This window comes from Aneurinibacillus aneurinilyticus ATCC 12856 (genome assembly GCF_000466385.1).
Lineage (GTDB): Bacteria > Bacillota > Bacilli > Aneurinibacillales > Aneurinibacillaceae > Aneurinibacillus > Aneurinibacillus aneurinilyticus.
In genome coordinates this window covers 1,031-58,701 of record NZ_KE952747.1, presented here as the reverse complement: position 1 = coordinate 58,701, position 57,671 = coordinate 1,031, and the positions used below count along the sequence as shown (strand labels likewise).

At 47.6% G+C, this 57,671-nt stretch carries 53 protein-coding genes, 1 pseudogene and 2 riboswitches (1 of these 56 cut by a window edge); of the genes and pseudogenes, 51 read left to right on the top strand and 3 right to left on the bottom strand.

Annotated elements, in window-relative coordinates; all coding sequences use genetic code 11:
* From HMPREF0083_RS26270 to HMPREF0083_RS07925, 13 genes are all read left to right on the top strand, one after another.
* Nucleotides 1-105, top strand: the 3' end of a protein-coding gene (locus tag HMPREF0083_RS26270) for an outer membrane protein assembly factor BamB family protein (protein WP_051354579.1). The gene continues 5,007 nt to the left of window position 1, outside the view; 105 of the gene's 5,112 nt are visible here — the last part of the coding sequence; the start codon falls outside the window, past its left edge; its stop codon occupies nt 103-105.
* Nucleotides 106-126: 21 nt separating this feature from the next.
* Nucleotides 127-2,916 carry an S-layer homology domain-containing protein gene (locus HMPREF0083_RS07985; RefSeq protein WP_040301984.1) on the top strand — a complete coding sequence of 930 codons (2,790 nt, stop codon included), beginning with the start codon at nt 127-129 and terminating at the stop codon, nt 2,914-2,916.
* 66 nt (nt 2,917-2,982) lie between these two features.
* Nucleotides 2,983-3,699, top strand: coding sequence for an ECF transporter S component (locus HMPREF0083_RS07980; RefSeq protein ID WP_040301982.1), 717 nt, complete (start codon nt 2,983-2,985; stop codon nt 3,697-3,699).
* The gene (locus HMPREF0083_RS07975) at nt 3,696-4,574 is read left to right on the top strand and encodes an energy-coupling factor transporter transmembrane component T (RefSeq protein WP_051354578.1); all 879 of its coding nucleotides are present in this window, start codon (nt 3,696-3,698) and stop codon (nt 4,572-4,574) included. Before HMPREF0083_RS07980 ends, HMPREF0083_RS07975 begins: the two co-directional genes overlap by 4 nt.
* On the top strand, nt 4,556-6,214 hold the full coding sequence (locus HMPREF0083_RS07970) for an ABC transporter ATP-binding protein (protein ID WP_051354577.1): 1,659 nt from the start codon (nt 4,556-4,558) through the stop codon (nt 6,212-6,214). Before HMPREF0083_RS07975 ends, HMPREF0083_RS07970 begins: the two co-directional genes overlap by 19 nt.
* A 145-nt stretch (nt 6,215-6,359) precedes the next feature.
* A riboswitch (cobalamin riboswitch) is annotated at nt 6,360-6,558 on the top strand.
* A gap of 182 nt (nt 6,559-6,740) precedes the next feature.
* Nucleotides 6,741-9,032 carry a 5-methyltetrahydropteroyltriglutamate--homocysteine S-methyltransferase gene (metE, locus tag HMPREF0083_RS07965; RefSeq protein ID WP_021620694.1) on the top strand — a complete coding sequence of 764 codons (2,292 nt, stop codon included), beginning with the start codon at nt 6,741-6,743 and terminating at the stop codon, nt 9,030-9,032.
* 23 nt (nt 9,033-9,055) lie between these two features.
* The gene (locus HMPREF0083_RS07960; RefSeq protein ID WP_021620693.1) at nt 9,056-9,526 is read left to right on the top strand and encodes an acyl-CoA thioesterase; all 471 of its coding nucleotides are present in this window, start codon (nt 9,056-9,058) and stop codon (nt 9,524-9,526) included.
* A gap of 72 nt (nt 9,527-9,598) precedes the next feature.
* A riboswitch (cobalamin riboswitch) is annotated at nt 9,599-9,727 on the top strand.
* A gap of 153 nt (nt 9,728-9,880) precedes the next feature.
* Entirely contained in the window at nt 9,881-10,210 is a 330-nt protein-coding gene (locus HMPREF0083_RS07955; RefSeq protein ID WP_021620692.1) for a hypothetical protein, read from the top strand.
* Between the two features lie 70 nt (nt 10,211-10,280).
* A complete protein-coding gene (locus HMPREF0083_RS07950; RefSeq protein WP_021620691.1) occupies nt 10,281-12,473 on the top strand; it encodes a methylmalonyl-CoA mutase family protein in 2,193 nt (730 codons plus the stop codon).
* Nucleotides 12,470-14,653 (top strand): methylmalonyl-CoA mutase, encoded by a 2,184-nt coding sequence (gene scpA / locus HMPREF0083_RS07945; RefSeq protein ID WP_021620690.1) that lies wholly within the window; start codon nt 12,470-12,472, stop codon nt 14,651-14,653. The genes HMPREF0083_RS07950 and scpA overlap by 4 nt, the downstream gene beginning before the upstream one ends.
* A 2-nt stretch (nt 14,654-14,655) precedes the next feature.
* On the top strand, nt 14,656-15,783 hold the full coding sequence (gene meaB / locus HMPREF0083_RS07940) for a methylmalonyl Co-A mutase-associated GTPase MeaB (RefSeq protein WP_021620689.1): 1,128 nt from the start codon (nt 14,656-14,658) through the stop codon (nt 15,781-15,783).
* 482 nt (nt 15,784-16,265) lie between these two features.
* Complete coding sequence (locus HMPREF0083_RS07930; RefSeq protein WP_040301976.1) at nt 16,266-17,075, top strand: TrmB family transcriptional regulator; 810 nt, start codon at nt 16,266-16,268, stop codon at nt 17,073-17,075.
* 230 nt (nt 17,076-17,305) lie between these two features.
* Nucleotides 17,306-17,824: a PadR family transcriptional regulator gene (locus tag HMPREF0083_RS07925; protein ID WP_021620686.1), complete on the top strand. Its 519-nt coding sequence runs from the start codon at nt 17,306-17,308 to the stop codon at nt 17,822-17,824.
* Nucleotides 17,825-17,872: 48 nt separating this feature from the next.
* On the opposite strand, the gene HMPREF0083_RS07920 is transcribed toward HMPREF0083_RS07925, so the two are convergent.
* A complete protein-coding gene (locus tag HMPREF0083_RS07920) occupies nt 17,873-19,075 on the bottom strand; it encodes an iron-containing alcohol dehydrogenase (RefSeq protein ID WP_148315921.1) in 1,203 nt (400 codons plus the stop codon).
* Nucleotides 19,076-19,226: 151 nt separating this feature from the next.
* Here HMPREF0083_RS07920 and HMPREF0083_RS28685 point away from each other — a divergent pair, with 151 nt between their 5' ends.
* Both HMPREF0083_RS28685 and HMPREF0083_RS07915 read left to right on the top strand, forming a co-directional pair.
* Entirely contained in the window at nt 19,227-19,391 is a 165-nt protein-coding gene (locus tag HMPREF0083_RS28685) for a hypothetical protein (RefSeq protein ID WP_021620684.1), read from the top strand.
* A gap of 78 nt (nt 19,392-19,469) precedes the next feature.
* Nucleotides 19,470-20,387 carry an HRDC domain-containing protein gene (locus tag HMPREF0083_RS07915; protein WP_040301975.1) on the top strand — a complete coding sequence of 306 codons (918 nt, stop codon included), beginning with the start codon at nt 19,470-19,472 and terminating at the stop codon, nt 20,385-20,387.
* Nucleotides 20,388-20,439: 52 nt separating this feature from the next.
* Here HMPREF0083_RS07915 and ilvA read toward each other — a convergent pair whose 3' ends face one another.
* The gene (gene ilvA / locus HMPREF0083_RS07910) at nt 20,440-21,648 is read right to left on the bottom strand and encodes a threonine ammonia-lyase (RefSeq protein WP_021620682.1); all 1,209 of its coding nucleotides are present in this window, start codon (nt 21,646-21,648) and stop codon (nt 20,440-20,442) included.
* Between the two features lie 208 nt (nt 21,649-21,856).
* On the opposite strand from ilvA, the gene tkt reads away from it, so the two are divergent.
* The 35 genes and pseudogenes from tkt (at nt 21,857) to HMPREF0083_RS07740 (ending at nt 55,220) form a co-directional block, all read left to right on the top strand.
* On the top strand, nt 21,857-23,860 hold the full coding sequence (gene tkt / locus HMPREF0083_RS07905; protein ID WP_040301973.1) for a transketolase: 2,004 nt from the start codon (nt 21,857-21,859) through the stop codon (nt 23,858-23,860).
* Between the two features lie 179 nt (nt 23,861-24,039).
* Nucleotides 24,040-24,552 carry a DUF2179 domain-containing protein gene (locus HMPREF0083_RS07900; RefSeq protein ID WP_040301971.1) on the top strand — a complete coding sequence of 171 codons (513 nt, stop codon included), beginning with the start codon at nt 24,040-24,042 and terminating at the stop codon, nt 24,550-24,552.
* Nucleotides 24,553-24,739: 187 nt separating this feature from the next.
* On the top strand, nt 24,740-26,914 hold the full coding sequence (locus tag HMPREF0083_RS07895) for a DNA topoisomerase III (protein WP_021620679.1): 2,175 nt from the start codon (nt 24,740-24,742) through the stop codon (nt 26,912-26,914).
* An 11-nt stretch (nt 26,915-26,925) separates the two neighbouring features.
* The gene (locus tag HMPREF0083_RS07890; RefSeq protein WP_040301969.1) at nt 26,926-27,513 is read left to right on the top strand and encodes an S-layer homology domain-containing protein; all 588 of its coding nucleotides are present in this window, start codon (nt 26,926-26,928) and stop codon (nt 27,511-27,513) included.
* Nucleotides 27,514-27,621: 108 nt separating this feature from the next.
* Entirely contained in the window at nt 27,622-28,680 is a 1,059-nt protein-coding gene (locus HMPREF0083_RS07885; protein WP_021620677.1) for an NAD(P)/FAD-dependent oxidoreductase, read from the top strand.
* Nucleotides 28,681-28,869: 189 nt separating this feature from the next.
* Complete coding sequence (locus HMPREF0083_RS07880) at nt 28,870-30,561, top strand: sensor domain-containing protein (RefSeq protein WP_051354576.1); 1,692 nt, start codon at nt 28,870-28,872, stop codon at nt 30,559-30,561.
* Nucleotides 30,562-30,657: 96 nt separating this feature from the next.
* On the top strand, nt 30,658-32,214 hold the full coding sequence (locus HMPREF0083_RS07875; RefSeq protein ID WP_021620675.1) for an ABC-F family ATP-binding cassette domain-containing protein: 1,557 nt from the start codon (nt 30,658-30,660) through the stop codon (nt 32,212-32,214).
* A gap of 67 nt (nt 32,215-32,281) precedes the next feature.
* Complete coding sequence (locus HMPREF0083_RS07870) at nt 32,282-32,491, top strand: hypothetical protein (protein WP_148315919.1); 210 nt, start codon at nt 32,282-32,284, stop codon at nt 32,489-32,491.
* 4 nt (nt 32,492-32,495) lie between these two features.
* Nucleotides 32,496-33,710, top strand: coding sequence for a DUF2157 domain-containing protein (locus HMPREF0083_RS07865; RefSeq protein WP_021620673.1), 1,215 nt, complete (start codon nt 32,496-32,498; stop codon nt 33,708-33,710).
* Nucleotides 33,707-34,222 (top strand): GDYXXLXY domain-containing protein, encoded by a 516-nt coding sequence (locus HMPREF0083_RS07860; protein ID WP_021620672.1) that lies wholly within the window; start codon nt 33,707-33,709, stop codon nt 34,220-34,222. Before HMPREF0083_RS07865 ends, HMPREF0083_RS07860 begins: the two co-directional genes overlap by 4 nt.
* Before the next feature lie 123 nt (nt 34,223-34,345).
* Entirely contained in the window at nt 34,346-34,687 is a 342-nt protein-coding gene (gene eutS / locus HMPREF0083_RS07855) for an ethanolamine utilization microcompartment protein EutS (protein WP_040301965.1), read from the top strand.
* 18 nt (nt 34,688-34,705) lie between these two features.
* Nucleotides 34,706-35,206, top strand: a complete 501-nt coding sequence (locus tag HMPREF0083_RS07850; RefSeq protein ID WP_021620670.1) for a EutP/PduV family microcompartment system protein — start codon at nt 34,706-34,708, stop codon at nt 35,204-35,206.
* Between the two features lie 131 nt (nt 35,207-35,337).
* Entirely contained in the window at nt 35,338-36,780 is a 1,443-nt protein-coding gene (locus HMPREF0083_RS07845; protein ID WP_051354575.1) for a sensor histidine kinase, read from the top strand.
* A 4-nt stretch (nt 36,781-36,784) separates the two neighbouring features.
* Nucleotides 36,785-37,378, top strand: coding sequence for an ANTAR domain-containing response regulator (locus HMPREF0083_RS07840; RefSeq protein ID WP_021620668.1), 594 nt, complete (start codon nt 36,785-36,787; stop codon nt 37,376-37,378).
* Nucleotides 37,379-37,495: 117 nt separating this feature from the next.
* Nucleotides 37,496-38,950: an ethanolamine ammonia-lyase reactivating factor EutA gene (locus HMPREF0083_RS07835; protein ID WP_040301963.1), complete on the top strand. Its 1,455-nt coding sequence runs from the start codon at nt 37,496-37,498 to the stop codon at nt 38,948-38,950.
* 21 nt (nt 38,951-38,971) lie between these two features.
* On the top strand, nt 38,972-40,336 hold the full coding sequence (locus tag HMPREF0083_RS07830) for an ethanolamine ammonia-lyase subunit EutB (protein ID WP_021620666.1): 1,365 nt from the start codon (nt 38,972-38,974) through the stop codon (nt 40,334-40,336).
* A gap of 11 nt (nt 40,337-40,347) precedes the next feature.
* Complete coding sequence (gene eutC / locus HMPREF0083_RS07825) at nt 40,348-41,349, top strand: ethanolamine ammonia-lyase subunit EutC (RefSeq protein ID WP_040301961.1); 1,002 nt, start codon at nt 40,348-40,350, stop codon at nt 41,347-41,349.
* A gap of 17 nt (nt 41,350-41,366) precedes the next feature.
* A complete protein-coding gene (eutL, locus tag HMPREF0083_RS07820; RefSeq protein WP_021620664.1) occupies nt 41,367-42,020 on the top strand; it encodes an ethanolamine utilization microcompartment protein EutL in 654 nt (217 codons plus the stop codon).
* A 29-nt stretch (nt 42,021-42,049) separates the two neighbouring features.
* Entirely contained in the window at nt 42,050-43,582 is a 1,533-nt protein-coding gene (locus HMPREF0083_RS07815; RefSeq protein WP_021620663.1) for an acetaldehyde dehydrogenase (acetylating), read from the top strand.
* A gap of 62 nt (nt 43,583-43,644) precedes the next feature.
* Nucleotides 43,645-43,938, top strand: coding sequence for an ethanolamine utilization microcompartment protein EutM (gene eutM / locus HMPREF0083_RS07810; protein WP_021620662.1), 294 nt, complete (start codon nt 43,645-43,647; stop codon nt 43,936-43,938).
* Complete coding sequence (locus HMPREF0083_RS07805) at nt 43,938-44,669, top strand: hypothetical protein (protein ID WP_021620661.1); 732 nt, start codon at nt 43,938-43,940, stop codon at nt 44,667-44,669. Before eutM ends, HMPREF0083_RS07805 begins: the two co-directional genes overlap by 1 nt.
* Before the next feature lie 7 nt (nt 44,670-44,676).
* The gene (locus HMPREF0083_RS07800) at nt 44,677-44,949 is read left to right on the top strand and encodes a EutN/CcmL family microcompartment protein (protein ID WP_021620660.1); all 273 of its coding nucleotides are present in this window, start codon (nt 44,677-44,679) and stop codon (nt 44,947-44,949) included.
* 5 nt (nt 44,950-44,954) lie between these two features.
* Nucleotides 44,955-45,216 (top strand): annotated as a pseudogene (locus HMPREF0083_RS29345) (BMC domain-containing protein); the annotation flags it as partial.
* A gap of 245 nt (nt 45,217-45,461) precedes the next feature.
* On the top strand, nt 45,462-46,832 hold the full coding sequence (locus HMPREF0083_RS07790; protein WP_021620658.1) for an ethanolamine ammonia-lyase subunit EutB: 1,371 nt from the start codon (nt 45,462-45,464) through the stop codon (nt 46,830-46,832).
* 4 nt (nt 46,833-46,836) lie between these two features.
* The gene (gene eutC / locus HMPREF0083_RS07785; protein WP_021620657.1) at nt 46,837-47,730 is read left to right on the top strand and encodes an ethanolamine ammonia-lyase subunit EutC; all 894 of its coding nucleotides are present in this window, start codon (nt 46,837-46,839) and stop codon (nt 47,728-47,730) included.
* Nucleotides 47,731-47,769: 39 nt separating this feature from the next.
* Nucleotides 47,770-49,071, top strand: coding sequence for an ethanolamine utilization protein EutH (eutH, locus tag HMPREF0083_RS07780; protein ID WP_051354574.1), 1,302 nt, complete (start codon nt 47,770-47,772; stop codon nt 49,069-49,071).
* 241 nt (nt 49,072-49,312) lie between these two features.
* A complete protein-coding gene (locus tag HMPREF0083_RS07775) occupies nt 49,313-49,954 on the top strand; it encodes a hypothetical protein (protein ID WP_040301959.1) in 642 nt (213 codons plus the stop codon).
* A 73-nt stretch (nt 49,955-50,027) separates the two neighbouring features.
* Nucleotides 50,028-50,684 (top strand): ribonuclease H family protein, encoded by a 657-nt coding sequence (locus HMPREF0083_RS07770; RefSeq protein WP_021620654.1) that lies wholly within the window; start codon nt 50,028-50,030, stop codon nt 50,682-50,684.
* A gap of 116 nt (nt 50,685-50,800) precedes the next feature.
* Nucleotides 50,801-52,204 carry an aspartate kinase gene (locus HMPREF0083_RS07765; protein WP_021620653.1) on the top strand — a complete coding sequence of 468 codons (1,404 nt, stop codon included), beginning with the start codon at nt 50,801-50,803 and terminating at the stop codon, nt 52,202-52,204.
* Nucleotides 52,205-52,365: 161 nt separating this feature from the next.
* Nucleotides 52,366-52,500: a hypothetical protein gene (locus HMPREF0083_RS29715; protein ID WP_262360666.1), complete on the top strand. Its 135-nt coding sequence runs from the start codon at nt 52,366-52,368 to the stop codon at nt 52,498-52,500.
* 41 nt (nt 52,501-52,541) lie between these two features.
* Entirely contained in the window at nt 52,542-52,925 is a 384-nt protein-coding gene (locus HMPREF0083_RS07760; RefSeq protein ID WP_148315917.1) for a hypothetical protein, read from the top strand.
* Nucleotides 52,926-52,992: 67 nt separating this feature from the next.
* Complete coding sequence (locus HMPREF0083_RS07755) at nt 52,993-53,217, top strand: hypothetical protein (RefSeq protein ID WP_040301955.1); 225 nt, start codon at nt 52,993-52,995, stop codon at nt 53,215-53,217.
* A 210-nt stretch (nt 53,218-53,427) separates the two neighbouring features.
* Nucleotides 53,428-53,754, top strand: coding sequence for a hypothetical protein (locus HMPREF0083_RS07750; protein ID WP_040301954.1), 327 nt, complete (start codon nt 53,428-53,430; stop codon nt 53,752-53,754).
* A 115-nt stretch (nt 53,755-53,869) separates the two neighbouring features.
* The gene (locus HMPREF0083_RS07745; protein WP_040301952.1) at nt 53,870-54,289 is read left to right on the top strand and encodes an acyl-CoA thioesterase; all 420 of its coding nucleotides are present in this window, start codon (nt 53,870-53,872) and stop codon (nt 54,287-54,289) included.
* Nucleotides 54,290-54,452: 163 nt separating this feature from the next.
* Nucleotides 54,453-55,220, top strand: a complete 768-nt coding sequence (locus tag HMPREF0083_RS07740; RefSeq protein ID WP_021620647.1) for a DUF3050 domain-containing protein — start codon at nt 54,453-54,455, stop codon at nt 55,218-55,220.
* 251 nt (nt 55,221-55,471) lie between these two features.
* Here HMPREF0083_RS07740 and HMPREF0083_RS07735 read toward each other — a convergent pair whose 3' ends face one another.
* On the bottom strand, nt 55,472-56,254 hold the full coding sequence (locus HMPREF0083_RS07735; protein WP_040301950.1) for a DUF4931 domain-containing protein: 783 nt from the start codon (nt 56,252-56,254) through the stop codon (nt 55,472-55,474).
* A gap of 266 nt (nt 56,255-56,520) precedes the next feature.
* Between HMPREF0083_RS07735 and HMPREF0083_RS07730 the strand changes: the two genes are divergently transcribed.
* Nucleotides 56,521-57,627, top strand: a complete 1,107-nt coding sequence (locus HMPREF0083_RS07730) for a DUF3900 domain-containing protein (RefSeq protein ID WP_021620645.1) — start codon at nt 56,521-56,523, stop codon at nt 57,625-57,627.
* Nucleotides 57,628-57,671: the final 44 nt, after the last annotated feature.

Sequence of the window (57,671 nt, the reverse complement as noted above, 5' to 3'; positions counted from 1 at the left end):
GTTCCGTCAGCAGATCATTTACAGGTAAAAGCATTTGTGTGGGACAATCCGGAGAATATGAACATTTTGCTTGAGCAACCGCAGACATTGTCGGTGGCACCGTAGAGAAGGATAGGTGAAAAACAAATGAGGGTAAGAAGTAGTGTACGGCGCATCGTACAGATGATGGCAATTGTATTATGCTTGTTCGTATCAATGTCTTCCGTTTTTGCTGCGGTGAATGTAACGCCGCAGGGCAAGCCGGATGGCAGTATATCGGTAACAGGTACATCTGATCATAAGAAAGCTCCTGTAGCATTGCTCGTTAAAGAAGGAAATGAGACCCGCTACATTAATCAGGGGATGACAAACGATCAGGGAGAATATGAGTTTTCCTTTCAGTTGGACCCGGAAAAAGCATACACGGGCAAGGTGAATGTTGAGGGGGAAACGAAAACTTTCGCCATTTCCACTAAGAAGCAGGGAGAAGGAGGCGGAACGGGCAACTCAGGTAACCCGGAAACACCCAAGCCGGGTACGGATAAAAGCAAAACCATTTATTTGCGTATTGAAGGATATAACCAAACCATCTTGCCACGCACCGCGATTACTGTGGATAATTTCGATTTGACGCCATATCTTGGTCGGGCCTCAGGAAGCTCCGCTACACCATCCGATGGCTGGGGACCGGATAAGCTGCCTAATGTCACCGCAATGCATGGTATTATCCGTGGGCTTGAACAGGCGGGAATCAACCCGAAAGATCATCAAAGCGGCGCCGATATACAGGATTATGGTTGGGGTCTGTATGTAGCAATGATTGGCGGCGAACGGGAATTTGACCACCGTAGCACCTCAGGCTGGATGTACCGTGTGAATGATGAATTACCTTCCATCGGAGGGCAGGGCTATGTATTGAAAGACGGGGATGACATGGTGTGGTATTTTGCGGCATACGGATATGACAATATGTATTCCAAAATCGCAGCCAACAAAACATCCGTTAAACCAAAAGAAGAGATAGAAGTGACCCTTACAAGTCCGGATAAGGGTCCGGTCAAAAATGCGGTTATTTATGTGAACGGACAGGAGGCAAAGAATAGCGGACGTAAAGTAAGTACAGATGAGCAGGGAAAAGCAAAGCTAACGTTTGACCGTCCGGGCTCCTACACCATTAGCGCTGAACGTTTCAAGCAGGATATCCGGGATCTTATACGTCCGAATCCGATTAAAATTGAGGTAAATGGCGAAGCGGCGGCCCCTATATCTATCGAAGAGCTGAAAAAACAATTCGAAGAATTACTGGCTGCGGCAAATAAAGAGGAGGATATGGTTGCACTCATTAGACAGGCTGTTGATCAAGCGGTAGAGGCCAAGCGGGAGAACGATACGCAAATAACAGAGGCCATAAAAAACATGCAGACAATTGCGGGATGGATTGACAAAGCGGCGGCAAAGGCTAGCATGCCGGCCTCTTTCACCGCATTAGCAGAGTGTAACCTGCGCTTGCTTGAATTGGCCGGAGAGCTTGTTGACAAACCGCTAAGCGAAGCAGCTAAAAAAGAGATAGAGGCAGTTGCTATCATCCTGCTTAACGGGTATGTGACAACAATATCAAAAGCGGATGAGGCAGGGGAGAACGCTGAAGCATTCGTACGCCTTATCAAGGCGGTGGACAAGCTGCACGGAAAAATAGATGAGAAAAAGATACGACCGGTCATTGAGCGCCTGCTGAGTAAAAGCATGGAGATTGCTGTTAAAAAAGAGCATATACAGGATGATGGGACAAAATTGCTTGTCATCATTGATGATACTATCATCAAAGAAATAGAGCGTGTACAGCAGAAGCAGAAGGCGATAAAGCAGGGCATAGCGACAAGCAAGCTGAACGCTACCTATTTATTGGACAAGCCGTTGACGCTTCTCATTCCGCCAGGAAAGTCGGATAAGGTACGCATTCAAATAGACAAGGAGATACTAGACAGGCTTGTAAATAGCATCAACATTCGTACGCAGGCGGCACAGTTTACGCTTCAGCCTGCCGCATTTGCCGGTGTAATCGAGCAAGGAAAGGTGCTGACGCTTCAACTGGACAAGGTAGATGCAGCAGATTATCCTGCCGGTTTCGTATCCGCATCAGAAAGCGTCCATTCTATGTTCTTGATTGATGCTACTGTTACAGGGGCAACGGTTGTGCCGCAACAGCCGATTATGTTTGCCATTCCGTATGAATTGCCGGAGGGTGCAGCGCTGCCGGCTGTATATACAAGCATAAAAAACGAGCGTGTAAGCGTACCTACTACGTACAACAAAGATGAGAAAATGCTTGTAACAACGCTATCTGCGCCAGGGCCAGTGCTAGTATTGACAGGGCAGACGGGCGCATATACGGATCTAGCCGGTTTTGAATGGGCAAAAGAGGCGATTTATGCTTTGAAGCAAAAAGGGATTATCAGCGGAACGAGTGAAATGACATTCTCCCCAGGAAAATCCATTACACGAGCAGAATTTGCTGCACTATTAGCCAGGGCATACGAACAGCCAGCAACAGAGAAAAAGCTGATCCCATTCCGCGATGTAACAGCTGACAAATGGTATGCCAAAGATATTTCGGTTGTATATCATGCAGGGATTATGACAGGGATTAGTGTGGATCGCTTCGGACCGGAGCAAGTGATAAGCCGTGAGGAAGCAGCGGCAGTCGTTTCGCGGCTGTTAAAGCAAAAGAAAGGAATAGGACCTCAACAGCCAATAGAATTATCGTTTAAAGATAAGCAGGCTATTTCTGAATGGGCCAGACAGGATATAGCTTTTGCGGTACAGCAAGGAATCATAACGGGCATGGGAGATCAGACATTTGCACCGAAGCGGCAAGTTAAGCGGGCAGAAGCGGCTGTTATGCTATATGGCCTTGAGCGATTGCTAATCGGTAAATAAGAGCTTGTGATATGCGGCGGGTCCATCGGCACCTGCCGCATGTTTTGTCCAGAAGGAGAGGGATATATGGATCGTTTTATACTTGCACGAATAGGCGGGATACTCGGAGGAGTGGGACTTTTATCCGTATTGGTAGTTCGACCGGAAACGAATGCCCTTGTGTTAAGTATTATATTTCTTCTGCTTGCCATGATACCATTCTTTATCCGGTTTGAAAGACAAGTGTTGAACAGTCATGCACTTGTGCTTATAGCGGTTCATGCGGCATTGGCAGTGGCGGGGCGGGTAGCCTTCGCATCATTGCCCAGCGTACAGGCTACGACATTTATTATTATCATGTCTGGTTTAGCATTTGGAGCGGAAGCAGGGTTTATGACAGGCGCGCTTGCCGCACTTGTTTCGAATATGTTTTTGGGACAGGGACCATATACACTATGGCAAATGTTCGCCTGGGGAATGGTTGGATTAACGGCAGGATGGTGGCGTCAATCTCGCTGGATGAAAAGCAAGCCGGGAAAAATGATATTTGGTTTTTGCTGGGGCTTGCTATATGGGTGGATATTGAATACGTGGTTTGTGCTTGGTTTTTTGGAAGTGAGCTGGAAAGGGTATGTGATGGCATGTGTAACAAGTTTTTCGATGGACATGCTGCATGCTTTGTCCAACTTGTTTTTTCTTGCTTTTTTCAGTACAAGTTGGTTGGCGATTGCGGAACGATACAAGCGTAAATACGGTTTGTTTTTTGATAATAGCTTGGAAGAAAGGGGAGTGGCTGGTGGATGAGCCGCGGTTTTTCCACCGTCCACCCAACGGTCTGTTTTTTATATTACTTGTTATTGTTTGCTCTGCTTATGCTAGCATTCCATCCTGTCATTCTTTTCATCGCATTTATAAGCGGTGTGTGGCTGGCGGCGTTACAGGGACAAGGCGGAAGCATCAGGGGAACATTACGTTTTTGCCTGTTGCCCAGTGGCATTGTCATTGTTGTCCATTCCGTATTTTTCAATGTGGGAAGTACGCCTCTGTTTGCTATTGGGGGCAAGCCGATTATGCTAGAGGCCATCACATATGGGATAACTATGAGTTTGGCATTGATTGTCCTTTTCGTATGGTTTCTTTCCTATAATCAAACCATGACAGCCGAGCGTTTTCTTTGTATGGCAGCTCCACTGTTACCACAGGTCGCACTTGTAACGATGATCTCGCTTCGCTTCGTTCCGTTGTTAAAAGAGAGGTTACATCAGCTTGTTCTTATCCAGAAGTTACGTGGACTGGATGTGTATGACGGTTCGATGGTCAAACGGGCAAAAGCCGGAGCGCAATTGCTGCATGCGCTGTTCTCATGGTCGTTGCAGGAAGCGCTGGAAACGGCGGATTCGATGAAAGCGAGAGGATATGGAGTTACCAAGCGAAGCACATATATATCCTGGAGCATGACCAGACAGGATTGGCTAGTGCTTGTCTATATGATAGTGACAGGAGGGGGCGGAGCATGGTGCTGGCTTATAGGCGGCCATGGACAAACAGCATATGAAAGGATGATTCGAGTGGGATGGACAATAGCGGAATGGGGCTCCATAGTGTTGCTTGTTCTTTTTTTGTGTATCCCGCTTGTAATTGAATTGAAGGAGAGATGGCAATGGCATTGCTGGAAATAAACGATGTTTCGTTTGTATACCCGGATGCTGAACGGCCAGCACTGCTTGGGGTATCTGCGGTTGTAGAGGAAGGGGAGTTTATTGTTTTGGGCGGGCCGTCCGGTTCTGGAAAAAGCACATTGTTACGTCATATGAAAAAGCAACTGCTACCCGCAGGGAGGCGACAAGGCACTATTACGTATGATGGTGTTGCATTGGATGAACAGCCCGATGCCAGGATGGCACAGGAGGTAGGAATAGTACTGCAGAATCCAGAAAGTCAAATTGTGATGGATACGGTTTGGCATGAGCTTGTGTTTGCTATGGAAAATATAGGGATTCACCCTGAAGACATGCATAGGCGTGTGGCGGACATTGTTCCTTTTTTCGGAATGGAAACATGGCTATACCAGCCTGTCCGACAATTATCGGGGGGACAGAAGCAGTGGCTTAATCTTGCGTCTGTTATGTTGCTGCATCCGCGGGTATTATTGCTTGATGAACCGTTTGCCCAGCTTGATCCGGTGACAGTACGAGCTTTCGTCCAGCTTTTGCAACACATTCATCAGGAATTAGGAATCACAATCATTGTGAGCGAGCATCGATTGGAGGAGTTGCTTCCGTGTGCGACACGCCTCATGATAATGGATTGTGGTAGCGTTATATATGATGGTCCAGTACGTGATAGTATTTGCAAGATGAAAGCAAAAGAGGATAAATCATTTCTTCCCTATTTGCCGTCTGCAACTCAATTGTATTTGGCATGTCCATATCAAGTGGATGATATAAGTACAGAGAGTATCCCGCTTACCGTACAAGAAGGGAAAAAATGGTTTGCTGCTCTTCCTGCACCTGCTCTTCCAGAAAAAAACAAAGTGCCGATCAGATCGGAAGAAGCAGGCGAGCCGCTCATATGGTGCGAAAACATTAGTTTTCGTTATGGAAAGGACGCGCCGGATGTTTTGCATCGCTTATCTATTACAGTATACCAAGGGGAGTGCCTTGTGATCATGGGCGGAAACGGTGCTGGAAAGTCTACATTTTTGCAATGCATAGCCGGGTTGGTTATACCGCAGCGAGGAACTATAAAATGGCAGGGACAGCAGCGGACATCTCTTTCCATGAAAGAAAGGCAGGGACTGATTGGATACGTCCCGCAAAATCTGTTCTCATATTTTATTTATGACACAGTAGAGCAGGAGTTGTGCCATGCTGCTGTCGATGGTTCGCTTGTCGAAGAAATGATGGTGCGATTTGGGCTGAGGGAAGTAAAGGGCATGCACCCGTATGATTGTAGCGGTGGACAACAGCAAAAAATTGCGCTTGCTTGTGCTTTACTTGCCCGCCCAAAGCTATTGCTGCTTGACGAGCCTACGAAGGGGATTGATCCAAAAGCAAAGCAAGACGTCATTCAAATTATACGAACCGCACGGGAGGAAGGAATGACGGTTATTTTGGTGACACACGATACGGAGTTTGCCGCTCAATCGGCTACGCGCTGTGCCATGCTATTTGATGGTGGTGTAGCCGCGATAGCACCTTCACGTGTATTTTTTACTGGCCAGCTTTTCTATACGACAGCTGTGAACCGGATTGTTCGTCAGCATGTACCGGATGCTGTGACAATAAAAGATATATATGCTTACTGGTCAATAAAGTAATTCCCGATTTGACTTTATAGATGTTTTATCCAGCATACCCTATCTGTAGCATAGGAAATAATCAGCGAGTATATCATGAAAGCATATGATAATGATTGACGCTGTTATAGTAAATCTGTTAGTATTTCAATAAGTTTTATTATAATTAAATATGATGGAAACAGGTGTCGGTAAGCGGATTGTTTATCGGCTTAAAAGGGAAGTCCGGTGAAAGCCCGGCGCGGTCCCGCCACTGTAAATGCAGAGCAACTCTTTTATATGTCACTGTCTCGGCAGGGAGATGGGAAGACGAAGAGAAGCGATGACGCATAAGCCAGGAGACCTGCCTGTTTCAACAGCACTGATTTGACCTACGGGAGATAGGGAGGTGTTACACTGCGTGATTCGGAAAATGATATCCGGTTTCTTTGTGTTGAGCGGATTTCTATCGTTTCGAAATGAGTGGAACAGGCGCCTTTCTTGATGGGAAAGGCGTTTTTTGTATTCGGAAAAATAGCTAGAAAAATAGTGAGAGGAGAAATAATTGATGAAAATAATGAACAGCAATCTTGGATATCCGCGCATCGGTGCCGAGCGGGAGTGGAAAAAGGCGCTGGAAGCGTACTGGGAAGGACGCATTAATCTAAATGTACTGCATGCTGAAATGAAGCGCATTCGTCTGTCCAATTTGAAGATGCAGCAGAATAGCGGCATTGACCTGATTCCGGTGTCCGACTTTACGTACTATGACCATATGCTTGATATGGCGCAGATGTTTGATATTGTTCCCTCTCGTTTTCGTACCGCTGGAAAGGAAGAAGAGATATACTTCGCCATGGCGCGTGGAACCGAGGAAGCAGTCGCGTGCGAGATGACCAAATGGTTCAATACGAATTATCACTATATCGTACCTGAGCTGTCTGACACCGTTCCAACCCTTGTCCGAAACCGTCCACTTGAAGCGTACCGGGAAGCGAAAACAGAGCTTGGCATCGAAGGCAAGCCGGTTATTGTCGGTCCTTATACATTCGTTAAGCTGTCAAAGCATTACGGAAATCGTTCGTTTGCGGACTGGGTGCGTCAGTTTGTTCCTTTATATGCGAGAATATTGCAGGAATTAGAAGCGGAAGGTGTGCGCTGGGTCCAGCTTGATGAACCATGCCTTGTCATGGACATTCCTGCCGAGGATATGGAACTCATTACGGACGTATATGAGCAGCTTCATCAAGCGGCTCCGCAACTTCACCTTTTGCTGCAAACGTATTTCGAAGGAATTGAGCATTATGAGCAGGTTGTGTCACTTCCAGTACAGGGGATTGGGCTTGATTTTGTACATGGATATGAAACAAATCGCGCGAACTTGACTCGCTGGAGTTTTCCGCAGGATAAATGGCTATTTGCCGGTATTATTGATGGACGCAATGTTTGGGCGGCGGATCAAGAACAGAAATGCAATCTGCTTAGCGAGCTGCTGCAATATGTCACATCGTCCCGATTGAGCATCCAGCCTTCGTGCAGCTTATTACATGTACCGGTTCGCGTTTCGCAGGAGGAAACGCTTGATCCGGTTATCAAGGAAAGCCTTGCGTTTGCGGAAGAAAAGCTGAGTGAGGTGGTGCAGCTGGGAGAGATTTTGCAGAAGGGGGGACAAATCGCTCCGCTGGAAGCAAGGCGCCAGCTTGCAAAATCTCCGTTACGTAACCGGGCAGATGTCCAGCAGGATATGGCACAATTGCTTTCTAGGGAACCGATGCGTAGCACACCGTTTGTGAAGCGTGCTGTGCTTCAGCAGGAGTATTTTGGATTTCAGCTACTTCCGACTACTACAATCGGAAGCTTCCCACAGTCATCAGAGGTGCGGCAGGCACGTCGGGATTGGCGTCAGGGTAAGCTGACGGAAGAAGCATACCGTACATTCATCCGTCGGAAGATAGAAGAGTGGATTGGCATTCAGGAACAACTTCAGCTTGATGTGTTCGTTCATGGGGAATTTGAACGTACCGATATGGTAGAGTTTTTCGGTGAAAAGCTGGACGGAATCGCGTTCACACAAAATGGTTGGGTGCAGTCCTACGGTTCCCGCTGCGTAAAACCGCCACTAATCTATGGTGATGTTGCGTTTGTAAAGCTGATGACCGTGGAAGAAGTCGCTTTTGCGAATACGTTGACCGATAAACCGGTCAAAGGTATGCTGACCGGTCCGGTTACGATTCTTAACTGGTCGTTTGTGCGCGATGATATACCACGTGAGCAGGTATGCTATCAGATTGCGGCTGCGCTGCGCCGAGAAGTGACCGCGCTTGAAGAGGCGGGAATTGATGTAATTCAGGTGGATGAACCGGCACTGCGGGAAGGGCTTCCACTCAAGCGGAAGCGTTGGACGGCATATCTTGATTGGGCAGTACGCAGCTTTTTGCTGACAACCTCCCACGTCAAAGATACGACACAAATTCATACACACATGTGTTATTCGGAATTTCACGATATGATTGATGCGATTTCGCAGCTGGATGCGGACGTCATTTCAATTGAAACGTCGCGCAGCCATGGTGAGCTTATTCAGGCTTTTGAAGACCGCATATACGATAAAGGGATCGGACTTGGCGTATACGATATCCATAGTCCGCGGATTCCGACTGTAACGGAGATGGCACATATGATCGAACGGGCGCTGCGTGTTCTCTCTCCTCGGCAATTATGGGTTAACCCGGATTGCGGCCTAAAGACAAGAAGCAAGGAGGAAGTAGTAGCCGCGCTTGAATCCATGGTAGAGGCAGCATGCCTTGTGCGGGGACGTTTTCTCAAACATGAAAGTTTAGTAGAAGAAAGAAGCGAATAAAGAATAGCGAAGGAGAAAAAGATATGGAGCGGAATAGGAAACGTGCCCGGGATTCCCATACGATGATGATCGATATTGTTTTTCCTCCCGACACGAATCATCTGGATACAATGTTTGGAGGAAAAGTGATGGCCGTTGTTGATCGTGTGGCTAATATTGCGGCAATGAGGCATGCCAGAAGGCCGGTAGTTACCGTATCGACCGATCGTTTTAATTTCCTGTGCCCTATTAAAACGGGAGAAGCGATTATTGTAGAAGCTTTTGTCACGTGGACAGGCACGACCTCGTTAGAAGTTTACACAAAAGTAGAGGCAGAGAACTTATTGACAGGCGAGCGGAGGCTAGCCTCCCACGCTCATTTAACGTTTGTTGCCCTAGACGAGAATGGGAATAAAGTAAAGGTTCCACAGGTAATACCTGAAACAGATGAAGAAATACAGCAGTACAAAGAAGCGCAGGCGCGTTATGAACGGCGGAAAAACCGGAGAAGATAATGAATTTCTAATTTTGAAATAAAAGCAGGAGTTAGGAGAGAAAGTGGCGAATAATCATATTATTAATCTTTATAATTAATTGACAGAGCAGGTCACTCCGCGGAGTGTGAAAGGGGAAGACCGGTGAAAATCCGGCGCGGTCCCGCCACTGTAAGAGGAAGCATCCTCAAGCCAGATCGCCGCCTGCTCTAGGTTCACCGCATGTACCTACGGTTGATGGGGAGGTGATGGCATACGAGCGAAAGATGCATTTGTCGATTTTCGCTGGCTGTCTTTGCTCTTTCCATCCCCGTTTACATGCTAAACGGTTTTTTTTATGCCTATTTTTAGCGTATATGGAGGAGGGAGCACAAGATGGCAGCGGAAAAGAACGAATTTTTTTCGCCAAAAGCAAGTCATGTCACGGCTGTTACATTTACGACATTAGAAGAGAGGATGGTTTTTCATCATTCAGAGCTTGTGGACAGTTTGATGAATTTAAAAACGAAAATACAGGAACATGACTATGAAAAGTACATTAATTGTTTGATTAGCTTACGAAAACATGGGGATAAGCTGCTGGTTATTACTAGCCACGCGATGCACAAAACGATCATTGAAGGCAGATTTCTGCAGCCGATTAAGGAAGCTTTTCATGTTTCGGATGTCAGGATTGTAAGTCAGACCAGCCAATTTAATGCATAGCCGTAAAAATCGAAAGATAGAACGTATAGAAGCATGCATTTGAGTGCAGAAAGGAGTGGGTGGTACGTAAATGCTGGATCATTCCAACGTTTACGTACCGCATAACATGATGGGAAACGAAACCAAAAAGAAAATAAAAGATGAGAAACACATATTTACAGCTTTCCCCCGTCCGACATATGAGGCATGGCGACAGACTGCCGAAAAAACGTTAAAAGGAAAGTCATTTGAAGATAAGCTAATGACAAAAACGTACGAAGGCATTTTGCTCCAGCCTATTTATATGCCGGAAAATTTGGAGGAGATCCCCGATGTGGTACGTATGCTGCCCGGTGCTGCTCCTTATGTCAGAGGAACGCGTACACTTGGATATATCCAGCAGTCATGGGATGTGGCGCAGGAGCTTTCAGCCGCTACACCCGAGGCGTTTAATCGTATCGCAAAGCATGATATGGAGCGTGGACAGAACATGATACATGTTGTGCTGGATACGCCGACATGTCTGGGGAGGGATGCCGATCAGGTGCAGTCGCATCGAGGTAAGGGACTTTCGCTTTGCACAAAACTGGATGTGGCTCAGGCTTTTGCAGATATTGATTTGGAGCATGCTCCGCTTTTGATTCAAAGTGGATTGAGCGCTCAGTCTGTTTTGTCTTTGCTCATTGCCTATATGCGTGAACAAGGAAAATCGGCGGATAAGCTGTGCGGATGCATTGGCATGGATCCATTGAGCATGTGGGTCAAGGAGGGCATTCTCCCTTATTCGCTGGAAGGCGTATATGATGCGATGAGCCAGATGACGCTCTGGGCAAACCGGCATGCACCAAACCTGCAAACCGTGTTTGTACAGGGACACCCTTATCATGATGGGGGTGGCAATGCCGTTCAAGAGATGGCTTTCTCACTGGCTTCGGCTGTGGCCTATATTCGGGCTATGCAGGAGCGGGATGTAGACATCGACACAAGTGCGCTACATATTCGTTTTTCATTTTCGCTCGGATCGAATTTCTTTATGGAAATTGCTAAGCTGCGTGCCGCCCGTATGTTATGGGCTAATATTGTGTCCGCATTTGGTGGAAGTGAAGCATCGGCAAAAATGAAAATACATGGGCGCACATCCTTCTGGACCAAAACGGTGCGCGATCCGTACGTGAATTTGCTGCGCACAACGACAGAGGCGCTTGCCGGTGTAGTGGGCGGCGTAGACAGTCTTCATGCGAGTCCGTTCGATGAAGCGCTCGGAGAGTCTGATGCGTTTTCTCGCCGTCTTGCCCGTAATACCCAACTGTTGCTGGAGGAGGAGGCACACCTTGGGAAAACGATCGATCCGGCAGGGGGCTCCTGGTATGTTGAAGTGCTGACGGATCAACTGGCACAAAAGGCATGGAAGTTGTTTCAGCATATTGAAGGAAAAGGCGGCATGGTACGTGCTCTAGAAGAAGGCGAACCGCAGCGGCTTATCGAAGAGGTGGCCCGTACCCGTCGGCATAATATTAACCGCCGAAAGGATCGGATAGTCGGAACGAATGTGTATGCCAACGTGAAGGAAGCGCCTATAGTGCGCAAGATGGAGGAAGAAAGCGTATATGAAAAGTGGCTGGTTGAGCTGGCCGCATTTCGTTCCTCTATTGATGTTAGTGTGCATCGAAGCGCATTGGATAAGCTGTACGACGCTCAGGGAGAGCAGGCGATGGAAGCGGCAATTGAGGCTGCCCAGGCCGGAGCGACGTTGCAGGAGATTACAGAAGCTGTGCAAGGAAGGAGAGCGGGCACGACTCCTGCAATAGTCAAGATTCGGACACAACGCGCCGCAGAACCATTTGAAGAGCTGCGCACCGCGGTAGATGCATATACAGAACGAACGGGGAAGCGACCACAAGTATTTCTGGCGAACATTGGGCCGACTCAAAGCTATAAGCCACGTGCCGATTTTTCAGCCGGTTTTTTTGAAGTGGGAGGGTTTGAGGTGCTGGCTGACAAAGGCTTTAACATTCTGGAAGAGGCTGTCCGGGAGGCTGCTGCTTCAACTGCCTCCATTATCGTTATTTGTTCAAGTGATGATATGTACCCGAACATTGTTCCGCAGCTAGTGCAAATGTTAAGGCGGACGCTCCCTTCGTGCACCATTTTTCTGGCAGGCGCGCCGCAAGCCGAGCAGTGGGCGATATATAAAGAAGCTGGCGTGCATCATGCAATTACAATGCAGAGCGACTGCTATGCAGTACTTCGCTCCCTGCTGCATCAGAAAGGAATTATGCTATGAGACAAACACCTGACTTTACTAAACTAGCTTATCGGAATGAATTTGCGGCAGCGTCGCTGGCAGATTGGCGCAGACAGGCGGAGGCGGAAGGCGTATCGCTTGATGAGCTAGTGTGGCATACGATGGAGCAAATTGATGTGAAGCCGCTGTATACACACGAAGATATTCAGCATATGGAGCATCTTGGCTATGTGGCAGGATTGCCGCCATATTTTCGCGGGCCTTATCCCTCCATGTATGTCACACAGCCGTGGACGGTTCGTCAATACGCCGGATTCTCCACGGCTGAAGAGAGTAATGCATTTTATCGACGTAACCTTGCAGCCGGACAGAAAGGTTTATCTATTGCATTCGATTTGGCTACCCATCGTGGCTATGATTCCGATCATCCCCGGGTTGTAGGAGATGTAGGAAAAGCCGGGGTAGCGGTAGATTCCATTATGGATATGAAAATTTTATTCGATGGGATTCCGCTTGATCAAATGTCTGTTTCGATGACGATGAATGGTGCGGTTCTTCCGGTCATGGCGTTTTATATCGTAGCAGCCGAAGAACAGGGAGTGAAGCAAGAACAATTATCGGGTACCATTCAAAATGATATTTTAAAAGAATATATGGTCCGCAATACGTATATTTATCCGCCGGAACCGTCGATGAAGATTATCGCCGATATTTTTGCTTATACGTCGCAGCATATGCCCAAGTTTAACAGCATTAGTATTTCTGGCTATCATATGCAGGAGGCAGGGGCTACCGCTGATATTGAGCTTGGCTACACGCTTGCAGACGGTTTACAGTATGTACGTACAGGTTTACAAGCAGGAATCGACATTGATTCGTTTGCACCGCGGCTGTCATTTTTTTGGGCGATTGGTATGAACTATTTTATGGAAGTAGCAAAAATGCGTGCCGCCCGCCTTATTTGGGCAGGCTTAATCAAGGATTTCCAGCCGAAAAACCCAAAATCGATGGCCCTGCGTACACATTGTCAAACATCCGGCTGGAGTTTGACGGAGCAGGACCCGTTTAATAATGTTGCCCGTACATGTATTGAAGCAATGGCGGCCGCACTCGGTCACACACAATCGCTACATACAAATGCACTTGATGAGGCGATTGCCCTCCCTACTGACTTCTCGGCACGCATTGCGCGCAATACTCAATTGTTTTTGCAAGATGAGACGGGCATTTGTAATGTAGTGGACCCATGGGGCGGATCATATTACGTGGAATCGCTGACAGCCGAACTCGTTCGTCGCGCCTGGGGACATATTAGAGAAATTGAAGAGTTGGGCGGTATGGCTAAAGCGATTGATACCGGTCTGCCCAAGATGCGGATTGAAGAAGCGGCTGCACGCCGGCAAGCCCGTATCGACTCCGGGAAAGAAACGATTATCGGTGTTAATAAGCATCGCCTCACGCAAGAAGATCCGCTGGATATTCTTGAGGTGGATAATACAGCGGTGCGGGAAGCCCAGCTTAAACGTTTGGCCGAACTGCGCGCCAATCGCGATGAGGCGCGTGTGCGTACTGCATTGGATGCCATTACAAGGGCGGCGGAAACAGGGGAGGGAAATCTGCTCGCGCTGGCGATCGAGGCTGCACGTGCCCGTGCAAGCCTTGGGGAAATTTCGTCTGCATACGAGAAGGTGGTTGGACGCCATCAAGCCGTTATCCGTTCCATTAGCGGGGTATATAGTGCTGAATTTGGCGAAGAAGAACAAGTTTCGATCGTACGCAGAATGACGGATGAGTTTGAAGAGCAGGAAGGGCGCCGCCCGCGCATTATGATCGCAAAAATGGGTCAGGATGGACATGACCGCGGCGCCAAAGTGATTGCAACCGCGTTTGCTGACCTCGGATTTGATGTGGACATCGGGCCGCTGTTCCAAACGCCGGCAGAAACGGCCAAGCAAGCGGTAGAAAATGATGTGCATGTCGTCGGAATGAGCTCGCTGGCTGCTGGTCACAAAACACTGCTTCCGCAGCTGATGGAAGAGCTAAGGAAACTGGGCAGGGAGGATATTCTTGTGATTATCGGCGGCGTAATTCCAGCCCAGGATTATGAATTTTTAAAACAAAACGGAGCTGCAGCTATTTTTGGTCCGGGTACCGTTATTCCGGTGGCAGCGCAAAAAGTGCTAGAAGCCATCAATCAGCGTTTAGAGGATGAGATATAAACATGAGCAAGGAAAAACAAAGGCCTGAGTGGGTGCCGGAAGAAGCGGGCACTGCTTTTGCCAGTCATGTAATGGAAGGTGTAAACGGTGGACATGACGGAATGCCGGGACAAACAGCCGGGAGAAGCAGCCCGCCTTTCTCTCGCAGACGAAAGCTTTCTGTAGATGATTATGTTCAAGGTGTATTATCAGGGAACCGAACGATTCTCGCTCAAACAATTACGTTGGTTGAAAGCAATGCGCCACGATACATTGAGATGGCGCAGGAGGTTATTAAGCAATTGCTGCCGTATACCGGCAGATCGATTCGAATCGGTATTACAGGCGTACCAGGGGCAGGAAAGAGTACATTAATTGAAACATTTGGTTGCATGCTTTGTGAACAGGGACGTAGGGTAGCTGTGCTTGCCGTTGATCCGAGCAGCAGTGTTACACGGGGCAGTATTCTGGGCGATAAAACCCGTATGGATCGGCTGTCCCGCCAGCCCAATGCATTTATCCGTCCTTCTCCTTCAGGGGGGACGTTAGGCGGCGTTACACGCAAAAGCCGGGAAACCATTCTTGTATGCGAAGCTGCCGGGTTTGATACTGTGCTTGTTGAAACGGTAGGGGTTGGACAAAGCGAAACGACCGTACGCTCGATGACTGACTTTTTTTTGCTTGTTATGCTGACAGGTGCCGGCGATGAACTACAAGGAATAAAAAAAGGTGTCATTGAGTTGGCGGACGCGCTCCTGATTAATAAAGCGGATGGAGATAATATTATCAAAGCGCAGGTGGCAAAGGAAGAATACAATCGGGTGCTGCATTATTTGAAGCCGGCTTCGGAAGGATGGATGCCTGAGGCGTATACATGCTCTGCACTTACCGGAGCGGGTGTTGCGCATATATGGGATATAGTGGAACGCTTCCGTCATCAGATGCAATCAACCGGTACATTTGAAAAACGGCGAAAATCACAGGTGCTGGAGTGGGTATATACAATGGTACAGGAGCACCTGCAAACCGGATTTTTCAACGATCCGAATGTGAAAAAAATCATTCCGGGAATCGAGCAGCAGGTAAGTGAGGGGAGTATATCAGCTACAATTGCAGCAAAAGAATTGTTGGCCGCATATGAGAAAGGATGAGAACCTTTATGCCTGCGCTTTGCAGAAATAGGTGAGAAATGAAAGTTATTGTACATCAGGTTCACCAAACATCGGTTTACGAGGGCGACGTGTGTTTACATCCTCCTGCTGCAACCGAGATATTTACACATCGACAAGGGGAGCTGTGGCTGGAGTCATTCCAGCCGCAGGCCATTTTTTCTATTGTTTTAGAGCATCCGGACGCCGTGTTGAATTCGCATTCTACATGAAGCTGGATTAAAGACGGTAGGAGGACTGGACAACTACGTATATCAACTGCAATCCGAACAAAAAGATTTACAGGAGCTGTATCATAGGATGAGTAGGGCAGGGCTTACGTATGCACTTATTAATAAGAGCAGAATGTCCTCGATTAATGTAGTCGTAAAATAAAAGTGCGGGATAATACCTGCGTATTGACAAAATTAGGGACATGATTTTAAATGGTAGTTAATAATATAACGACTAAAAAGAGGAGTTTTATGGATACGATATACAAGGAGCTTCAGAAACTGGGTTTTTCTCAATATGAATGTAAAGCGTACGTAGGTCTTTTAAAGCATTCAGCTGTGACAGGATATGAAGTGAGCAAGCGTACGGGCGTGCCACGTTCCATGATTTATGAAGTATTGGGCAAGTTATTGGATAAAGGTGCTATTTACACCGTTCCGTCAGATCCTGTGAAATATTCACCTGTTCCGGCAAAAGACTTAATCGAACGGCTTCGAAAAAATTTTGAGGAATCTTTCGATTTTCTTGAAAAGGAATTATCGGCTCTTGAAACAGAACGGGATATAGACGTTATTTGGCGGATTCGCAGCGAACAATTAGTCATTGATGAAATGATAGATATCATTAATAAAGTAGAAAAAGAGCTATGGTTATCGGTATGGGAACCGCAAGTTCCGCGAATAAAAGAAGCCGTTGATCGGCAAGCCGAGAAGGGAGCGAATATTTTTACGGTTCTTTTTGGTGCGCCAGAGACGTATTTAGGCTGTACGTATCATCATAATTATATGACGCCTGATGTTGTTGAAGAGCGGATGGGCGGGCATTTGACCGTTGTGGTCCGCGATGCGGAAGAGGTGCTTATTGCCAATTTTACAGATCAGGCTTCTGCCTGGGCGGTAAAAACGAAGGATCCTGCTCTTGTATTGGTCGCTACTGAATATATTAGGCATGACATTATGGTTGAAGAAATTACGCAAGAATTTGGCTCTGAAAAGCTTGAAGCTCTTTGGAAGAATAAAAATGATTTAATTCATGTGATGACAGGAAAACGGTTCAGATAAGACGAACCGTATTTTCTTTCGCTAATCAATAGTTCGTTATTAAGACGAGATGGAGAAACTACCATTCGAAAAGGAGGCTGCTACGATGTTCATGGCAGTCTCCTTCTTCGTGTATTACATATGATTAATCAGAGCTGACTATATTTTCAACGCCATTATATTGTTAATTGATTTGTATAGTCAAGCATGATTATAATGAGGATAACTAGGGGAAAAAGGGGAAGGCAAGCATGGACGAAAGAGTACTGCTGCTGCTGGGGCTGCTGAAGAACCAGAGCCAGCATGGCTATCAGATTAACGATTTTATTGAGCGGAATGTAAGCCGGGTAATGGACTTGAAGAAGGCGACCGCATACGCGATTTTAGGACGGCTTCATGAATCGGGATATGTGACTGTGCATATGGAACAGGAGGAGAATCGTCCGCCGCGCAAAGTGTATTCGATTACAGCAGAAGGGGAAGACGAGTTCTATCGTCTGCTGCAAGAGAATTTGTCGGAGCTGAAGCAAGTAACATTGCCGGGAGATATCGGATTGATGTTCCTTGATTACCTTTCTCCCGCGGAAGCGGTGCGTTACCTTCAGGAGCGGCTCCAGCGTCTGGAGATGCAAATTCAGACATATGAATCGGCGCCCGAACATGCGAGCAACCCGAGCGTAGATTTGGCCATAGATAGGCGCTTGCGTTTGATGCGCAGTGATTATGAGTGGCTGATGGATACGATTTCCAAGTTGAAAAAATCAATATGAATGCAAAAAAGGAGAGGGCCAGGTCCGCTCCTTTTGATATGTTATCATTTATTCGTACGACGCTTCAAAAATGCTCAGCACTTCGTCTGCTGTGAGGTTGTGCGTGCCAGGGATCGTATTTGTGCCATTGCCGTTGACACGGATCGTCTCGTCTGCCATCAGTCGCAGGTCTTCGCGCTTAATGCCGACGCCTTGCAGCGTATCGTATACTCCGATTTCTTTGTACCAGTGTATGAGCGCTGCAATACCAGCTTTGGCCGCCCGTATATCGTTGTCCTCGGTAATGCGGAATACGTTACGCGCGAGGCGGGCCAGACGGTGTGGACGATCGGCAAGGATGATTTGTTCGAAATAGGCAGGTGTAATAATGGCAAGACCGCGTCCATGCGAAATATCATAGTGGGCCGAAAGTGTATGCTCCATGGCATGTACCGGGAACGGACCGCCGCGGCCCGCACCTGCGATGCCGATTAATGCCAGCGTACTCGTCCATAGCAGGTGAGCGCGTGCCTCATAGTTTTCTGGATACTCCAGCGCTTTTTTCGCGTAGATGAGGACATTGCGCATGAGTCCTTCTGTAAGTTCATCCTGAACGTTTGCATGCTCATCTCCGGTCATGTAGCCTTCATACAGATGGGTGAATATGTCTGCCGCACCGTCGGCCGTATAGTTAGCGGGGACGGTATAAGTTAATTCAGGATCGAGAATGGCTGCTTTTGGAAAGAGACCAGGACCGCCAATACCGGCTTTTTCTTTCGTCTCCCAGTTTGTGATAACCGCGCCTGAATTGGCTTCTGACCCCGTAGCAGCCAGAGTAGGGATGGTGACGATCGGCAGCGCTTCTTTGATTGGGAGCAGCTCTTTCCATTTGCTTGCCTTGCTGCCACGGATGTATTCGTGAATTGGACGTCCAGACAAGGCAACGGTGGCGATGGCCTTTGCTGCGTCCATCGCTGAGCCTCCGCCAAGTGCGAGAATAAGTCCACAGTTTTCTTCGCGTGCGATGCGCCCAGCCTCATCGATTGTTGTAGCGCGAGGATTTGGTTCAATACGATCGAATAGGATATGGCTTACGCCTGCCTTATTGAGCGATGCGATAACTTTATCAAGGGAACCGGTTTTTTTTGTTGAAGAACGGCCGGTGACGAGTAACGCTTTTTTTGCATAGGTTGCGACGATATCACCGGCTCTATCTACTTCTCCTTTACCGAAGTGGATTCGGGTCGGCATATTTAATGTAAAGTTTAACAAGGGAATATCCTCCTCTTCGTTCGAGTTTGTTAAGATAAGTATATAGCTTCCCATTCTTAATACGCTGTTCATTCCATCGTCTCATACTTACTTTTTCATAGCAAGTTTTTCCTGAATACGGATATGCTAAAGAAAAGGGGGAACACGTTGTATGAATTGGATTTATTGGATTGCTTTGTTTAACACGAAATTTCAAGCGAGCTGCCTCGTTAAGCGAATGGAGGAAGATTGGTGGACGATGGGTTATCGTAGTCCGCGTATCATTGAAATATTCCGGGTGAAAGACGGGCGATACGGTGTTCGCTACATATGGTAGCAAGTATGGAGAATGCAGCAATTAACAAAGGGATTACGTAAATATAGAATAAAAAATGGGAGGAAGAGGTGAGAAGCCGTGAGTGTATTGCGTCAGTTCATTCATGTGGAAACGTATGAAAGAGGAGCGGAAATTGCAAAGCTGGTCTTGTACGAGCGAGACGGTGAATATAAGCTTGTGCGCTATGCGGTAACGGTCGATGGCGAAGAAGAGAATTACTTGCTGTACAGCGGGGCAAATTTACAGACGGCGTTCATGAAGCTGGAGGGGGAAAAGCGACTGCTCCGTTTTACAGAGTATACACCTATCTGCTCAAGCGAGCCAGTAATGACGCGAACGGATTGGAATAAGGACATGCTGGCGCTAGCACAGAGCTATTACAGTTCAGATGTGCTGGGATTGCTAAGAGAGTGGCGGAGACGGATAGCAGATGAAATGAATGTAGCTCCGTACATGGTTCTGGAAGATAAAGTGCTATTTCTGCTGGCTACCTTTATGCCGCAGACAAAAGAGGAGTTTCTCGGCCTGCCGCATTGCGGGGAGAAACGATGGGAACAGTATGGGTTTGAGCTGCTGGATTTACTTCGCGGACAGACACCTGCTTTTCACATCCCATCCGCTGTTTTGGAGGGGGCACAGCCCGTCCGCACCCAGAAGCAGGAACGGCAGGTTAGGTTACTGACCCGCCTGCAAGCAGAAACGCCAGAGCTGGAAGAGCTGGCAAGTGAACTCGATGTTTCAGTCAATACGGTGATAGGGTACCTGGAAAAGCTGATTGAAGACGGATATGATATCGAAGCGTACGTAGCATTTTTGACGCGCGAGGTGCCTTATGCTGAGATCGCCGCTGTCATCGACAATGCTGGAGCGGACCGGCTAAAGCCGATTTACTTGGAATTGAACGGCGATGTACCGCCATATGAAGCGAGGATTTCATATCATCAAATTCGACTTGCCCTTGTAAGAAGAAAGATGGAACAAGCAACTGTCGGATGAGTCAGCAATAACAGTAAGAAAAAGAGCAGGGCGTAAGCCGCTGCTCTTTTTCTCACATACGCTCGTCTACAGGATAGCCTTCACGTATTAGACGTTCCGTGATACGTTCAATATGCATCCGATCGTTTGTCTCCAGCTCTACTTCCACTTCCGCTTGTCCGGGTACAATGCGCGGGCTGATTCGGTGATGATGTATGGAGATAATATTGGCCCGCTCTTCCGCGAGGAGAGCAAGCAGCCGGTTTAGATTGCCTGGCTTATCCTGGACAGTTGTTATGATTCGCACATAGCGGCCTGATTCGATTAGACCATGCTCAATAATGCGCGACATGAAAGTGACATCGACGTTTCCGCCGCTCAGAATGACGGCGATCTTCTTATCTTTAAGCGGCATTCTCCGGTACAGCAATGGAACGAGTGCCGAAGCGCCGGAACCTTCGACAAGCAGCTTGCTGCGTTCAAGCAAGTACAGCATCGTACGCGAAATTTCGATATCCTCTGCCAGAAACACATCATCAACGTACTTTTCCACCAGCTCATACGTTATAGAGCCCGGCTTTTTGACTGCAATCCCGTCTGCAATCGTCCCAGTGCTTGCTACGGACATAGGGCGCTTCTTATTCAGGGAAGCCGTCATACTTGCGCAGGCTGCCGCTTCCACCCCGTATACTTTTACATGGGGGGCAATGGCTTTTACGCAAGCGGCGATACCGGCGATGAGCCCGCCTCCGCCGACTGGACAGATGATGGCATCCACATCGGGCAGCTGTTCAAGCACTTCGAGCCCAAGTGTGCCCTGGCCTTCAATAACGTGTGAATCATCAAACGGATGAAGAAAGGTAGCACCCGTTTCCTTTTGAAGTTCAAACGCTTTTTCGAGCGCTTCGTCAAATGATTGCCCGTGAAGGATAACCTGTGCGCCATATTTTTTGGTAGCCTGTACTTTGCTGAGGGGAGCGCCTTCCGGCATGACAATCATGCTGGGAATACCGGCCTTTGTGCTGCTGAAGGCCACGCCCTGTGCATGATTGCCCGCTGAAGCTGCAACGACTCCGCGCGCTTTCTCCTCTGGACTGAGCGAAGCGATTTTGTTATAGGCTCCCCGCACTTTAAAGGAACCGGTCTTTTGCAGGTTTTCAAGCTTTAAGTATAATGGATTGCCGGCCAGCTCGCTGAATGTAGTCGAGTAGTCAAGCGGCGTATAACGTACGACCGGCTTCAGCGTTTCCCTGGCCCGGCGGATGCCTTCAATGGTAACCATATGAATCCGCCTTTCGGTATAATCGTTCTTTCTTCATTATAATGACTTTTTTAGTATAAAAGCCAATTTTTCTCTATTCGAGATTCAGTTTACTGTTGCAACTTGTCGGGCATATTTTATTTTCCTGCTTTTTTTTGGCATAATGAAAAAAGGTAAAGGGAATATACATCAGGAAGAACACTATTCACGAAAGGGGATTAGGAACGGAATGAGCAATAAAGCGCTAGAACAGCTTGCAGTTAATACCATTCGCATTCTCTCGGTTGAAGCCATTGAAAAGGCAAAATCCGGCCATCCTGGCCTGCCGATGGGAGCGGCCCCCATGGCATATGCGCTTTGGGTGAAATTCATGAATCATAACCCGGCCAATCCTGCCTGGATAAACCGCGACCGATTCGTTCTATCCGCTGGTCATGGATCAATGCTGTTGTATAGCCTGCTTCATCTGACCGGATATGATGTGTCACTTGATGATTTGCAGAATTTCCGCCAATGGGGAAGCCGCACGCCCGGTCATCCGGAATACGGACATACGCCAGGCGTGGAAGCAACCACAGGTCCGCTTGGCCAAGGTATCGGTATGTCGGTAGGCATGGCGATGGCGGAACGCCACCTTGCTGCTACATACAATCGGGATGGACATGAGATAATTGATCATTATACGTACGCGTTGTGTGGTGACGGGGATTTGATGGAAGGAGTCGCAGCTGAAGCGGCATCCCTTGCCGGTCATCTGAAGCTTGGCCGCCTGATTGTGTTGTATGATTCCAACGACATTAGTCTGGATGGCGAATTAAGCTACGCATTCTCGGAAAGTGTGGCAAAACGCTTTGACTCTTATGGCTGGCAAGTGCTGCGTGTTGATGAAGGCAATGATGTAGAAGCTATTTCACAGGCAATCGCTGAGGCGCAGCAGGAAACGGAGCGTCCGACGCTTATCGAAGTGAGAACCGTGATCGGATTTGGAAGTCCGAATAAAGGAGGTAAATCAGCAGCCCACGGAGCTCCGCTTGGAATTGATGAGATTAAGCTTGTACGCGAAGCGTACAGCTGGGAGCATGAATGGTTTGAATTCCCTGATGAGGTGCGTGAACATTTTGCCGAAGTAAAAACGAGCGGACAGCAGAAAGAAAAAGAGTGGCAAAAAATGTTCGAGGCATATAAAAAGGAGCACCCCGAGCTTGCCGAGCAATTCGAGCGTTCTATACGCGGAGAACTGCATGCTGATTGGGAGGCATCCCTTCCGTTCTTCTCTCCGGCAGATGGCAAAATCGCAACACGAGAAGCATCGAGTAAAGCGATTAATGCATTGGCGAAGAGCGTCCCATTTTTCCTCGGCGGATCGGCGGATTTGGCTTCATCCAATAAAACAACGATTAAAGATGAAAAAAATTTCAAGCCTGGCCAGTATGAAGGGCGCAATATTTGGTTCGGCGTCCGGGAACATGCGATGGCAGCGGCGATGAACGGAATGATGCTTCATGGTGGTGTCAAGGTGTACGGTGGGACCTTTCTTGTTTTCGTTGATTACTTGCGTCCGGCACTGCGCTTGTCCGCATTAATGGGGCTTCCAGCGATTTATGTATTAACGCATGATAGCATCGCAGTCGGCGAAGACGGCCCTACGCACGAGCCGATTGAGCATGTTCCTTCGCTGCGCGTCATTCCGAATTTAATTGTCCTGCGCCCGGCGGATGCGAATGAAACAGTAGCTGCGTATCGTTACGCAGTCGGCTACAGTAAAGGTCCGGTAGCCATGATTCTCTCGCGCCAGGGTTTGCCGGTACTGGAGGGTACGAATGAGAAAGCGATGGAATCTGTTGCTCGCGGCGCATATATATTATCTGAGTCAGACGGTACACCGGATTTGATTTTGCTTGCCTCCGGTTCAGAGGTTAGTCTGGTTATGGAGGTTAAGCATATGCTTAAAGAAAAAGGCCATAGCGTGCGGGTTGTCAGCATGCCAAGCTGGGAATTATTCGAGCAGCAGCCGCAGTCGTACAAAGACGAAGTGCTGCCGCCTGCCGTCAAAGCGCGTCTCGCTGTTGAGATGACACATCCACTCGGTTGGGAGCGCTATATCGGCGAACAAGGAGTGGTGCTTGGGATTGACAGGTTTGGCGCATCTGCCCCAGGCGAGAAAATTATGGAAGAATACGGATTTACACCGGAACATGTCGTTACCCTTGCAGAGAGCATATTAAACAAGTAAGTAAAAAGCGGCCGCTCTACGTAGAGGGTCGCTTTTTTAATAGAGAATATGCAAAATATAGAAGACTTTTATGATAAGCAGTATAATTTTGCTTTACTTTGCTTTTAAACATGTGATATTTTATGCGAGACAAACAATCAAAAGATAAACGTGTGTTATACACAGGGGAGGGCAAAGCGGTGGAACAGCTGCTTATTATTTTCACTATTAACATCGTATATGTGTCGTTTTTTACGATTCGGATGATTATGGTGATGAAGGGGCAGAAGTTGCTGGCATCATTAATCAGTACGATAGAGGTTTTTATTTATTTGATGGGGCTTTCGCTTGTATTGGATAGCTTGGACAATCCATTTAACCTAGCTGCCTATTGTATCGGGTGGGGTACAGGTGTATATATGGGGAGTAAAATTGAAGAACTGCTGGCGCTTGGTTATGTAACCGTGCAGATTGTGCTTGATTCGGAGCACAATGATATTAGTCGGGTGCTCCGCGAGAAGGGGTATGGTGTAACGAGCTGGGAGGCAAACGGCAAAGACGGTCAACGTGTCGTCATGAATGTATTGGCTAAGCGAAGAAATGAGAAAAAGCTGTACGATACTATCAAGGAACTGGCACCGAAGGCGTTCGTTATCTCGTATGAGCCGAAGTTTTTCCATGGAGGTTTTTGGACGAAGCGAATTACTAAGTAAATCATATAGCGTAGATGAGGACATTTTGCAGGAAGCTGCAACGTGCACAAATCGGCAATAGTTAAACAAGGACAGGGCAGGCGGATAGCCTGCTTTTTTTGTTTGCATATACGTGTAAATATATGAGATATACAGTAGAATAGTAAATTGAACAAGATACGGTCTACAGAGTGTAAGGAGAAGAGAAATGAAAGTGATTATTGCAGAAAAGCCTGATCAGGGAACGAAATTAGCTGCCCCATTCCGATCGAAAAAACATAAGGGATACATCGAGATCTTGCCGAACGAGACGTTTCAGGATGGCGCCCTCATCACATGGGCGGTCGGTCACATATGTGAGCTGGTGGCTCCTGAGGAATATAATTCGGTCTGGAAGAAGTGGAGTCTGGACAACCTTCCCATCATTCCCGAACAATTCAAATACAAGGTAATGAAAGCGAAGGCACAGCAGTTTCAGATAATAAAAAAGCTATTGCAGCGTGCGGATGTAAATGAAATTATTCACGCGGGCGATGCGGGACGGGAGGGTGAGCTTATTGTCCGGACCATTGTTCAGCAAACCGGAACGAGGAAGCCGATGAAGCGGCTTTGGATTTCTTCGTTGACGGAGAAGGCGGTGCGTCAGGGATTCGCGCAACTGCGTGATGAAGCGGATACGCGCAATTTATATTATGAAGCATACAGTCGTGCATGTGCTGACTGGGTAGTTGGCATGAATGCTTCCCGTGTGTATTCATTATTAATGAAGCAGCATGGCGTCAACGATGTCTTTTCCGCAGGGCGGGTTCAGACACCCACGCTGGCGCTTGTTGTCAAGCGAGAGCGAGAGATTGCGGATTTTATATCTGAACCATTCTGGGAAGTGTTTGCCGAATTCCAAATGGACGACAAACAGTATCAGGGAAAGTGGCAAAAAGACGACGAATCGAGGTTGAATGATCCGAAAATGGCAGAAGCCATCGCGGCTTTCTGTCAGAATAAGCCTGCGGAAATAAAGGATGCACAAACAGAACGCAAAGAATTTCAGCCGCCATATTTATTTAATCTATCAGGGCTGCAGGCGACTGCAAACAAAGCGTATAAATTCCCGCCGAAGAAGACGCTGGATATTGCTCAACAATTGTATGTCAAAGGATACATTTCATATCCGCGCTCGGATTCAAGTTTTGTTACGGAAGGGGAAGCGCGTACTTTTCCGGAAATTTTGGAAAAGCTGGGGAGTAAGCCGGAATATGCACCGTTCTTTCCGCTTCCGATTCATTCGGTTCTTACGAACAAGCGCTATGTCAACGAGAAGAAAGTGACCGATCATTATGCGATTATTCCGACCGAGCAGGTCCCTGCATTGGATAAGCTGTCGGACGACGAAAGGAAAATATACGATTTAATTGTACGTCGCCTTTTGGCTGCGCATTATGAGTCAGCCGTTTTTGATTATACGACTGTGTTGACCTTGGTAGATAGCCGTGCGGAATTCCTATCGAAAGGTCGCCAGCAAATACGTGAGGGCTGGCGCAAGGTTTTGTTTGGCGAAGGTGAGAAGGATGGAGAAGAACCGCTGCTTCCGCCGCTTGTGCAAGGAGAGAAGGGCGCGGTGGCCCGCATAGCGGTGAAGGAAAGCAAGACCCAGCCGCCTAAGAGGTATACAGAAGGGCAGTTAATTACGCTGATGAAGACGGCCGGCAAGCATTTAGAGGATCAGGAGCTGGAGAAAGTGCTGGCGAAAACCGAAGGGCTCGGTACGGAAGCCACCCGAGCTGGCATCATTACAATGCTTAAGGATCGGCGTTATCTCGAAGTCAAGAAAAATCAGGTCTACGCAACGCCCAAGGGGATGCTTCTCATCGCGGCGATCGGTGAAAAAATCCTCGCTTCACCGGAGATGACGGCACGTTGGGAGCAGCGGCTCAGCGAAATCGGCCGGGGACAAGCTTCAGCTACGGATTTCATGGAGCAAGCCAAGAAACTTGCAGTCAAAATTATTCAAGATGCTGTGGAGCAGGCAAAGGGCTGGACGTTTGATAATATTGATATGGAAGAGGTGAAAGCGAACGCCCCCAGCCGTAAGGGTAAAAACAAAGCGCCAGCTAAAGTGGGGGCTTGCAAGCTGTGTGGCGGTGATGTTGTGGACAAAGGTACATTTTATGGCTGTGCAAATTATTCAAAAACCAAATGCAGCTTTACCTTTTCTAAAAAAATTCTTGGCAAAACCATTTCACAGGCGAATGCCAAAAAGTTATTGAAAGAAGGAAAAACCGACCTCATTAAAGGATTCAAAAAAAACGATAAGGTGTTTGACGCATATATGATATGGGATGATAAAACCGGAAAGCCATCATTTGCTTTCCCGGAAAGGAAATAGGAGGGAACGCCTTGAAGAATACAAAACGGAAGAGATGGTTGGTTGTATTATGGATGGTCATTGTGCTGGCTGTGTCCTGTGTTCCTGCATCTGCCGCCCATTTTAAGGATATGTCGGCTGCGCACTGGGCATACGCGAGCATAGAATGGGCTGCAGAGCAAGGGATAGTCGGAGGATATGAGGACGGTACATTCCAACCTTCCCGTATGGTGAGCGAGGCGGAATTTCTTGTGATGTATATGCATTATTTTTTTAATATAAACAGTGTACCTACAGGGGATATGCAGGGTGAACACTGGGCGTCCTCCTATTATGCGACTGCGGTTGACCTGCATATACCTGTTCAGGGAGGCGTGTACAAAGATCGGGCCATTCGGCGTGGAGCGGTCGCCCGTACGATAACAAAAGCGTTGGGCTATGATTATAATGAGAAACAGGCGGTAGAATGGCTGTTGAAAAAAGAAATTGTCGCCGGGCGTATATCAGGCAGTGCAACGTATGCTTCATACGCACCGGATGAGTCGCTTACCCGTGCCGAAGCCGCCCAGCTTTTTAAAACACTGCACAGAAAAGGATATACTCGTTTTATTACGCACTAAGTTTGGATTTTGTTGCTTTTTTCCTTAGACTTTTGTTTCTCCTCTGCTTGTCTCTTTGTATAATAGAGAAAAATACCGAGATAGCTTGGGGAAGGGAAGAGAGAAAGGATGCCAGGAGTTCCAAAACATCCGATCGTGGTTATCGGCGGCGGTATAAGCGGTCTAATGGCGGCCCGTACGTTGGTAGAAGCGGGCGAAGAGCAGGTAGTTATACTGGACAAAGGACGCAGCGGGGGAGGCCGGATGGCGACCAGGGAAATCGGCAGGGCGACGTTCGATCATGGTGCGCAGTATTTTACCGTACGCACACCTGAATTTGCGGCATACGCACAAGATTGGAAGGCACGAGGCTGGATAACGGAATGGTTCGGCGAACCCCATGCGCGTTACCGTGCGGAAGGCGGTATGAATCGGCTTACCCGGCATTTGGCGGAGCCGCTGGATATTTGTGTACGTGTTCGTGTGACAAGCATCGAGCCAGAGCAGAACGGATGGCTGCTTCACTGGGTCTCGGAAGAACAGGAATATGTGGCGCAGACGTATGACGAAGTATTGCCGGAAGAAGTGTACGATCCCGGAAATAAGGCAAGCATCCGGGCGCGGGCTGTACTTATAACAGCTCCGCCACCTCAGGCTTTATATTTGCTTAGGCAGGGCGGAAACCGACTGAACGAAGAGCAGGAGCATAAGCTAGCTGCAGTCCGCTATCTTCCTTGTTTGGCGGCACTGCTGAAACTGGATGGAGCGTCCGCAGTGCCTGAGCCGGGCTATGTGCGAGCGAAAAATGCGACTGATCCAGTACAATTGGTCGTGGATAACTATCAGAAAGGTATTTCTTCGCAGCACGCACTTACGATATATGCTTGTGGTCGATGGTCCCGCGATCATTTCAACCGACCGGATGATGAGGTGCTTCGCCAATTGCTGCAAGAGGCCCATGTATGGCGGGGAGATGCCAATATTGTAGAAGCGCAGCTGAAGCGCTGGAGATTTTCGTTAGCGGAAACGTTATATCCCGCACGTTTCGCCGATTTGGGCCTGCAGTCGCCCGCTTTGCTTGCGGGGGATTCGTTTATCGCCCCGGAAGACAAGGCACAGCACGCACGAATTGAAACGGCTGCGCTCTCAGGTATTGCCGCAGCGAAGCGCTTGTTACACATATTATAAATTTTTTCGCTCTTGGCCTTAGGTGCATAACCGGGGCATAAGAGCTTTTTTATTTGTGATGTTTCATGTGTCTGCTAACGGCAGGTTATAAAATATAGACATTTTTTTCAATTTTTTATAAAATGGTTCATGACTATAGAACTATGGCTGGTGCGGTCCGTGATCAAAAAGACAGAGGTGGAAAAGCCCATGCAAGACGAAAGTATAACTTCGCTACAACAAACGGAACAGAAGTACCAAAGTCTGTTAGAGAAGCTGCACAATGTCGTATACAAAGTGCGTCGCGAAACAGAAGCAGAGGCAACATTCGTTTACACGATGTTTGAAGGTAGGGTAGCGAAGCGGCAAGGGCTGACGACCGAAGCGGTAAGAGGAAAAACGCCGCAGGAGTTGTTTGCACCGCAATTTGCTGGATATTTGCAGATACAGTATGAGAGGGCCTGGCAAGGGGAACCGATTATCCATGAGCTTGTGTGTGAACAAGAAGTATATTACGTCTCTCTCGTGCTATCAGAAGATGAGGACGGGGAGCAGGAGCTTATCGGCTGTTCGCTGGATTTGACCTTATGCAGGCAGGCGAAACGGCAAATCGAGCGCATGAAGAAATACGACGCGCTGACCGGCCTGCCCAATCAGCTTGCATTTGATGAAAGCCTGCAGCAAGCGGTGAATGGCGAGCATGAGAGCAGCAGCCCGTTTACCTTGATGATTATTGATATTGATCAGTTCAAGATGATGCATGCTGCCATTGGACGGACGCCGAGTGAAGCAGTGCTTGCTCATGTAGCGAAGAAACTTTCCCAGGTGTTGGATGAGCGAACGATGCTGGCCCGTCTAAGCAAAGATAACTTTGCGGCGGTGCTCACGAATATTACGCAAGAGGAGGCCAGGGCGAAAGCAACCGAAATCATCTCCCTTATTACATCCCCGATTCAAACGAGCGATACGACTATTCATATGACAGCCAGTGTAGGCATGAGCGTGTACCCGATAGACGGGAGCGAACCAGAAGAAATTCTAAAGAAAGCGGAAACAGCCATGTATCGGGCGAAGGAGCGCGGCGGTAATTGCTATTGTTTTTATTCGCAGGAGATGGTGCGCATTGGAGAGCAGTGGGTGCTTCGCAGTGAACTCCGCAATGCGGTGCACCGCAATGAGCTGTTTCTGCATTATCAGCCGCGCTATGAAGTTGAAAGCAGCAAGCTAGTGGGCATGGAGGCGCTCGTACGCTGGCTGCATCCAGAGAACGGGGTGATGTTCCCCGGCACATTTATCAATCTGGCTGAAAAGACAGGCTTAATTCTTGAGATTGACCGCTGGGTGCTGGAAGCGGCATGCGCCCGGGTGAAGCAATGGCAGGAAGCGGGAGAAATTCATGCTTCCGTTTCGGTCAACCTATCGTATCTGCATTTTAAAGAGCCGGATTGCGTGCAGATGGTGATGGATATTTTGCGCAAGACGGGCTTACATCCCGGATGTTTGGAAATAGAGTTGACGGAGAGCGTGTTTGTGGAAGAAGCGGAAGTTGCGCTTGATATGATGCGGCAGCTGAAAATGCTTGGTGTTCGCATTGCTATCGATGATTTTGGTACAGGGTATTCAGCGCTTCATTATTTGAAGAAGTTCCCGTTTGATACGCTGAAGATTGACCGGTCATTTCTGGAAAATGTGACAATTTCCGAAGCCGATGGTGTAATTTTGCGTACGGTAATCGATATGGCCAAGAAGCTTAACTTGAGGGTGGTGGCTGAAGGCGTAGAAACGGAAGAGCAGTTAAGCTATTTGCGTGAGCATGCATGTGACGAGGTACAGGGATATTTGCTTAGTCGCCCTGTTCCGGAAGAGCAGATGGAAAAACTTCTTTTTTCCATAAGCAACTGATTCATTTCTTCCCGTTAATCAGGTATGATGGAAAAGGAAAGCCAAGCAATCAAACGTTACTTATATGCATCTTGATTAGGGGGATTTAGTTATTTCATGAGCTTGTTAACTGTTGAAGATTTAAGCCATACGTTTGGCGATCGTACATTGTTTAAGAACGTTTCATTCCGTTTGCTTCCAGGCGAGCATGTCGGGCTGGTTGGTGCGAACGGTGTAGGTAAGTCTACGTTGATGAATATATTGACCGGACAATTAATTCGTGACTCAGGAAAAGTAGAGTGGACGCCGCGCGTCCGTTATGGATATCTTGACCAGCATACAGTGCTTACCTCGGGCAAGACAATACGCGATGTACTCAAAGACGCGTTTCTGCCGCTATTCGAGATGGAAAAAGAACTGATGACCATTTCCGAGAAGATGGCGGAGGCAACGCCGGAAGAACTGGAGAAGCTGTTGGAAGAGATGGGCGATATTCAGGAGCAGCTCGATGCAAGCGGGTTTTATCTCATTGATGTTAAGGTCGAAGAGATGGCGAACGGTCTGGGACTTGACGCAATCGGCCTTGACCGCGATGTGTCGGCATTGAGCGGCGGACAGCGGACAAAAGTGCTGCTCGCAAAGCTGCTACTTGAAAAGCCAACCGTATTGCTGCTTGATGAGCCGACAAACTACCTTGATGTTGAACATATCGATTGGTTAAAGATATACCTGAAGGAATATCCATTTGCTTTTATTTTGATTTCGCATGATACGGAATTTATGAACGATGTAGTCAATGTTATTTATCACCTCGAATTCTCAAAATTAACCCGCTACAGTGCAACCTATGAGAAATTTCTCGATATGGCTGATATGAATAAGCAGCAGCATATTAGTGCATATGAGCGCCAGCAGGATTATATTAAGAAAACAGAAGATTTCATTCAGCGAAATAAGGCGCGTTACTCAACAAGCGGTCGTGCCCGCAGCCGGCAGAAGCAGCTGGAGAAGCTGGACCGTATTGATCGTCCGGAGACCGCGCCTAAGCCGACATTTACATTTAAGGAATCGCGGGCTAGTGGCAAAACTGTATTTGAAGCACAAGACCTCGTAATAGGCTATGACCGCCCGCTGTTGCCCAAGATGAATATGACGGTGGAGCGTGGCGAAAAAATTGCCATCGTCGGCTGTAACGGTGTCGGAAAATCTACGCTGTTAAAGACCATTCTCGGAAAAGTAAAACCGTATGATGGTTCCGTATATCAGGGAGATTTCCTGTATCCAGCGTACTTTGAGCAGGAAGTAAAGGCTGGGAATGTAACGGCGCTCGATGATGTATGGAATGCGTTTCCAAGCATGAACCAGCATGAAGTGCGCGGCGCATTGGCGCGCTGCGGCTTGAAGAATGAACACATTAACCGCCCGCTTAATATGTTGAGCGGTGGCGAGCAGGCAAAAGTGCGCCTGTGCAAGTTACTGATGAACGAGAGCAATTGGCTTTTATTCGACGAGCCGACCAACCACCTTGATGTTGTAGCGAAGGAAGAATTGAAGCAATCGTTGAAAGAATACAAAGGAACCGTTTTGCTTGTATGCCATGAACCAGACTTTTATAAGGATTGGGTAACTCGTGTCTGGAATGTGGAGGAATGGGCAACGAAGGTGAATATATAACCATTTTTGCAAGAGGGGTGAGGGTGTGTTCCTGCCCCTCTTTTCTTAACGATGAGGAGTGATAGGGTTGAATAAGCAGGAGGAACGGTGCATGGCTTGCGGCAAGGCGGTAATGGAGCTTGTGTATGCGATTTATCGCAGCGGTGCATCCGACAAAAAGGATGAGGCGGAAAGTATAGCCGGGTTCTTGTGCGAAACATGCGGACGCAAGCATAAAATGAAACCAATAAAGCACAAAAATCCATTTGCAAAGCTTGAAAAATTTAAACAGGGGTGAACATATGTCGCGAAAGTGGGTGGAAGAGGAAAGCCGGCAGTGGGTTGAGCGCGGAATTATTACAGAGGAGCAGCGGCGACAAATCGCTGAGCTATATCCATATAAAAGAAGCATAAGCGAAAAGCTGCCGGTTTTTGGTGCGCTTTTGGTAGGTGCCGGTATCTTAACGTTTGTTGCATCCAACTGGTCGGCTATTCCGCAGCTTTTCCGATTGCTGCTTATTGTGCTGACGATGAGCGGCTTTTATGTGTATGGCTACCGTAACGAGGAGCGTGGTGCTAAAGCTCTCGGGATATCGTTGCTTGCGCTTGGTGTGATTACGTTTGGCGCTGGTATTTTCTTAACAGGGCAGATGTTTCATTTGATTGCCTATGATGCGCGGGCATTCATTATTTGGTCGTTGCCTGCTATCCTATTGGCCTGGATGTATCGGGGGCGGCTGCTGTATTTTCTTGCGCTGGTCATTTTGAATGCCGGTCAGCTATACAGCGCGATTTCGTTTCAGCAGTTCAGTTGGCTGCTGCTTGTTCTATTGCTTATAGGCGCAGGTGGATATGCGCTACAGAACAGGCAGCGTGTCATATTCACTGCGCTTACACCAAGCATTTTACTGCATGGCCTACTTTATTTGATTGTGGAAAACCAGGCGATAGGATGGCTCATACTCATGTCAGCCATTTTATACGCGGTGCTGGATTGGCTTTCTGATCGCCAGGCACGGATTGCCGGTCAGCTAGGAACACTTATATCTGCGTTTTTTCTTGATGTGTTTTTCATTTTTTTTCTCGGTGAGATGAACAATGAACAAGCACCACTTGCGGCTACGTTTTTTATTTTATTTGCAGGCGCGTTTGTCCTTTCCTATCTGGGCAAGCGTAAGCATAGTGAGGCGTTGACACTTGTAGAATGGACGATTTTCCTGCCGTTCTTCTATTGGAAAGCGGGCGGCGATGTCATGTATTTGCTTATCCTGTTCGTTTTCTCAGGCTATTTGTTATGGATAGGGCACCGGGAGGAGTGGAGCAGCAAGGTCAATGCAGGAACGCTGCTGTTTTTGTTTAGCACGTTTGTAGGGTACATTCAGGTTGCCTGGGGTTTTCTTCCGAAATCGCTGTTTTTTCTTGGAGGCGGTTTACTATTGTTTGTGCTGAATGCCTTCTTGCAGCGACAGCGACACAAACGGTTGCGTGATGAGGGCAAAGGAGGTAGCCAGGTATGAAGCGAAGAGCATCAGCCCTGTTCGCTGTTCTAGTGTTGCTACAAGTATTGTTTCTTGGTGGAATGGGAGCCTCGTACTATGCAGTGGATGCGGTTGGTAAGGAAATTCGGTTAAAAACGGCACCTGTGGACCCTCGTGATTTGTTCTATGGAGATTATGTGCAGCTTTCCTATGAAATTAGCTCGCTTCCATGGTCGGTATGGAAAGGTGGAGAACGGCCGGAGGAAGGGCAAACGGTTTATGCTGTGTTGCGCAGAAACGAAGCATATGATAGCGCTGTAGCTGTCTATCCCGTGAAACCGCAGGCAAAGGACGGGGAAGCCATCCTTCAAGCACGCGTCCGTGGCTGGGGAGAGTCAGAGCACCTTAATTTACTCTACGGATTTGAGCGCTATTATGTAGAAGAGAATACAGGGAAAGAATGGGAGGAGCGTTCTGGCCAGGCAATTGTTACGGTTAAAGTCGCGCCCTGGGGACAATCGAAGATTACCGGACTGGTATTCGAACAATAGAAAAACAAAGATCTGTATGCATATTGTTCATATCTATGATATACTAGCATAAAAAATTGCGCGGCAATGAAGCCCCTGTCTTATTGGACAGGGGCTTTTCTGCGTTCGATTGGAGGAAGATGCATGATGGAAGAAAAGAAGCGGTTTATCCAGGAATTCGTTCCGGGGAAACAGATTACACTGAGCCACCTCATCGCCAATCCGGATGAAGACATGTTCGATAAGTTGGGTATTCCGTATGGTGGAGCTATTGGTATTCTGACATTAACACCGAGCGAAACGGTGATTATCGCCGGTGATTTGGCGACCAAAGCGGCACACGTAACCATCGGATTTCTCGATCGGTTTACTGGAAGTCTTGTATTGGTAGGCAGCGTATCTGAAGTGGAGACAGCAATGCAGCAAATTAATGAATTTCTGGAACACAATCTAGGCTATACGCCTTCACGTATTACTAAATCGTAACGGAAGGGGAGGGGCTTTATGGCGAAGCAACATCGTGCGATGCTTATCGGAGCGATTGGCGCCGGCAAGTCTACGCTAACGAATGCGCTGCTTGACCGTGATGTGCCAGCGGTAAAAACACAATCGCTGCTATATTATGACTGGATTGTAGATACACCGGGCGAGTATACGGAGAATCCGTTATTCTACAAAAATATTATGGCTACGGCGCTGGAAGTGACGCATGTGCTGTTCATTCAAGATGCAACCAAGTCGAAAACGATTTTCCCTCCCGGATTCGCTGCCGGTATTCCGAAATTGTCTATTGGCGTGGTGACCAAAATCGATGCACCGAATGCTGATCGCGTTCGTGCGGCAAAACAGATAAGGAGAGCGATGCCGGATGGCCCCATCATATATGTATCCGCCTACAAGAAGCAGGGTCTGGAGGAAATCCGTTCGCTCGTAGCATGTGCTTCTCGTGCGCAAATGAAAGAGTATTGTTCGAATTTGGAATCAACAAATATTTCCGATATGTAAACCTTTACATCGCTTATGTTTTTTAGTATGATAATGATAATAAAATGAATATCAAACAGGCAAAGGCGCCTATCAACAATGGGGAAGTGTGCATGTTGAAGGAGCCTTTTTTGTTAAAAGGAGTCTTTCTCATGATCGATGTGCTAGATACTCAACATATCAGGCATCTATGCCAGCAATACACTTCACTTACCGAGGAAGATATTCAAATTATCGTAAGCAAAAGCGAAATGCTACAGATGATGGCGGATGTATCACAGGCTAATATGTTCATCGATTGCCCGATGAAGGATAGAAAAGCCGTCATTGTAGTAGCAGAAGCATCCCCTACGACAACGCACTCAATATATAAAGAAACCGTAGTGGGCAAAGAGGTATTCGAATCGTACGAGCCGGGTGTATTCCGTACCTATCGAACCGGAAAGCCTGCGCTGATAAACAGGGCGGTTACACAGGAAGGGCACCATGTCAAACAGAATGTCGTGCCTATAAAGAATGACAAACAGCAGACGATCGGTATGTTGATTCTGGAACAGGATATTACCCTTCAGGTCAAACATGAAAAAGAACTGGCCCTCCTGTCGGAAACGACCCAGGAGTTCAGCCGTACCTTTTGGGATTTGATTGCTAAAGAGCAATCTATTCCAGACGTTATTGAGGAAGCGCTGCTTCTTCTGTATGAAGATGGCTCAATTTTATATGCGAACAATTCGGCTATCGGATTAATGGAATTGCATAGCGAGCGAACTCGTGAGAACTTTCTAAATGCAAAAGTAAACGAAATATTTCCATTCATTGAAGAAAGCGATTATTTACATGATGGAGTGCTTCAGCGTGAAGTCCACAATCAGGGGGCGGTATATATTCTACGTAGCGTCTGCCTGCAGCAAAAAGATAAGAAGCGGCGTCTGCTCGTATATTTGCAGGATATTACCGATTTAAGAGACAAGGAGCGCCAGTTAATGGTTAAATCAGCGGTCATCCAGGAGATTCACCACCGGGTTAAGAACAATTTGCAGACAGTTGCGGGACTTTTACGTCTACAGATGAGACGAGGTGTTCCGGATGAAGCAAAGGGGCTTTACCAGGAGTGCTTAAACCGGATTGTCAGCATTGCAACCGTTCATGAAGTCCTGTCTTATAATGGCATTGAACGTGTCGCCATGAATCAGGTTATCGAGAAAGTGGCACGCATGTTGGTGTACAATATGTCCTCTGAAGAATGTAAGGTCGACATCATAATGGAGATTGAGGAGATTGCTCTTCAATCCAAACAGGCGGTATCGCTTGCCCTTATCCTGACCGAGCTGGTTCAGAATTGTTTAAAGCATGGTTTTGTCGGCAGGCCGTCAGGAATAATCCGTATTGAGTTCCGCCTTACAGGAGATGAAATTCGGCTGTGTGTAGATGATAATGGAAAAGGCTTTGAAGCGCAGTCTGCTACGGACCAGCTTGGACTTGAGATTGTTCGTAACTTGACGCACTTTGACCTGGAAGGAACATTCAATATTATGCAGAATGTGAACGGGGGAACGCGGGCCAGCGTTTCTTTTCCGGTGGAACAGGGGGAATGAGCGCATGAATAAAGGCAGAATCATGGTGGTTGATGACGAGTCTATTCTGCGCATGGATATCAAAGAAATGCTGCAGGAGGCCGGCTATGATGTCGTAGCGGAAGCGAATAACGGAGAAGCTGCCATCGAGTTGGCCGCCCAACACGTTCCAGATTTAATCGTAATGGACGTGAAAATGCCAAAAATGAACGGAGTAAAAGCAGCCAGAATTATTAATCGTTCCTTCGATATTCCAACCATTCTCTTGACTGCGTATACAGAGGAAGAATTAATCGCGGAGGCGAGAGAGGCGTTCATCTTCGGCTATCTTGTTAAACCGATTACCGAAAGGGATTTAATGCCGGCTGTAGAGGTCGCCATCGGTCAGGCGCGGCGTGTTAAATCATTAATGGGAAGTTTGAAAGAGATGGAGAAAAAGATGGAAAGCCGCAAACGGATAGAACGGGCGAAAGGGATCCTTATGGATGTATACCAGCTCAACGAAGAGCGTGCCTATCAAACGATGCGTACCTATTGTATGAATACACGCAAGACGATGGACGAAGTCGCCAATCATATTCTGCATAACCGAAAATTAGATGTACAATCTGTTCTGTAGACGTGTAAACGATACGAACGTAAAAAAGAATATCCCAAGGCAAAGGCGCCTTATGTGATGAGAGATATCGGCTCATCGCATAAGGCGCCTTTTTGCGAAGGAGAAAGGAGGCAGATCATGCGCCGGACACATCGTGGCATGGAACATATTATCAGTGCGGGCATCGATATTGGAACGAGCACAACGAAACTGGTCATCAGCCGTTTTTCGTTAATGAATACAGCGGGTGCAAGCCATGTACCACGCATCGAAATCATTAATACTGAAATTTTGTACAAAAGTCCGATTTATCGTACACCGCTTTCACAAGGCGATGAAATTGACATGCCAGCCGTTTTCGCGCTCGTACGCAGCGAATACGCAAAAGCTGGGATACGCGAGAACGAAATTCAGACCGGAGCCGTTATTATTACCGGTGAAACGGCGACCAAACGAAACGCGGAGGAAATGGTGCGCCGATTGTCTGACGAAGCAGGAGAGTTTCTCGTCGCTACCGCAGGTCCTGATCTTGAAGGGATGATCGCGGCTAAGGGTTCAGGCGCGTACGAACATTCGAAACGGACAGGCCGTACAGTTGCCAATATTGATATCGGCGGTGGTACTGCGAACATCGCTGTATATCAAGCTGGATTGTTCAAAGGAACATGCACACTGCATATCGGGGGCAGACTTATCGAATATGCGGAGAAGCGAATTTCAAAGCTGTCTCGTCCGGTGCAGTTACTGCTTGAGAAGCGAAAATGGGACCTGAGTATAGGCAATGCATCTGATTCCCCGATAATCGGTCAGGTCGCAAACGCTATGGCGGAAACACTCGCCCGCATTCTTGCTGGACAAGTGACTGCCGAAGATGAGCCATTATTGTTAGGTCATCCGCCGAACTGGGATGTAGCGGTAGAAGACATTATGTTTTCCGGAGGGGTAAGTGAATGCATTTACCGCTTGGAGCCAAACGATACAGGCGGAACGAGTGCATCTGTTTATCATGATATGGGCGTGCAGTTAGCTGAGACGCTACGTACTCATCCGGAGCTTACTCGCTGGAGGTGGATTCATCCGCTTGAAACTGTAAGAGCAACGGTGCTGGGAGCCGGTACACAGACCACGGAAATAAGTGGCGCTACCATTCAGGTTGAACACGAAGTGTTACCGCTTAAAAATCTACCTGTCCATCGAATTTCGTTCGAATACGAAACAGAAAACATACAGGATAAAATTATGCGGGCAGTGGAACAGGCGCTTGAACTGTATGATCCAGGACGGGAAGGGCGCAATTTTGCTTTGTATTTGTCCGAGGTGCCACATCTACGGTTTCATGATGTACAGCATATTGCCGTCTCGTTGCATGAAGCGCTGTGTCGTCAACCCGATCAACGCCAACCGATTGTGGTCGTTACGGAGAACGATATCGCTAAAGTGCTCGGTCAATCGCTTCAGGTTATACAACAAAAGCGCGGCATTCTTTGCATCGACCAGATTCGGGTCGAGAATGGAGACTATCTTGATATTGGCCGTATGCTGCATAGCGGCGTAGTACCGGTAGTTGTCAAAACGCTCGCGTTTCATTCATAAGAAAGGAGTTGAGATGAGGCTATGAGGCTGAAAACAATGCTGCAAGGCCAAACATACGAATTTAAAAATCTAAAAGAATTGTTTGCCAAAGCCAATGAAGAAAAGTCCGGGGACAGGCTTGCGGGATTGGCTGCAGAAACGGTACAGGAACGAATTGCTGCAAAACAAGTACTGGCCGGCTTGACGCTGGAGGATATCCGAAACCATCCGCTTCTTCCGCCAGAGGAAGATGAAGTCTCCCGCATTATCGAAGAACACGTAAACGATACAATTTTTGCGGATATCAAAGGCTGGACAGTAGCCAAGCTGCGTGAGTATATTCTTGATGACAGCGTAGGCGACCGTGAATTGAAACGGCTTAGCCGCGGTCTGACGAGCGAAATGATTGCCGCTGCAGGCAAATTGATGTCCAATCTTGACCTGATTCATGCGGCTAATAAAGTCGAAATCATCTCCCGGTGCAATATTGCTATCGGACAGAAAGGAACCCTTGCATCGCGGCTGCAGCCGAATCATCCGACCGACAATGTAGATGGGATGCTTGCCTCCATGAAAGAAGGATTGTCCTATGGAGTGGGCGACGCGGTCATCGGTATTAATCCGGTAGACGATTCCGTAGAAAGCGTAAAGCGTCTGCTGCATGCCACGCACGATTTTATTGAGGCCTGGAACATTCCGACACAAAACTGTGTACTGGCACATGTAACCACCCAGATGAAAGCGATTGAACAAGGAGCGCCGGCAGCGATGATTTTCCAGAGCATCGCAGGAACAGAGGCTGCCAATCGTTCATTTGGCATCAGTGTATCGCTTCTGGAGGAAGCGCAGCAGATGATTATGGAAAAAGGCACAAGCCGTGGACCGCAGCGCCTGTATTTTGAAACCGGACAAGGTTCGGAGCTATCTGCAGAAGCGCATCACGGAATCGATCAGATGACGCTTGAAGCCCGTAATTATGGCTTTGCCCGTAAGTTCGATCCGTATATTCTGAACACGGTTGTCGGCTTCATCGGACCTGAATATTTGTATGACAATAAACAGGTTATTCGTGCCGGGCTTGAAGATCATTTTATGGGTAAGATGCACGGCATTTCGATGGGAGTAGATATTTGCTATACGAATCATATCCGTGCCGATCAGAACGATATAGAGGAGTTGGGCGTACTGCTGACGGCTGCTGGCGTTAACTTCATTATTGCCGCACCGATGGGCGATGACTGTATGCTGAATTACCAGTCGATGAGCTATCACGACATTGCTACACTGCGTCAAACACTTGAGCGGAAGCCAGCACCTAAGTTTGCAGCATGGCTGGAGTATATGGGAATTACAGAAGACGGCAGGCTGACTGAGAGGGCAGGCGACCCGACGATTTTCTCGGAATAGGAGGGATGAATATGGATCGGCAGCTAATCGAAACCGTGACCCGGCTTGTCATGGAGAAGTTGAAAGACGCGGAATCCGGACAGACCAACACTGTCACCGAGTCGAAATCACAGCAGGAGAAAAGACATTATGGTTCTGTTAAAGTATGGAACCATGTCGGAGAAGCACAAGCACCGAAAAGCGTAGAAGCGTCAGTCGTATCGGAATCATCCGTGTCCCAGGCTGTCCCTATTGTTAAACAGGCAGCACAGCAAATAAAAACAGAAGATGCCGCCAGCAAAAAACCTGGTATTAGCAAGCCAAAAAACAAGGAACAGCTAGCAGAGCTGATGAAACAAACTCCGGCTCGTATCGGAATTGGCCGTGCCGGGCTCCGGCCCAAGACGGATGCATGGCTTTCATTCCGCTTCGACCACGCAGCTGCGGTCGATGCCGTATACGGTACGGTGTCTGAAGACGTATTGAAAAGGCTGAATCTATTTAGCGTTGTTACCCGTGTGGATAACAAGCAGGAGTACATCCTTCGTCCGGACTTAGGACGGCGCTTGAGCGATGAGGCCAAAAGAACGTTGAAGGAGCGCTGCAAGCATAAGCCGAAAGTGCAAATTGTTGTCTCCGATGGACTTAGCTCCCAGGCTGTAGAAGCGAACGTGGAAGATACGTACCTGGCGCTTAAGCAGTCGCTAACAGCGCTTGGCATTGAGATGGGAACACCGTTCTTCGTGGAAAGGGGGCGCGTTGCAGTCATGGATGACATCGGCGAAGTGCTGGAGCCGGAAGTCGTTGTACTGCTTATCGGCGAGAGACCAGGGCTGGTCAGTGCCGAATCCCTCAGCGCATATTTATGCTACAAGCCGCGATACGGTACTGTGGAAGCCGAGCGTATGGTTATCTCGAACATTCATACAGGGGGTATCCCGCCGGTGGAAGCAGGGGCGTACCTGGGCAATGTTGTCCAGAAAATCCTCCGGTATGAAGCAAGCGGCGTTTCGCTTGTACGCAAGGAACAATAGCGAAGGAGGGTTGGGAAGTGGAACTTCAGCCGATTAAAGCGGAAGTGCTGGCGGTACGGATGATTCCGAATGTGGATGCAGCACTGGCAAAACAGTTGCAGCTTACGTCCGGACACCGCAGTCTGGGCATGATTACAACGACGATTGACGATATCGGGTATACAGCGCTCGATGAAGCAACAAAGCGGGCGGAAGTGGAAGTTGTATATGCGCGTTCGTTTTACGCGGGCGCAGCTCACGCTTCTGGTCCTCTTTCCGGGGAGTTCATCGGCATTATCGCCGGACCGACTCCCGATGAGGTGGAGAGCGGAATAGAAGCTGCACAAAATATAATTGAGCACGATGCGCATTTTGAAGCATTGAACGATGATGGAAGTCACGCGCTATATGCACATGTTATCGCACGTACAGGAGCCTATTTGTCCAAAATTGCAGGTATTAATGAAGGCGAACCGCTTGCGTATTTAATTGCCCCACCGCTTGAAGCGATGTATGGCTTGGACGCGGCTCTGAAAGCAGCGGACGTACAACTGTCCGCTTTCTATGGCCCGCCTTCAGAAACGAATTTTGGCGGCGGACTGTTGACAGGTACACAATCGGCTTGTCAAGCTGCGGCTAACGCATTTCGTGACAGCATTATCCGGGTGGCGCGCCAGCCACTTACCTGGTAAGCCAGCGGGGCGGAAAGGAGTGAGTAGAAGTGCAACTCGACAAAGACTTGCAATCGCTGCAAGCCATGCGTCATGCCGTGCGTCGGGCGAAGGAGGCGCAGCAGGAATTTAAAGGCTATTCACAGGAACAGGTCGACCGCATTGTCAAGGCGATGGCTGATGCGGCCTACGAACAGGCGCATCAGCTCGCCAGGCTTGCGGTAGAAGAAACAGGGCTTGGTATTGTGGAACACAAAACCATCAAAAACCAGGTTGGATCAAAGGATGTGTACGAATCGATTGCCGGGGTAAAGACAGTAGGTATCGTTCGGGAACTTCCAGAAGAAAAAGTGGTGGAAATTGCCTCGCCGTTTGGTGTAATTGCCGGTATTGTACCGGTAACCAATCCGACGTCTACCGCAATTTTTAAAAGTTTAATCGCGCTTAAGGCGCGCAACGCTATTGTATTCAGTCCACATCCTTCAGCGGCCCGCTGCACGGTGGAAGCGGCCCGTATTTGCCAGCAGGCTGCTGTGGCCGCTGGAGCGCCGGAAGGCATCATTGGCTGGATTGAAGAACCGACGATGGATGCGACAGAAGGATTGATGAAGCATCGTGACGTTAACTTGATTTTGTCGACCGGGGGCAGTGGTCTTGTCCGTGCAGCATACAGCTCTGGCAAACCCGCATACGGGGTTGGCCCGGGCAATGTACCGGTATATATCGAGAAAACGGCGAACGTTGCGCAGGCGGTGCGACGCATTATCGATAGCAAAACATTTGATAATGGAACGATTTGCGCCTCGGAACAGGCGGTCATTGCCGACCGTAACATACGGGAACAAGCATTGCGTGCTTTTCGTAACAACGGTGCATACATCTTGAGCGAGGAAGAGAAGAAGAAAGTGGAGGACGTAATTTCTCCGGTACGTGGGAAGCTGAATTCCGCCATCGTTGGCAAGAAGGCGGCGGTTATCGCTGAGATGGCAGGTATTCGGGTGCCGAAGGAAACGACGCTTTTGCTGGCGGAAGAGACGGAGGTAGGCAAGAACATTCCGTTTTCGATTGAGAAGCTCTCGCCTATTCTCGCATTTTATACAGTAAATGGGTGGCAGGAAGGGAGCGACTTGTGCGAGCGTTTGCTGGCGCTTGGTGGCCGTGGGCATACACTGTCGCTTCATACGGAAGATACGGAAGTAGCCCGGACGCTGGCATTGCGTTTGCCTGTATCGCGCATTCTCGTCAATACGCCGTCGGCGCTCGGTGCTGTAGGAGCTACCACCGGCCTGGCTGCGTCGCTGACCTTAGGCTGCGGTACATTTGGTGGCAACATTACGTCGGACAACCTGACAGCGCACCACTTGATGAATCTTAAACGTCTTGCATACGGCACAAAAGATATCGCTGTACCGAAACCGGGCAGTGGTGTGCCGGATAGAGGACAGGCGAAACTGCAAATGAAAGGCGAAGAAGAGCAGATTGAACAGGCTGTCGCGCAAGTTCTTGCTAAAATCGGTCCGGTCGGCAAGATAGACAAGCAAACCGTTGCTACCCTGGTCGATAAAGTGCTTGCACAGTTATAGTCTGATAGTTTTAGACATGAGCATGTATAAAAAACGTTTGTAAAACTAAGGAGGAGAAAAAAATGGCAAGAGAATTAACGGCACTAGGTATGATTGAGACAAAAGGTTTGGTTGCTTCCGTAGAGGCTGCAGATGCAATGGTAAAAGCAGCAAACGTTCATCTTGTAGGCAAAGTGCATGTTGGCGGCGGTCTGGTGACGGTACTGGTACGCGGTGATGTTGGCGCAGTAAAAGCAGCGACCGATGCTGGTGCGGCTGCAGCGCAGCGCGTAGGCGAACTTCTTTCCGTACATGTCATTCCTCGCCCGCATAACGAGCTCGAAAGCATCTTACCGAAGCTTGAACCGCAACAATAATGACGTACGATACTGCCCTTATCGAGCGCATTGTGGCCGAAGTAATCGGTCGTCTGCGTCCTGAAACGGAGCGATCTCGGCCGACCCGGCCTGGCCTGCTGCTCGTCTATCCGGGCGAATTCGAGTCGCAGGCGGTAGCCGTCGTTGAAAAAGAATTACAGGCAGGATGGAATGTCTATCATGCGCAGATAGAAGAGATGGAGCATGTTTCGCTTCACCGCGATGTGAAACGGCTGGTTTTTTTGCAGACAGATCAGGATTTATTGATGCGTGGGGCATTAGGCTTGACAGGAACCGTCGCCAGCCAATTGCTGGCAGAAGGGCTTTTGCGGGGACTCCCTGCCCTGCTCGTTCCATGTTCATCGCTGAAGTGGTTGTTGGACGTAAGAGCTGGAGAAGCTGTGCTTTCTCCAGCAGCTAAACGGTACCGTCAACATATTCGAACGCATGCGGCAGAACTTGGCGCGTTCGGTGCAACCCTTGGTTCAATGGCCGATGTGTTGGCGCTGGCTGACACTTTCGTTGAGGAGGAGGTTACAGGAGAGAGCATGGAAGGACGCACCTCTCGCTCTGAACGAACGACCGTATTTGAAGGAAAAGTATTGACGCAAAACGATGTGCAGCAGGCGAAGGAGCGGGTGCTTTATGTGTCCTCTTCCACCGTGGTCACTCCTTTGGCCCGGGACGCGGCGCGTACGAACGGCGTTACCATTCAGGTAGACGAGAGGTGAGTGCGCTATGCGCATCGGAACGGTAATCGGCAACGTATGGGCGACCCGCAAGGAAGACGGGCTAACCGGATTAAAGTTTCTCTTTGTACAATTGGAAGATACAGGCGGCAAGCCGATTGATGCACCACTCATTGCTGCTGATCGCATCGGTGCCGGCATTGGCGACACTGTCATGGTGACAATGGGCAGTGCCGCCCGTTTTGCGATTCCGGAACAAGATGTGCCGGTGGATGCGGTAATCATCGGTATTGTAGACTCAATTGATGTGGAAAGCAGGTGAAAACGATGGCAAAGGCACTAGGTATGATAGAAACGAGAGGATTGATTGGATCGATTGAAGCGGCCGATGCGATGGTAAAGGCAGCCGATGTACGGCTGCTATCACAAGAGAAAGTGGATGCTGCATTAGTCACCGTTTTTGTTGAAGGTGATGTAGGCGCCGTGCAGGCAGCTCTTGAAGCGGGACGAGCGGCTGCAGAGCGTGTTGGTGAACTTGTTTCAAGCCATTTCATTCCCCGGCCGGATGACGAGGTACATCACATTCTAAAAAAGCCTGAACCGGTTGCTTCGCCTACGCCTGCTCAAGATACGACAAAAGCGGGCACCGGTACGGGAAACAGGCGTAAAAAGGAAACGAAAGAAATAGCCGCTCCACCGCAGAATGCAGCTATGCAGGCAAGTACGGAGCCGACAGTGATAGAAGATAAGAAGCCTAATGAACCTGAAGAAGGGCAGGATGCGGATAAACGCCGCAAGCGGTAGCTTGCGGCAAAACGGAAGGAGGGGGAAAGGATGAAGCTTTCATGTGTCATAAAAGGCAGTTCTTATTCGTTTGCATCCGTTAAAGATGTATTAGCGAAGGCAAGTGAAGAGAAGTCGGGCGATCAGATGGCACGCGTCGCAGCACAATCTTCGCTTGAGCGTATGGCGGCGAAGGTTGTACTCAGTGAGTTTACTCTTGCAGACGTGTATGAGAATCCGGTCATTCCGTATGAAGAGGATGAGGTAACCCGAATTATTTATGATGGAATCAACCTTTCCATTTATAATGAAATAAAAAACTGGAGCATTGGCGAACTGCGTAATTATATACTGTCTCATCGGACAGGATCTCATGAGCTTACTCGACTCGGCAGAGGACTTACAAGTGAGATGATAGCAGCTGTAGCCAAGCTCATGTCCAGCATGGATTTGGTCATGGCTTCACAGAAAATCCGTCCGACTGCTCACTGTAATACACGCATCGGAGAGAAGGGAAGACTGGCATTTCGTTGCCAGCCGAATCACCCTACCGACGATCCGGAGGGGATTCTTTTTTCAATGAAGGAAGGATTGTCTTATGGAGCGGGTGATGCTGTTATCGGTATCAACCCAAATGTCGATACAGTAGAATCTGTCTCGCGTCTGTTGCATATGTCGCATGATTTTATGATGAAATGGGAGATTCCCACACAAAATTGTGTACTTGCACATATCACTACCCAGATGCAGGCATTGGAAAAGGGAGCACCGATCGCGTTAATGTTCCAAAGTCTGGCTGGGACACAAAAAGCGAACGATGCATTCGGCGTGAACAAAAATATGCTTGATGAAGCTTTGAACATGATGATGCGCCACGGTACTTCAGCGGGACCAAATGTGATGTATTTTGAGACAGGGCAGGGCTCAGAAGTGTCGCTTGATGCGGATCTTGATGTGGATATGCAGACGCTGGAATCGCGTACATACGGTTATGCGCGTCAGTGGAAGCCGTTCATGGTCAATAATGTATCAGGCTTTATCGGACCGGAAACGCTCTATGACGGCCGTCAAATGATACGCGCCGATTTGGAAGATTTGTTCATGGGCAAGCTCCATGGCTTACCGATGGGAATTGCCCCTACGTATACGAATCATATGTATGCCGACCAGAATGATCAGGAAATTGCGGGCATGCTGACCGCGCTGGCGGGTGCGAACTTCTATATGGGCGTACCGGGTGGCGATGATGTTATGCTAAACTACCAGGATACAAGCTATCATGACGATGCCAGCTTACGCGAGATACTAGGTTTACGTCCGCTCCTAGAATTCGAGAAATGGTTGGAGAAGATGGGATTGATGGAAGATGGGCGATTGACCGAACGTGCAGGTGACCTTTCGATTTTTGAGGAAGCGAGGTGAGAAGATGAACCAGCAAAAAATCGAGCAGGTAGTTGAGCAGGTGCTGCGTGAGTTGACCCGTAAGCTGGAAGTTTCCCGTATGGAAGAGGTACGAACGGAAGAAGTGGTTCCGCAACGAAAAGAAGAAGATGTGATTTTCTTTTCGGAGGAGAAGGAGATGGGGGTGGAGCGTCCGCATCATCTACAGGCGATTGAAAGAGCCCAGCAAGTCACTCCGGCCCGAATCGGCATTGGACGTGCCGGCACACGTTTGCGGACACGTAGCTATCTACAGTTCCGCATCGATCATGCGGCAGCGCAGGATGCAGTAATGAAGGATGTATCGGAAGAACTTGTCGAGTCATTGGGCTTACCCGTATTGAGAACACAAGCTGAGGACATGGCGACTTATCTTATGGATTTAGACAAGGGGCGCAAACTATCGGAGAAGTCCGTTCGCTGGCTTTCCGAGCACGGGGAAAAGAAGAAGAATGTGCAGATTCTTGTTTGCGATGGGCTTAGCTCGTCTGCTGTGGAAGCGAATATCCGGGATATACTTCCCTCGCTTGAACAGGGGCTCAAGCTAAAAAACATGAGTGTGGCCCGTCCGTTATTTGTCAAACGGTCCCGTGTCTGGGTGCAAGACCATATCGCATCCATTGTAGAGTGCGATGTCGTACTCTCGCTTATTGGAGAGCGGCCTGGCCTTGCTACGTCCGAAAGTCTGAGTGCATATATGGTATATCGTCCAGGGCCACACACGGTAGAGGCTGATCGGACCGTAATTTCCAACATTCATAAAGGTGGCTTTCCTCCGGTGGAGGCAGGCGCATATTTGGCTGATTTAATCGGAGATATTATACAGCATGAGGCCAGCGGAGTCAGTTATATGAGGAAGAAAAATAATCAGAATAGTTAGTAATTATTGGTGTTATTTTTCATATAAGGAGGGCTGGATTTGGCACAAATCGGGAATTACGTAATTTATATCATGATGATAGCTGCGGTGGCTGGAGCTATTGCGGCGATTCGTGACAGCGAAAAGGGATTGGGACGCGAGTTTATGGAAGGATTGCATTCCGTTGGGTACATTTTTGTCCCGGCTGCAGGGATTATGGCCTCAATTCCCTATCTTTCGCAGTTAATCCAAACGGTGTTTGGACCTTTATTTCATGCGATGGGTGCTGATCCGGCCATTGCGGCCACTTCGATTATTGCTATGGACATGGGTGGCTATCAGCTTGCAGAGAAGCTGGCCCAGACAAAAGAAGGCTGGATTATGGCGACGATGACAGGATATATGGCAGGCGCCACGATTGTATTCTCCATTCCGATGGGACTTGCCATGCTGGAGAAGCGGGACTACAAATATATGGCACTCGGCGTTATGTCCGGTATTTTAACTGTACCTATTGGCGTATTCATTGCCAGCATTTTGATGGTTCTTTCCGATGCAAAAATACGCGAAGTTATTGCCACGAATGGAGAGGCTACGTATCAACTTGCATTGAGCTTTGGTCAGATTATGACAAATTTATCTCCGCTTGTGATTCTCGTGGTGATTATTGCACTTGGTCTCCGCTTTTTCCCAAATACGATGATTCGAGGTTTTATCTGGTTTGGCCGAGGAATTGATGCGTTTATTAAACTCGTACTTGTTGCATCGATTGTCGAATACTTTACAGGCTTTTTCAGCATGATTTTCGGAAGCTGGGGATTCGATCCGATTATTGCCGACGAAGCAAATCCTGTCCGTGGTCTTGAAACAGCAGGGTTTATTGGTATTATGCTGGCAGGTGCGTTTCCGTTCGTTTATCTTGTTCGCAAATATTTGGCAAGGCCACTGGAAGCTGTCGGTAGTAAACTGGGCTTAAGTCCGGTAGGTAGTGCAGGATTTCTTGCGACGATAGCAAACATCCTGGCGATGTTCCGATTGGTAAAAACGATGCCACCAAAAGATAAGGTTATCAATATTTCCTTTGCGGTGTGTGCGGCTTTTCTGCTCGGTGATCACCTTTCATTTACTGCCAATTTTCAGCCAACAATGATTTTACCCGTCATTATCGGTAAGCTAAGCGGCGGCTTGATTGCTGTTGGGCTTGCTTATTGGCTGTCTGTACCGAAAGCGCGCGAATTAGAGCAGCAGGACCGTGCGGCTGGCATTATTGGAAAGGACGAATATCTCGATTTAAGCAAAAAGGAGAACGTGCCGCTTGAAGGCGATGAGCAGCCATACGATTCGAAACTAAGCGGTTTATAAAGGCAATCTTCATCAGTGGAGATAATGCTTATTTCCCACGAATTCGCGCTCAATCAGCAAGTAACTCTATTAGGAGAGACTTGCTGATTTTGCTATTTTACATAAAGCCAACAAGGGGGCATAAGACTTTCTATAAAATTGCCGGAGCTTTCATTTGAAACAGCGGCGCAGAAAATGGTAAAATGCATTGTGGGTTAAATTTGAGCGAGCTTTCATGGCAGCACTCCTAGGAGGTTTATGGATGGAAATAACCGTCAAAGTAAACAGATATGTTGATTCATTAAAAGAAGTTACATATTATCTTGTATCAGTCAATGCGAGGGAAGGCCTTCTTCGCAACGATACGATTGACAAAGTACTCGGTACAAGCTATCGGGACATTGCGGTTGAGCATGGTGGCTTTATTGAGAACGGAAATGAAGTGTATTTCAAAAGCCGCGAGGAAGCAGAGGAAATGTGTGGCATCTTGAGAGAAATGCTACAGGCACGCTACAATCAGACAATGGATACGGAGCTGACAGAGAACTACGGAGAATGGGATGTGCTCGAAGCAGGAGAGGGAACTGCTGTTATTGCAAAAGATTTTCCGGATCAAGAAGATAGACCGGTCATGGTTGTTATGAGCGATGATGTGTACTTGCTGCAAATGCCCGGTACAGAAGGAACGTATACAAATCTGGCCGATTATCATAAGAGCGAAGAACAGTATAAGGCGCAAGTAGACACATTGAAGCATAAAATAATGTCACTGGCCGATAAAGAGATTATACGCGTAGAAGAAGACGCGGATGAAATTTTGACTTGGGATACGCTTGAAGAAATTTCTGAGGCTTATAAACGATTTAATAACACTCGCAAACAATTCCTGCGTTACGTAAAATAAAACAAACGAAAAATCCCGTCGATACAGGCGGGATTTTTGTACATCTATCCTTTGCGTACAGGAGGCAGAAGTAATGAAGGTCAGCATAACATGGGAGTATAAAGCGTCAAATGGCAAAGCGTATACGACGTTTACTTCTCAATGGATGGCAGGCACAGAAGCGATTCAGCTGGCAAAAGACATCGAGAAAACCGGACGGGTACAAAGCCTTGCTTTTCATGATGAAGAGGGTGAGTCGTGGACGAAAAAGGAGCTTCAGAAGCTACTGAAAGAAGTTGAAACTGAGCCTCATAATCTTATCGTATATTTTGATGGAGGCTATCATAAGGAGTATCGCGTAGCTGGCCTCGGTGTGGTCATCTATTTTGAACAGAACAATAAACCATATCGTATTCGCAAGAATGAGGTAGTCGAAGCGATCGATTCTAATAATGATGCAGAATATGCAGCATTTTGGCTGGCGCTTCGTGAACTGGAAACGCTCGGAGCACACCATTTGCCGGTGACGTTTCGAGGCGATTCACAAGTGGTGTTAAACCAATTAGGTGGCGAATGGCCAGTATTTGAAGAACGGGAGAATCGCTGGATAGACAGAATCGAAGCGAAGCTTGCAGAGTTAGGGCTTAAACCGCATTATGAATCGATTGGACGTGCGGAAAATAAAGAAGCGGATATGCTGGCCACGCAGGCGCTTAAGGGAGAGATAATTTTTAGCCGCAAGCAATTGTAGGGAGAAAAAGCGGCAGGGTATTTTCTTTTTTGTCACAAAAGTATAATATATGAGTATTCGGAAAATAGACAAAAGCGTAAGTACAACCTTGAAATACAAAAGTGGGGGACAGAGAGATGAAAGTAGCAAAATTCGGAGGAACATCCTTGGCCAGTGCGGCACAAATCAAAAAAGTATGCGACATCGTACTTGCGGATGCCGAGCGAAAAGTTGTTGTCGTATCTGCTCCAGGTAAGCGAGACAAAAACGATACGAAAGTGACGGATTTATTAATTGCGCTTGCCGAGCGGTATCTGGCGGAAGGAGAAGCGGAAGCGGAGCTGGCCGCTGTCGTAGCCCGTTACCGTGATATTGCAGAGGGGCTTGCATTATCGGAAGAGCTTGTACAATTAATCGAGGCAGATCTGCGGGAGCGCCTTGCACTTGATAGAAGTAAACCCGAGATGTTTATGGATGCGATAAAAGCTAGCGGGGAAGATAACAATGCCAAAGTAGTAGCGCGCTATTTGCAGAGCAAAGGTGTTCAGGCAAGGTACGTCAATCCAAAAGAGGCGGGTCTTTTTGTAAGTGAAGAGCACGGAAATGCCCAGGTGCTTGCCGAATCGTATGAGAATTTAAAAGCGCTTCGTCATGAGGAGGGAATTCAGATTTTCCCAGGCTTCTTTGGGTATTCGCCATCCGGTGAACTGGTGACATTCTCACGCGGTGGTTCTGATATTACCGGGTCGATTCTGGCAGCAGCAGTCGAGGCGGATTTGTACGAGAACTTTACCGATGTTGATTCGGTATTCTCGGCTAATCCGAATATTGTGGCAGATCCGCAGCCGATCCAGAAGCTCACCTATCGTGAGATGCGAGAGCTGTCGTATGCTGGCTTCTCCGTATTCCATGATGAGGCCCTCATTCCGGCCTTTCGCGCCGGTATTCCGGTTTGCATCAAGAATACAAACAATCCGGCTGCACCGGGTACAATGATCGTATTTGAGCGGGAAGGCAATGGAAATCCGGTAGTAGGTATCGCGAGTGACGGCGGATTTTGCAGTATTTACGTAAGCAAATACTTGATGAACCGCGAAATTGGTTTCGGACGTCGCCTGCTTCATATTCTGGAAGACGAAGACCTATCGTACGAGCACATCCCGTCAGGTATCGATGACATTTCCGTTATTCTGAAGGACGACAAAATCGATGATGAAGTAGAGCGTCGCATTACAGAACGCGTTCGCACAGAACTTGCGGTCGATGACATTGTATTCGAACGGGACATGTCAATGATTATGCTCGTAGGCGAAGGGATGCGTCACAATGTCGGTACGACAGCCCGGGCAGCGAGTGCATTGGCACGGGCCCACGTTAATATTGAGATGATTAACCAGGGATCATCAGAAGTCAGCATGATGTTTGCTGTGAAAGCTGTCGATGAGCAAAAAGCTGTCCGTGCTATTTATGAGGAGTTCTTTAGCCAAAATAATGCCGCAAGCGAAACGGCAGCAACAGAAGAGGCGATGAGCTACCGCTAATACGGAGGAAGATTCGTACAATTGACTGGGCTTTTGGCCCAGCAAGTACGAGTAAATAGATTATAAAAAGGAAAAGGGGGAAGCGAAGAGCCGGGAATCGCGCCGCATCAGGTGCAGGCTCTGCCGCGTATGCGCTTATGTATATGGTGATTTACGATGCGATGACAGATTTCGGTTTTTTGTACAAAAAAGTCGAAGCGTTCAGCACGCTTGATGAAGCTAAAGTGTTTGCGTCTGAAAAGAAAAAGAAAGGGGCGCAAAACATAAAAATCGTGCAGGAAGTCATGAGCCTGTGACATATTTGCAACGGAAGCGATATGATAGGTGGATGTGGCTTGTGGCAGTTCTCCTATGCATTGTTCTGATTGCAGGATGCGGAGATAAGCGGGAGACGCTTCTGTATGTCGGTCAATCGGATAACTGGAAAGCTTTACTGACGGTTATCCATACAGCGGACAGTAAAAAGGAGCAGCAAATATTACGTCTTTCCTATAAGTCAGCTGATATCGAATCTGTATATAATGTCCGTTATCGTCTTGCAGGGCTTGGTGAAGAGGTAAGTGGAAGCGAAGACGACATGAATAATAAAAGCAGCATTATCTACCGTACAAGTTGTACCGGGTGCGAACGAAGAGGGGAGGACAGTACGTTTACAGTAACGGTAGACTGGAGCCCCAACCGCAAAGAAACATTCCCGGTTACATTCGTACGCAAAGAATAAGAAAGTCCCTTGTTCACATATTTTGTTCCTAAACGGGCAAAATAAATGTGAAGGAGGGGCTTTTTTTATGATTCAAGTAAAGCTGCAGCCTGCTTGCTCCAGCATCATGTATTTTGATGCTGTCAAGGGAGGGCGAACTTCATTCACTACAGAAAGTGATGTGCTTATTGGCCAACTTTCCAGGGAAGAATTTACATCATTTCTAAAAGATAATAACTTAGTTCCTTACCATGATGCATTAAAAAGCTATGAGAGCGGTGAAATCGTTGGGCGTTTCGAGAGTATAGAATGATACGCTGCAATCTTGCGGTTTTTATAGGAGCCCTTTATAGGGCTTTTTTTTAAGAAAAAAAAGCTTTTTGTAACTTTTTTACGGTGTAAAAAGTTGTGGAAAAATAGGTTTGCTATCATATATTATGGTCTTATGGGATTAGTTATCTATTTCTGGTGGGCAAAAAGATGGTACAAAGCAGAGAACAGGAAGAGAGCGAGGGAAAACGTTGTGACGTCCAGTTATATTGATTTTTTTACGGACCGTCGCGGAAAAGTAATCGCGTGTATGGTCAATACATACTTAAATGATGAAAAGCATTATGCTGTTAAAATCGAACTGGGCAAGGAGTATGTAGTACAGCCACTAAATGCGTTAAAGAAAAAACACCGGGACCGCCGCTGCATCGTTATCGGGTTCATTCAGGACGATACCGGTGTGCCGAGTGATGCCCGTGTTAAATTTCTTGATACGAATCGTACGGGACGGGTGAATATTCGCGATTTGATCGCTTCATTTGAGGGAAAAAATGAAGAAGAAAATGATGAAAGCTTTTGACCGGAATCCCCGGTCAAAAGTTTTTTGTTTATGGATAAGAAATTGGAGCAGGGTAGTTGATCCTGGACATCGAAAAAGAAACAGAGATAAAAAACAAAATAAAGGAGAGAATCCTATGTATGCAACTGTTATTCAGCCTCGTATGTCCGAGACGAATGGAACCGGACATATTAGCAATACGACACTCCCCGTGTGGTTTGAAGCAGCACGGGAGCCGGTTTATCGCTTGTTTAATCCGAGCGGGGATATGCGCACCTTTCCATTGATTATCGTAAATATGAATGTTGACTTTCTCCGCCAAATTTATTTTGGCTGGGAGGTAGAGGTGCGTATCTGGGTCAAGCGTATCGGAAATAGCAGCTTTACCCTTTATGAAGAGCTGTATCAGGAGGAACAACTATGTGCCAAGGGTAGTGCAACCTATGTTTATTTTGATTATGAGAACCAAAAATCGCAACCGATTTCACCAGAAGTACGTCAGAAGTTAGAGGTACATCGATTACCTACGATAATGGAGGAGTCATCTCACGGATAAGCGCGTGTATGTTATGCTCGAAGGTTTTGATATGGCGCCCGTTTCACACAGCGCCTAACCGTTCACAAATGAATATGATTTCTTACTTGTACAAACTGACAAGTGAATATACACTAGGGAACATGGGTATAAGATAACGAGACTGACAGCGTGGGAGGAAATTATGCATTCTACAGCGTTACAAACACTTGAAGCAGTGCGCGATGAATTGCTCGCGCATCCTATGTATGCACAGATGACAACGCCGGAGAGAGTAAGGGTGCTCATGAAGCACCATGTATTTGCAGTATGGGATTTTATGACGTTACTTAAACGGCTACAGCGGGAAGTCACCTCGGTAGATGTACCATGGATACCGAATGAGACGCCGAACTATACGCGCTTTATTAATGAAATTGTGCTAGCAGAGGAATCTGATGAAGACGGACGTGGGGGATATGCAAGCCACTTCCAGCTATATTTGGAAGCGATGGGGGAAGTGGGAGCAGATAGGGCGCCAATTTGCGCATTTTTGGATCAGCTTCGGAATGGAGAAGATTATGTGGAAGCTTTGGATCAGGAAGTGATCCCGGTTTCAGTGCGTGAGTTTGTAGCGTATAATATATATACGGCAATGAATGGAAAGATACATGAGGTAGCTGCCGCCTTTTTCTATGGTCGTGAAGGCTTAATCCCTGATATGTTTGAACTATTGGTGGATGCGCTTGAAAAAAAGGGTGCTACCAATGAGCGTCTTGATTATTACTTGCGTCGTCATATTGAACTCGATGGAGATGATCATGGTCCGCTAGCACAGAAGCTATTGGAGAGTTTGTGTGGTCAGGATGAGAAGAAAACGGAAGATGCGCTGGAAGTGGCACGCCGTTCGCTTCTTATGCGCGGTAGACTATGGGATGGGGTGCTGGCAGAAATCAGAAAAAAAGGTCTATAGTAGAAGGGTGCATAAATCTTCCGCCTTTCCTTCACAATCAGGCAAAATGCCGCTTTATGCGGCAAACATTAAAACAACTGGCCAGCTCCATTTAAAATCAAAGGCCTCGGCTTCAGAGTGATAAGAGGTTGACGAGCAGACGCTTGCAGAAATGGTGTGTATGAATGAGACGATAGGTGGAAAATAGAGAGAAGACAAGAGCGCCGCGTGTTCCCAAATTTGGAACACGCGGCGTTATCGTTGTTTGAATATTATATAGGCGCTGTTTTGGAAAAGTATAGCGATTGGATGCGCTGTACCGTATCAGCAAGATTATTGGGCACCTGGATAATAGAGTATCCCATTAAGTACGGGGAACCTGGCGCACGCAATACGATTTTTGCAATGATGTCGCCCTTATACTCGTAGAAGAAAATGTTGTAGCTTTTATAGCGCTTATTCATATGTGTAAGCAGGAAATGGACTGCAATTTGTACATATTCAGCCATTTTATGCAACGCGCTTCGGTTGCTGAGTACGACATTGAATTCTGTAAATCCGCCTCGTGGACGGGTAGAGAGATTGAATTCGACACCAGGTACACAGTCGATGACAAGACCGCTAAACTGCTCTGGGTGGAGGTGTTCACGGTAGTCGGTGTTATACAGCCCTACCATTTGCATATGTGCATGGTAAATGGACCCCCCGGAATGGATTCCATGGTTTTTGAAAAAGATGACGGAACGGTATTTTCCACTGGATTCAAGGGCTTCCCAGTTACGCATCGCAAAATCGAACAGTGCATGCAGATGGGGTTTATCATATATTGATAAATCATCCTGACATGTTTTTGTCTCCACCAGCACCATCTGATATGCACGTTCAAGCGTTTGAAATTTGTTTTCGATTAATAGAAATGGACCGCTCTGGTTAAGAACAACCCCCTCTTTGAAGATCGTTTCTCTATCGCAGAACGGACAGCTGTCTTCTTTATTGTGCAAGGTGGACGGCTTGGTCCGTGCGATATTGGTCTGAAAGTTCATATATGTATACATAGACCATCCTCTTTATCTGTATAATTTTTATTGGTTACTAAAATCATACTTAATTTTTATGTAAATGAAAACGTTCGGGCGCTCTATAGACTCTTTTTCTCTTTTATACGTGCTACAAACAAGCTACAATAGCAGAGGTGGAGAGGCTTCTATTTATATGTATCTGATTTGATGCATGCACTTCCTTCTTTGACTTTCCACCCTCTAACCACCTGACCATTTGTTACTATCTCAAATGAATTCTATATAGGAACGGAGAGACATGCATGGAATGCACTGTACAATATCTTTCTTTTTTCGTTGTGCGCGGTGAAGGAGAAAATGCGGAGAAAGGATATAAACATTATCAGACGCTAGCGGAAAATGAATATACGAACAGCACGCTGAAAGACTTTCTTGACGGTGAATTTGCCCGTGTTATTAAACGAAAAGTTGAACGCAATCCAAAAACAGAACAGGCTCCAACAAAAATTGGTCGCTTCATCGTTGAACCCGGCCATGGGCTTGATAGCAATCCAAATTACAATTTATTCGCCCGTCTTCGCGGCGCTGCCAGTAAGGAGGAGTTCCGGCGCCATAGCGAGGATTTGGTGCGCACGTATATGAATACAAGCGCTATTCGGGGAGGAGCGTTGATCGTTGCACGTACCCAGCTTACAAAGTATTTCGATGAGCCATTTGCATTTGTACTTAAATGCGATTTCGAACCTAAAATAGCAACCGTTACGGACGAGCGCAGCCTCATTAGTCAGGTAGAGATGGCGATTAGTGCCAAGAACATGAAATCCATTCAATATCCTCATATGCCGGAAGAAGGCATGCTAGAAGAATGGGAATTAAAAATCCACCAAGCGTCCCATGCCCGTTATTTTGAGGACTTTCTTAAATTCGTCGAATACGACCAATCATTGCCAGAAATGGTGAATACCCAAGTGATGGAGATGGTACAACAGTATATTGAGACAGTCTACGAGGAAGAAAGTCAAGAAAAACAGCAGGAAGAAGAGGCAATGGAAATCTGGGCTGCAAGCGAGAAACGTGAATTACAGCAAAGGTGGTCGAATGAGCAGGTCGTAGAAGCGGCAGCCGCACTGGTAGAGCAAAGACCTGATTTAGAAATGAAGCTAAAACTGGATCATATCACGGTGAAGGCGCTCTTGGCCGATTTTGGAGATTCGATTCATATCGCAAAGCTGGGTGAACGATACGTTGTATTGATTGAAGGAGAGGGATTTGAGTTTGAAAAAGGTGTCTCTCCCATTGAATTGCTTCAACCGGATGAGCTTGAGGATGTAATGATACGTATTAAGCAAAAACAAGGAAAACCTGCCACCTATGAAACGGATACGACAGATGATGCACCTCCGTTTTGATAGGAAATATTATATAAATTACCAAGGGTGTTGATTATCCAGTA

Coding starts and splice junctions, on each gene's coding strand:
- HMPREF0083_RS07985 (WP_040301984.1), top strand. CDS start 127: ATGAGGGTAAGAAGTAGTGTACGGCGCATCGTACAGATGATGGCAATT.
- HMPREF0083_RS07980 (WP_040301982.1), top strand. CDS start 2,983: ATGGATCGTTTTATACTTGCACGAATAGGCGGGATACTCGGAGGAGTG.
- HMPREF0083_RS07975 (WP_051354578.1), top strand. CDS start 3,696: ATGAGCCGCGGTTTTTCCACCGTCCACCCAACGGTCTGTTTTTTATAT.
- HMPREF0083_RS07970 (WP_051354577.1), top strand. CDS start 4,556: ATGGCATTGCTGGAAATAAACGATGTTTCGTTTGTATACCCGGATGCT.
- metE (WP_021620694.1), top strand. CDS start 6,741: ATGAAAATAATGAACAGCAATCTTGGATATCCGCGCATCGGTGCCGAG.
- HMPREF0083_RS07960 (WP_021620693.1), top strand. CDS start 9,056: ATGGAGCGGAATAGGAAACGTGCCCGGGATTCCCATACGATGATGATC.
- HMPREF0083_RS07955 (WP_021620692.1), top strand. CDS start 9,881: ATGGCAGCGGAAAAGAACGAATTTTTTTCGCCAAAAGCAAGTCATGTC.
- HMPREF0083_RS07950 (WP_021620691.1), top strand. CDS start 10,281: ATGCTGGATCATTCCAACGTTTACGTACCGCATAACATGATGGGAAAC.
- scpA (WP_021620690.1), top strand. CDS start 12,470: ATGAGACAAACACCTGACTTTACTAAACTAGCTTATCGGAATGAATTT.
- meaB (WP_021620689.1), top strand. CDS start 14,656: ATGAGCAAGGAAAAACAAAGGCCTGAGTGGGTGCCGGAAGAAGCGGGC.
- HMPREF0083_RS07930 (WP_040301976.1), top strand. CDS start 16,266: ATGGATACGATATACAAGGAGCTTCAGAAACTGGGTTTTTCTCAATAT.
- HMPREF0083_RS07925 (WP_021620686.1), top strand. CDS start 17,306: ATGGACGAAAGAGTACTGCTGCTGCTGGGGCTGCTGAAGAACCAGAGC.
- HMPREF0083_RS28685 (WP_021620684.1), top strand. CDS start 19,227: ATGAATTGGATTTATTGGATTGCTTTGTTTAACACGAAATTTCAAGCG.
- ilvA (WP_021620682.1), bottom strand. CDS start 21,648: ATGGTTACCATTGAAGGCATCCGCCGGGCCAGGGAAACGCTGAAGCCG.
- tkt (WP_040301973.1), top strand. CDS start 21,857: ATGAGCAATAAAGCGCTAGAACAGCTTGCAGTTAATACCATTCGCATT.
- HMPREF0083_RS07895 (WP_021620679.1), top strand. CDS start 24,740: ATGAAAGTGATTATTGCAGAAAAGCCTGATCAGGGAACGAAATTAGCT.
- HMPREF0083_RS07885 (WP_021620677.1), top strand. CDS start 27,622: ATGCCAGGAGTTCCAAAACATCCGATCGTGGTTATCGGCGGCGGTATA.
- HMPREF0083_RS07880 (WP_051354576.1), top strand. CDS start 28,870: ATGCAAGACGAAAGTATAACTTCGCTACAACAAACGGAACAGAAGTAC.
- HMPREF0083_RS07875 (WP_021620675.1), top strand. CDS start 30,658: ATGAGCTTGTTAACTGTTGAAGATTTAAGCCATACGTTTGGCGATCGT.
- HMPREF0083_RS07865 (WP_021620673.1), top strand. CDS start 32,496: ATGTCGCGAAAGTGGGTGGAAGAGGAAAGCCGGCAGTGGGTTGAGCGC.
- HMPREF0083_RS07860 (WP_021620672.1), top strand. CDS start 33,707: ATGAAGCGAAGAGCATCAGCCCTGTTCGCTGTTCTAGTGTTGCTACAA.
- eutS (WP_040301965.1), top strand. CDS start 34,346: ATGATGGAAGAAAAGAAGCGGTTTATCCAGGAATTCGTTCCGGGGAAA.
- HMPREF0083_RS07850 (WP_021620670.1), top strand. CDS start 34,706: ATGGCGAAGCAACATCGTGCGATGCTTATCGGAGCGATTGGCGCCGGC.
- HMPREF0083_RS07845 (WP_051354575.1), top strand. CDS start 35,338: ATGATCGATGTGCTAGATACTCAACATATCAGGCATCTATGCCAGCAA.
- HMPREF0083_RS07840 (WP_021620668.1), top strand. CDS start 36,785: ATGAATAAAGGCAGAATCATGGTGGTTGATGACGAGTCTATTCTGCGC.
- HMPREF0083_RS07835 (WP_040301963.1), top strand. CDS start 37,496: ATGCGCCGGACACATCGTGGCATGGAACATATTATCAGTGCGGGCATC.
- HMPREF0083_RS07830 (WP_021620666.1), top strand. CDS start 38,972: ATGAGGCTGAAAACAATGCTGCAAGGCCAAACATACGAATTTAAAAAT.
- eutC (WP_040301961.1), top strand. CDS start 40,348: ATGGATCGGCAGCTAATCGAAACCGTGACCCGGCTTGTCATGGAGAAG.
- eutM (WP_021620662.1), top strand. CDS start 43,645: ATGGCAAGAGAATTAACGGCACTAGGTATGATTGAGACAAAAGGTTTG.
- HMPREF0083_RS07805 (WP_021620661.1), top strand. CDS start 43,938: ATGACGTACGATACTGCCCTTATCGAGCGCATTGTGGCCGAAGTAATC.
- HMPREF0083_RS07800 (WP_021620660.1), top strand. CDS start 44,677: ATGCGCATCGGAACGGTAATCGGCAACGTATGGGCGACCCGCAAGGAA.
- HMPREF0083_RS07790 (WP_021620658.1), top strand. CDS start 45,462: ATGAAGCTTTCATGTGTCATAAAAGGCAGTTCTTATTCGTTTGCATCC.
- eutC (WP_021620657.1), top strand. CDS start 46,837: ATGAACCAGCAAAAAATCGAGCAGGTAGTTGAGCAGGTGCTGCGTGAG.
- HMPREF0083_RS07775 (WP_040301959.1), top strand. CDS start 49,313: ATGGAAATAACCGTCAAAGTAAACAGATATGTTGATTCATTAAAAGAA.
- HMPREF0083_RS07770 (WP_021620654.1), top strand. CDS start 50,028: ATGAAGGTCAGCATAACATGGGAGTATAAAGCGTCAAATGGCAAAGCG.
- HMPREF0083_RS07765 (WP_021620653.1), top strand. CDS start 50,801: ATGAAAGTAGCAAAATTCGGAGGAACATCCTTGGCCAGTGCGGCACAA.
- HMPREF0083_RS29715 (WP_262360666.1), top strand. CDS start 52,366: ATGACAGATTTCGGTTTTTTGTACAAAAAAGTCGAAGCGTTCAGCACG.
- HMPREF0083_RS07755 (WP_040301955.1), top strand. CDS start 52,993: ATGATTCAAGTAAAGCTGCAGCCTGCTTGCTCCAGCATCATGTATTTT.
- HMPREF0083_RS07745 (WP_040301952.1), top strand. CDS start 53,870: ATGTATGCAACTGTTATTCAGCCTCGTATGTCCGAGACGAATGGAACC.
- HMPREF0083_RS07740 (WP_021620647.1), top strand. CDS start 54,453: ATGCATTCTACAGCGTTACAAACACTTGAAGCAGTGCGCGATGAATTG.
- HMPREF0083_RS07735 (WP_040301950.1), bottom strand. CDS start 56,254: ATGTATACATATATGAACTTTCAGACCAATATCGCACGGACCAAGCCG.
- HMPREF0083_RS07730 (WP_021620645.1), top strand. CDS start 56,521: ATGGAATGCACTGTACAATATCTTTCTTTTTTCGTTGTGCGCGGTGAA.